The 55,140-nt window shown below is 65.6% G+C and carries 58 protein-coding genes and 4 tRNA genes (1 of these 62 only partly in view); 51 read left to right on the forward strand and 11 right to left on the reverse strand.

Annotation, left to right across the window (positions count from 1 at the left end; translation table 11 throughout):
- Window positions 1-115 precede the first annotated feature (115 nt).
- Window positions 116-1,084: a DMT family transporter gene (locus tag AACH06_RS15805; RefSeq protein WP_341426716.1), complete on the reverse strand. Its 969-nt coding sequence runs from the start codon at window positions 1,082-1,084 to the stop codon at window positions 116-118.
- 84 nt (window positions 1,085-1,168) lie between these two features.
- Window positions 1,169-1,795, reverse strand: a complete 627-nt coding sequence (locus AACH06_RS15810) for a LysE/ArgO family amino acid transporter (protein ID WP_341426717.1) — start codon at window positions 1,793-1,795, stop codon at window positions 1,169-1,171.
- A 114-nt stretch (window positions 1,796-1,909) separates the two neighbouring features.
- Here AACH06_RS15810 and AACH06_RS15815 point away from each other — a divergent pair, with 114 nt between their 5' ends.
- Window positions 1,910-2,821 carry a LysR family transcriptional regulator ArgP gene (locus AACH06_RS15815; RefSeq protein WP_341426718.1) on the forward strand — a complete coding sequence of 304 codons (912 nt, stop codon included), beginning with the start codon at window positions 1,910-1,912 and terminating at the stop codon, window positions 2,819-2,821.
- Window positions 2,822-2,836: 15 nt separating this feature from the next.
- On the opposite strand, the gene AACH06_RS15820 is transcribed toward AACH06_RS15815, so the two are convergent.
- From AACH06_RS15820 to AACH06_RS15830, 3 genes are all read right to left on the reverse strand, one after another.
- Window positions 2,837-3,679: an AraC family transcriptional regulator gene (locus AACH06_RS15820; protein ID WP_341426719.1), complete on the reverse strand. Its 843-nt coding sequence runs from the start codon at window positions 3,677-3,679 to the stop codon at window positions 2,837-2,839.
- Window positions 3,680-3,703: 24 nt separating this feature from the next.
- A complete protein-coding gene (locus AACH06_RS15825) occupies window positions 3,704-4,333 on the reverse strand; it encodes a pyridoxamine 5'-phosphate oxidase family protein (protein WP_423222044.1) in 630 nt (209 codons plus the stop codon).
- A 66-nt stretch (window positions 4,334-4,399) separates the two neighbouring features.
- Complete coding sequence (locus tag AACH06_RS15830) at window positions 4,400-7,201, reverse strand: TonB-dependent receptor (RefSeq protein ID WP_341426721.1); 2,802 nt, start codon at window positions 7,199-7,201, stop codon at window positions 4,400-4,402.
- Window positions 7,202-7,448: 247 nt separating this feature from the next.
- On the opposite strand from AACH06_RS15830, the gene AACH06_RS15835 reads away from it, so the two are divergent.
- From AACH06_RS15835 to AACH06_RS15870, 8 genes are all read left to right on the forward strand, one after another.
- Window positions 7,449-8,813 carry a cyanophycinase gene (locus AACH06_RS15835; RefSeq protein WP_341426722.1) on the forward strand — a complete coding sequence of 455 codons (1,365 nt, stop codon included), beginning with the start codon at window positions 7,449-7,451 and terminating at the stop codon, window positions 8,811-8,813.
- A gap of 120 nt (window positions 8,814-8,933) precedes the next feature.
- A complete protein-coding gene (locus AACH06_RS15840) occupies window positions 8,934-9,728 on the forward strand; it encodes an ABC transporter substrate-binding protein (protein ID WP_341426723.1) in 795 nt (264 codons plus the stop codon).
- A gap of 67 nt (window positions 9,729-9,795) precedes the next feature.
- Complete coding sequence (locus AACH06_RS15845) at window positions 9,796-10,482, forward strand: ABC transporter permease (RefSeq protein WP_341426724.1); 687 nt, start codon at window positions 9,796-9,798, stop codon at window positions 10,480-10,482.
- Between the two features lie 15 nt (window positions 10,483-10,497).
- Complete coding sequence (locus AACH06_RS15850) at window positions 10,498-11,187, forward strand: ABC transporter permease (protein ID WP_341426725.1); 690 nt, start codon at window positions 10,498-10,500, stop codon at window positions 11,185-11,187.
- 16 nt (window positions 11,188-11,203) lie between these two features.
- The gene (locus AACH06_RS15855) at window positions 11,204-12,328 is read left to right on the forward strand and encodes a succinylglutamate desuccinylase/aspartoacylase family protein (RefSeq protein ID WP_341426726.1); all 1,125 of its coding nucleotides are present in this window, start codon (window positions 11,204-11,206) and stop codon (window positions 12,326-12,328) included.
- Window positions 12,328-13,131 carry an ABC transporter ATP-binding protein gene (locus AACH06_RS15860; protein ID WP_423222043.1) on the forward strand — a complete coding sequence of 268 codons (804 nt, stop codon included), beginning with the start codon at window positions 12,328-12,330 and terminating at the stop codon, window positions 13,129-13,131. The genes AACH06_RS15855 and AACH06_RS15860 overlap by 1 nt, the downstream gene beginning before the upstream one ends.
- Before the next feature lie 311 nt (window positions 13,132-13,442).
- Window positions 13,443-13,907 (forward strand): BON domain-containing protein, encoded by a 465-nt coding sequence (locus tag AACH06_RS15865; RefSeq protein ID WP_341426728.1) that lies wholly within the window; start codon window positions 13,443-13,445, stop codon window positions 13,905-13,907.
- A 17-nt stretch (window positions 13,908-13,924) separates the two neighbouring features.
- Window positions 13,925-14,503 (forward strand): hypothetical protein, encoded by a 579-nt coding sequence (locus tag AACH06_RS15870; protein WP_341426729.1) that lies wholly within the window; start codon window positions 13,925-13,927, stop codon window positions 14,501-14,503.
- A gap of 38 nt (window positions 14,504-14,541) precedes the next feature.
- On the opposite strand, the gene mltA is transcribed toward AACH06_RS15870, so the two are convergent.
- Window positions 14,542-15,774: a murein transglycosylase A gene (gene mltA, locus AACH06_RS15875; protein WP_341426730.1), complete on the reverse strand. Its 1,233-nt coding sequence runs from the start codon at window positions 15,772-15,774 to the stop codon at window positions 14,542-14,544.
- Between mltA and AACH06_RS15880 the strand changes: the two genes are divergently transcribed.
- The gene (locus AACH06_RS15880) at window positions 15,773-15,925 is read left to right on the forward strand and encodes a hypothetical protein (protein ID WP_341426731.1); all 153 of its coding nucleotides are present in this window, start codon (window positions 15,773-15,775) and stop codon (window positions 15,923-15,925) included. The two genes, mltA and AACH06_RS15880, sit on opposite strands and share 2 nt — an antisense overlap.
- Here the strand turns inward: AACH06_RS15880 and AACH06_RS15885 are convergent, their stop codons facing one another.
- Both AACH06_RS15885 and apaG read right to left on the reverse strand, forming a co-directional pair.
- Window positions 15,926-17,995, reverse strand: a complete 2,070-nt coding sequence (locus AACH06_RS15885) for a site-specific recombinase (RefSeq protein WP_341426732.1) — start codon at window positions 17,993-17,995, stop codon at window positions 15,926-15,928. It lies immediately after the preceding gene.
- Window positions 17,995-18,369: a Co2+/Mg2+ efflux protein ApaG gene (apaG, locus tag AACH06_RS15890; protein ID WP_341426733.1), complete on the reverse strand. Its 375-nt coding sequence runs from the start codon at window positions 18,367-18,369 to the stop codon at window positions 17,995-17,997. The genes AACH06_RS15885 and apaG overlap by 1 nt, the downstream gene beginning before the upstream one ends.
- Window positions 18,370-18,472: 103 nt before the next feature.
- On the opposite strand from apaG, the gene rpe reads away from it, so the two are divergent.
- Both rpe and gph read left to right on the forward strand, forming a co-directional pair.
- Window positions 18,473-19,156, forward strand: a complete 684-nt coding sequence (rpe, locus tag AACH06_RS15895; protein WP_341426734.1) for a ribulose-phosphate 3-epimerase — start codon at window positions 18,473-18,475, stop codon at window positions 19,154-19,156.
- The gene (gene gph, locus AACH06_RS15900; protein ID WP_341426735.1) at window positions 19,153-19,812 is read left to right on the forward strand and encodes a phosphoglycolate phosphatase; all 660 of its coding nucleotides are present in this window, start codon (window positions 19,153-19,155) and stop codon (window positions 19,810-19,812) included. The genes rpe and gph overlap by 4 nt, the downstream gene beginning before the upstream one ends.
- A 57-nt stretch (window positions 19,813-19,869) precedes the next feature.
- Here gph and AACH06_RS15905 read toward each other — a convergent pair whose 3' ends face one another.
- Window positions 19,870-20,769 (reverse strand): energy transducer TonB, encoded by a 900-nt coding sequence (locus AACH06_RS15905; protein ID WP_341426736.1) that lies wholly within the window; start codon window positions 20,767-20,769, stop codon window positions 19,870-19,872.
- 181 nt (window positions 20,770-20,950) lie between these two features.
- Complete coding sequence (locus AACH06_RS15910; RefSeq protein WP_341426737.1) at window positions 20,951-21,577, reverse strand: chalcone isomerase family protein; 627 nt, start codon at window positions 21,575-21,577, stop codon at window positions 20,951-20,953.
- Between the two features lie 394 nt (window positions 21,578-21,971).
- Here AACH06_RS15910 and trpE point away from each other — a divergent pair, with 394 nt between their 5' ends.
- From trpE to rpoC, 19 genes are all read left to right on the forward strand, one after another.
- A complete protein-coding gene (trpE, locus tag AACH06_RS15915) occupies window positions 21,972-23,447 on the forward strand; it encodes an anthranilate synthase component I (protein WP_341426738.1) in 1,476 nt (491 codons plus the stop codon).
- A gap of 12 nt (window positions 23,448-23,459) precedes the next feature.
- Window positions 23,460-24,059: an anthranilate synthase component II gene (locus AACH06_RS15920; protein ID WP_341426739.1), complete on the forward strand. Its 600-nt coding sequence runs from the start codon at window positions 23,460-23,462 to the stop codon at window positions 24,057-24,059.
- On the forward strand, window positions 24,056-25,117 hold the full coding sequence (gene ltaE / locus AACH06_RS15925) for a low-specificity L-threonine aldolase (RefSeq protein ID WP_341426740.1): 1,062 nt from the start codon (window positions 24,056-24,058) through the stop codon (window positions 25,115-25,117). Before AACH06_RS15920 ends, ltaE begins: the two co-directional genes overlap by 4 nt.
- A gap of 5 nt (window positions 25,118-25,122) precedes the next feature.
- Window positions 25,123-26,160, forward strand: a complete 1,038-nt coding sequence (trpD, locus tag AACH06_RS15930) for an anthranilate phosphoribosyltransferase (protein ID WP_341426741.1) — start codon at window positions 25,123-25,125, stop codon at window positions 26,158-26,160.
- Between the two features lie 14 nt (window positions 26,161-26,174).
- Window positions 26,175-26,966 carry an indole-3-glycerol phosphate synthase TrpC gene (gene trpC / locus AACH06_RS15935; RefSeq protein ID WP_341426940.1) on the forward strand — a complete coding sequence of 264 codons (792 nt, stop codon included), beginning with the start codon at window positions 26,175-26,177 and terminating at the stop codon, window positions 26,964-26,966.
- On the forward strand, window positions 26,966-27,700 hold the full coding sequence (locus AACH06_RS15940; RefSeq protein ID WP_341426742.1) for a uracil-DNA glycosylase: 735 nt from the start codon (window positions 26,966-26,968) through the stop codon (window positions 27,698-27,700). Before trpC ends, AACH06_RS15940 begins: the two co-directional genes overlap by 1 nt.
- 78 nt (window positions 27,701-27,778) lie before the next feature.
- Window positions 27,779-27,864: transfer RNA gene (locus tag AACH06_RS15945), tRNA-Tyr, on the forward strand.
- Window positions 27,865-27,951: 87 nt separating this feature from the next.
- Window positions 27,952-28,025 (forward strand) — tRNA-Gly (locus AACH06_RS15950).
- Between the two features lie 91 nt (window positions 28,026-28,116).
- Window positions 28,117-28,191 (forward strand) — tRNA-Thr (locus AACH06_RS15955).
- 52 nt (window positions 28,192-28,243) lie between these two features.
- A complete protein-coding gene (tuf, locus tag AACH06_RS15960; protein ID WP_341426743.1) occupies window positions 28,244-29,434 on the forward strand; it encodes an elongation factor Tu in 1,191 nt (396 codons plus the stop codon).
- A 36-nt stretch (window positions 29,435-29,470) separates the two neighbouring features.
- A tRNA-Trp gene (locus AACH06_RS15965) sits at window positions 29,471-29,546 on the forward strand.
- Between the two features lie 229 nt (window positions 29,547-29,775).
- Complete coding sequence (secE, locus tag AACH06_RS15970) at window positions 29,776-30,162, forward strand: preprotein translocase subunit SecE (RefSeq protein ID WP_341426744.1); 387 nt, start codon at window positions 29,776-29,778, stop codon at window positions 30,160-30,162.
- Window positions 30,163-30,192: 30 nt separating this feature from the next.
- A complete protein-coding gene (nusG, locus tag AACH06_RS15975) occupies window positions 30,193-30,771 on the forward strand; it encodes a transcription termination/antitermination protein NusG (RefSeq protein ID WP_341426745.1) in 579 nt (192 codons plus the stop codon).
- Window positions 30,772-30,927: 156 nt separating this feature from the next.
- On the forward strand, window positions 30,928-31,359 hold the full coding sequence (gene rplK, locus AACH06_RS15980) for a 50S ribosomal protein L11 (protein ID WP_329715913.1): 432 nt from the start codon (window positions 30,928-30,930) through the stop codon (window positions 31,357-31,359).
- Window positions 31,360-32,070 carry a 50S ribosomal protein L1 gene (rplA, locus tag AACH06_RS15985; RefSeq protein ID WP_341426746.1) on the forward strand — a complete coding sequence of 237 codons (711 nt, stop codon included), beginning with the start codon at window positions 31,360-31,362 and terminating at the stop codon, window positions 32,068-32,070. It begins immediately after the preceding gene.
- A gap of 312 nt (window positions 32,071-32,382) precedes the next feature.
- Window positions 32,383-32,904 carry a 50S ribosomal protein L10 gene (gene rplJ / locus AACH06_RS15990; protein ID WP_341426747.1) on the forward strand — a complete coding sequence of 174 codons (522 nt, stop codon included), beginning with the start codon at window positions 32,383-32,385 and terminating at the stop codon, window positions 32,902-32,904.
- Between the two features lie 54 nt (window positions 32,905-32,958).
- Entirely contained in the window at window positions 32,959-33,336 is a 378-nt protein-coding gene (gene rplL / locus AACH06_RS15995; RefSeq protein WP_341426748.1) for a 50S ribosomal protein L7/L12, read from the forward strand.
- A gap of 250 nt (window positions 33,337-33,586) precedes the next feature.
- Complete coding sequence (rpoB, locus tag AACH06_RS16000) at window positions 33,587-37,708, forward strand: DNA-directed RNA polymerase subunit beta (RefSeq protein WP_341426749.1); 4,122 nt, start codon at window positions 33,587-33,589, stop codon at window positions 37,706-37,708.
- A 12-nt stretch (window positions 37,709-37,720) separates the two neighbouring features.
- Window positions 37,721-41,956 carry a DNA-directed RNA polymerase subunit beta' gene (gene rpoC, locus AACH06_RS16005; RefSeq protein ID WP_341426750.1) on the forward strand — a complete coding sequence of 1,412 codons (4,236 nt, stop codon included), beginning with the start codon at window positions 37,721-37,723 and terminating at the stop codon, window positions 41,954-41,956.
- Between the two features lie 73 nt (window positions 41,957-42,029).
- Here rpoC and AACH06_RS16010 read toward each other — a convergent pair whose 3' ends face one another.
- On the reverse strand, window positions 42,030-42,650 hold the full coding sequence (locus AACH06_RS16010) for a PIN domain-containing protein (RefSeq protein WP_341426751.1): 621 nt from the start codon (window positions 42,648-42,650) through the stop codon (window positions 42,030-42,032).
- A gap of 163 nt (window positions 42,651-42,813) precedes the next feature.
- Here AACH06_RS16010 and rpsL point away from each other — a divergent pair, with 163 nt between their 5' ends.
- The 20 genes from rpsL to rpsN form a co-directional block, all read left to right on the forward strand.
- A complete protein-coding gene (rpsL, locus tag AACH06_RS16015; RefSeq protein WP_035037914.1) occupies window positions 42,814-43,191 on the forward strand; it encodes a 30S ribosomal protein S12 in 378 nt (125 codons plus the stop codon).
- A 178-nt stretch (window positions 43,192-43,369) separates the two neighbouring features.
- Window positions 43,370-43,840: a 30S ribosomal protein S7 gene (gene rpsG / locus AACH06_RS16020; RefSeq protein WP_329718935.1), complete on the forward strand. Its 471-nt coding sequence runs from the start codon at window positions 43,370-43,372 to the stop codon at window positions 43,838-43,840.
- A gap of 69 nt (window positions 43,841-43,909) precedes the next feature.
- Window positions 43,910-46,012, forward strand: coding sequence for an elongation factor G (fusA, locus tag AACH06_RS16025; protein WP_341426752.1), 2,103 nt, complete (start codon window positions 43,910-43,912; stop codon window positions 46,010-46,012).
- Between the two features lie 130 nt (window positions 46,013-46,142).
- Entirely contained in the window at window positions 46,143-47,333 is a 1,191-nt protein-coding gene (gene tuf / locus AACH06_RS16030; protein WP_341426743.1) for an elongation factor Tu, read from the forward strand.
- 63 nt (window positions 47,334-47,396) lie between these two features.
- Entirely contained in the window at window positions 47,397-47,708 is a 312-nt protein-coding gene (gene rpsJ / locus AACH06_RS16035) for a 30S ribosomal protein S10 (RefSeq protein ID WP_019561663.1), read from the forward strand.
- A gap of 177 nt (window positions 47,709-47,885) precedes the next feature.
- The gene (rplC, locus tag AACH06_RS16040) at window positions 47,886-48,554 is read left to right on the forward strand and encodes a 50S ribosomal protein L3 (protein ID WP_341426754.1); all 669 of its coding nucleotides are present in this window, start codon (window positions 47,886-47,888) and stop codon (window positions 48,552-48,554) included.
- A 4-nt stretch (window positions 48,555-48,558) separates the two neighbouring features.
- Window positions 48,559-49,179, forward strand: a complete 621-nt coding sequence (gene rplD, locus AACH06_RS16045) for a 50S ribosomal protein L4 (protein ID WP_341426755.1) — start codon at window positions 48,559-48,561, stop codon at window positions 49,177-49,179.
- Window positions 49,176-49,505 (forward strand): 50S ribosomal protein L23, encoded by a 330-nt coding sequence (rplW, locus tag AACH06_RS16050; RefSeq protein WP_341426756.1) that lies wholly within the window; start codon window positions 49,176-49,178, stop codon window positions 49,503-49,505. The genes rplD and rplW overlap by 4 nt, the downstream gene beginning before the upstream one ends.
- Window positions 49,506-49,508: 3 nt before the next feature.
- Window positions 49,509-50,333, forward strand: coding sequence for a 50S ribosomal protein L2 (gene rplB / locus AACH06_RS16055; protein WP_341426757.1), 825 nt, complete (start codon window positions 49,509-49,511; stop codon window positions 50,331-50,333).
- An 11-nt stretch (window positions 50,334-50,344) separates the two neighbouring features.
- Window positions 50,345-50,620 carry a 30S ribosomal protein S19 gene (gene rpsS, locus AACH06_RS16060; protein ID WP_341426758.1) on the forward strand — a complete coding sequence of 92 codons (276 nt, stop codon included), beginning with the start codon at window positions 50,345-50,347 and terminating at the stop codon, window positions 50,618-50,620.
- 12 nt (window positions 50,621-50,632) lie between these two features.
- Entirely contained in the window at window positions 50,633-50,962 is a 330-nt protein-coding gene (rplV, locus tag AACH06_RS16065; RefSeq protein WP_341426759.1) for a 50S ribosomal protein L22, read from the forward strand.
- A 9-nt stretch (window positions 50,963-50,971) separates the two neighbouring features.
- Window positions 50,972-51,847 carry a 30S ribosomal protein S3 gene (gene rpsC, locus AACH06_RS16070; protein WP_341426760.1) on the forward strand — a complete coding sequence of 292 codons (876 nt, stop codon included), beginning with the start codon at window positions 50,972-50,974 and terminating at the stop codon, window positions 51,845-51,847.
- Between the two features lie 2 nt (window positions 51,848-51,849).
- Window positions 51,850-52,266: a 50S ribosomal protein L16 gene (gene rplP, locus AACH06_RS16075; RefSeq protein WP_341426761.1), complete on the forward strand. Its 417-nt coding sequence runs from the start codon at window positions 51,850-51,852 to the stop codon at window positions 52,264-52,266.
- A 14-nt stretch (window positions 52,267-52,280) separates the two neighbouring features.
- A complete protein-coding gene (rpmC, locus tag AACH06_RS16080; protein ID WP_341426762.1) occupies window positions 52,281-52,481 on the forward strand; it encodes a 50S ribosomal protein L29 in 201 nt (66 codons plus the stop codon).
- A complete protein-coding gene (gene rpsQ / locus AACH06_RS16085) occupies window positions 52,478-52,753 on the forward strand; it encodes a 30S ribosomal protein S17 (RefSeq protein WP_341426763.1) in 276 nt (91 codons plus the stop codon). The genes rpmC and rpsQ overlap by 4 nt, the downstream gene beginning before the upstream one ends.
- A gap of 129 nt (window positions 52,754-52,882) precedes the next feature.
- Complete coding sequence (locus tag AACH06_RS16090) at window positions 52,883-53,395, forward strand: peroxiredoxin (protein ID WP_341426764.1); 513 nt, start codon at window positions 52,883-52,885, stop codon at window positions 53,393-53,395.
- Between the two features lie 215 nt (window positions 53,396-53,610).
- Window positions 53,611-53,979, forward strand: a complete 369-nt coding sequence (gene rplN, locus AACH06_RS16095) for a 50S ribosomal protein L14 (RefSeq protein WP_119288981.1) — start codon at window positions 53,611-53,613, stop codon at window positions 53,977-53,979.
- 30 nt (window positions 53,980-54,009) lie between these two features.
- The gene (gene rplX / locus AACH06_RS16100; protein ID WP_341426765.1) at window positions 54,010-54,327 is read left to right on the forward strand and encodes a 50S ribosomal protein L24; all 318 of its coding nucleotides are present in this window, start codon (window positions 54,010-54,012) and stop codon (window positions 54,325-54,327) included.
- Window positions 54,328-54,365: 38 nt separating this feature from the next.
- Window positions 54,366-54,905, forward strand: a complete 540-nt coding sequence (rplE, locus tag AACH06_RS16105) for a 50S ribosomal protein L5 (RefSeq protein WP_341426766.1) — start codon at window positions 54,366-54,368, stop codon at window positions 54,903-54,905.
- Window positions 54,906-54,913: 8 nt separating this feature from the next.
- Window positions 54,914-55,140: the 5' portion of a 30S ribosomal protein S14 gene (rpsN, locus tag AACH06_RS16110; protein ID WP_341426767.1), read on the forward strand. Its footprint extends 79 nt past the window's final position; only the first 227 of its 306 coding nucleotides appear in the window; it begins with the start codon at window positions 54,914-54,916; its stop codon lies beyond the right edge, outside the window.

A 55,140-nucleotide genomic window follows, 5' to 3' on the forward strand; every position in this document is an offset into this window, starting at 1 on the left:
GGGCGCATGGCGGCGTTGCCCAACTTGCCCAGGCACCAGCCTGGGCGGCGTCGGGCGCCTTGCCCTGCATCCCTGGACAACCCGTTCGCACGGGGCTGCGTAGTGTGAACACGCCCTAGTTCGGATGGCCCTCGGCCGCCACCGGCTCAGGCTCGACCCGCAGCGCCCAGGCGACACCGGCGATCAGCAGCGCGATGCCGGCGAGGGTGAATGCGCCGGGCCATTGGCCGCGCAACACGAACGCGTAAGCGAGTGCCGACAGCGTCTCGAAGACGATGAGCTGGCCGGCCAGGTTGGTGGGCAGGCGTTGGCTGGCCTCGTTCCAACACAGCGTGCCGAGCCAGGATGAGAGCAGGCCCATGGCCACCATCAGGGCGATGAACGATTCGGGCCGTGGCCCGAAGGGCATGGCCCACGGTGCCCCGGTGGCCTCGAACCAACCCCAGGTGGCGGCGAAGCCCACCACGGCCAGGGGCAGCGTCGCCACGCCCTGCGCCGTGGCCCAACTGCGCGGGCTGCGGTCGGGGTGGGCGCGCAGCCAGTCGGCATTGCGCAGCGGGTACCAGGTCCAGCAGACGACGGCGCCGATGGCGAGCAGGGCGCCGAGCGCATAGCGGCCCACATCCGCCTCGGGGTCATGGCGCAGCGCCGCCCATTCAGCCTGGTTGACGAGCCCGATGCCGATGGCGATCAGGGCCAGCGAGGGGGCCAGGCGCCGCCAGGGCAACTTGCCGTCACGCTCGGCGTTGCGGATGTTGGCGCAGGTGGCGATGACCACCGGCAGCGTGCCGATGATCATCGTGGGCAGTGGGGCGCCGGCGCGCTGGATGGCCGACGAGAGGAACAGGTAGTAGACGACGTTGCCGACGAGGGCCAGCTTCAACGCCTCGACCCAATCGGCCCGCGACAACTGACGAAGGTTGGCCCGATCGAGCCAAGCCAGCGGCAGCGCGATGAGCCCGAACGCGAGGTAGCGGCCGAAGGACAGCAACACCGCTGGATAGTCGGCCAGCATCACCGGGCCGACGAACACCAGCCCCCACATCAGGCCAGCCGCCAGCGCGAACAAAACACCCATGGTCATGCGCCGATGATGCACGGGGCGACGGCGCACGGTCTTGTACCGCGTTGCGCAGGCGCCGGCGGGCCGCGGCGGCCGGCGCCTGGGTCAATGTGCGGCCCAGGCCATGGGCGCCACCCGCCAGGCCAGCACCAGCATCGTCAGGCCGACCAGCGCATCCAGCACCTGCCATGCGCGAGGCCGGGCAAAGAGGGGCGCGAGCCGCCGCGCCCCATAGCCCAGGGCGGTGAACCAGACGGCACTGGCGGTCACGCAGCCGCCGACAAACGCGGCCCGTGCGGCCATGCTGTCGTGTTGGGCGCCGATGGTGCCGATCAACAGCACCGAATCCAGGTAGACGTGCGGGTTCAGCAAGGTGAATCCGGCGACCTGGATCAGCGCCTGGCGGCGGCCCAGACCCGGGCTGTTCGCGGCCTGCAGGGCACCCGGCGCGCGAGCATTCCACAACGCGCGCAAGCCGTAGGCGACGAGAAAGATCGCGCCACCTGCGGCCAGCACCCGCGCCAAGCCGGGCTGGGCGCCGATCAGGCTGGCGAGCCCGGCGACGCCCGCGGCCATCAGTACCGCGTCGGCGGCGGTGCAGAACACGATGATCGGGGCCACGTGCTCGCGGCGAAGGCCCTGCCGCAGCACGAAGGCGTTTTGAGCACCGATGGCGACGATGAGGCCGAAGGTGAGTGCCAGGCCTTGCAAGGCAGGGTCGAGCCAGGACATCGGGGGCGGAGGGATCAGGTCTTCGAACATGCTGCGCAGCTTGCCAAGGGCCGCGCGTTGTCGCCAGTTAGACTTTCTTCAGCCGGTGAAGCGGCGTTTAGGAAGGCCCCTGACTTGCTCGACTACGCCTTGATCGAAGCCCTGTCGGCCGTGCTGCGTGAAGGCAGTTTCGAGCGCGCGGCTCGGGCCCTGCACCTCACGCCCTCGGCGGTCTCGCAGCGTGTGCGTTTGCTCGAAGAGCGCCTGGGCCAGGTGCTGGTCGTGCGATCCAACCCGGCCCGCGCGACGCCAGCGGGCCGGGCGTTGGCCCGCCATGCCGAGCAGGTGGGGCTGCTGGAACACGAGTTGCTGGCCGACCTGCCGGCACTGGCCCACGGTGTGCAGGGCCGCGTGACCCTGCCGGTGGCGGTGAATGCCGACAGTCTGGCCACCTGGTTCATCGCTGCCGCGGCCGAAGCCACGGCGGCGGCGCCCCTGCTGTTGGACCTGAGCCTCGACGATCAAGAGCACACGGCCGAGTGGTTGCGCAGCGGCGAAGTGGTGGCCGCCGTGACGGCGCTGGCGACCGCGGTGCCGGGCTGCCGCAGCTTGCCGCTGGGGCGCCTGCGCTACTGCGCCACCGCCAGCCCGGCCTTCATGCAGCGGCACTTCGGTGGTGGGGTCGACGCCGCGGCCTTGGCCCACGCGCCATCGCTCACCTTCAACCGAAGGGATCGCTTGCAGGAGCAGTGGGTCGCCCAGGTGCTGGGCCACGACCAGCCCGCGCCGACTCATTGGCTGCCGTCGACCCAGGCCTTCGTCGATGGATGCCTGGCGGGGCTGGGCTGGGGCATGAACATGACGGCGATGGTGCAACCCCTGCTCGATCGCGGCGCCCTGGTCGAGCTGGTGCCGGGCCAGACCTTGGCGGTGCCGCTGTACTGGCAGCACAAGCGGCGCGGCCCGGCGGTGCTGGAGGCACTCAGCCGGTCGGTGCAGCGAGCGGCGCAGGCGGTGCTGGAGCCGCTCGACGAGCCGGCGCGCTGACGGCCACGCTGGCCCTCAACCGCCGCTGATCTGCCGCTGGTAGCGCGCCGGGGTGACGCCGTACATGCCCACGAAGCGGCGCGTCAGGTGCGCCTGGTCTGCCATGCCCACGGTGGCGGCCACCTCGGCCACGGGTGCGCCCCGCGCCAGCAGGCGCTTGGCCTCGGCCAGGCGCAGCGCGACACGCCATTGGTGCGGGCTGACGCCGTAGGCAGCCTTGAAAGCGCGCTGGAAGTGAAACGGGCTGAGGTCGGCCAGGGCGGCCAACTCGTGCAACCGCCATTCGCGCGTCAAGTCATCATGCAAGGCGTCCACCACCCGAGCGAAGGGCCGCAGGCTCGGCGATGCGTTCACCGAGGGCGCTGCAGCACGTGCCGCCAGCGGGGCCAACAAGGTCAGCACCTGGCACAGCGCCGCATCCGCCTCGTCCGAGCCGCGGGCATGCCACAGCGCGTGCAGGCCACGGGCCATGGCGACAGCGCGCGCGGTGTCGCCGGCCCAGACGGCATGGTCGAAGCGCCAGAGCGGCTCCGCCCCCAACTGGCTGGCCAGGGCCGCTTCGTCCAGGTACATCATCCGGTAGCGCCACCCCAGGGGCGAGGCCGGGCCGCCGGTGTGAAGCTCGCCGGGCTGCATCATCACGATCGTGCCGGCCGGCGCCAGATGCCGCCGGCCCCGGTAGTCGAATCGCTCCTGCCCGGCCTCGATCACGCCGAGCCCGTAGCCGTCGTGGGCATGGGGGGCGAACTCGTGGTGCACGATGTGGGCGCGGTATAGCTCGACGCCGTCCAGGCCGTTGGCACGGCGGAACTCCGCGCGGTCTTGCGGCTGGTCGAACTGCTCCGGCACTCCCTGCACGTGATCCGCCGTGATGGGGGCAGTTCAGTACAGCGTGGCGGCCTGGCGGGCCTGCAGCGCGGCGTCGTAGGCGGCACCGTCGATGCGCGATTCGCTGAGCGTTTGCAGGATCAGGCCGGGCGACGGCAACGCATCGCGGCCGATCTGCGCCGCTGCGTCCCACAACGACGAGCGTTTGACGGCCCGGGCGCACTGAAAGAACACGCTCGCGACCCGGATCACCAGCACGGAGGCCGGCGCCTTGCCATCGACGGCCAGCGACGCGCACAACGCGGGTGACGCCGAGATGCGGGCGCTGCCGTTGACCCGCAGCGCCTCGCCGACGCCGGGGATCAGGAACAACAGCGCGACGTGCGGGTCGTGAACCACGTTGCGCAGGCTGTCGATGCGCTGGTTGCCGCGCCGATCGGGCAACAGCAAGGTCTTGTCATCGGCCACGACCACGAACCCCGGCCCGTCGCCGCGTGGTGAGGTGTCCAGCCCGTTCGGGCCGCGCGTGGCCAGCACCGCGAACGGGGCTGCCTCGATGTAGGGCCGGTACAGCGGGTGCACGTGATCGCACACCTTGGCCAGCGACGTGTCGCCCGGGCCGGTGGCATAGACGCCCCGCAGCGCCGCCTCGCTCGTCAGATCATGCGCGGTGTCGGCGGCCAGCGCCGCCAGAGAGGAAAGGTCGGTAGCCATGCCCTGGAGGATAGGGCATGGCCAGTTCCGAGGGGGTTACTTGAACTTGTACTGGACGCTGGCGTAGAAGAAGCGGCCGCGCGGGTCGGTGTAGCTGGGGTCGTAGCCCGACAGGAAGAACCACGCCTGCTGCGAGAACGGTGGCGGCGTGTCGAACACATTCTTGATGCCGCCTCGCAGCGACAGCTGCTTGGTCACGTCCCAGCCCGCCGAGGCGTCCCACAGGGTGTAGGCCGAAACCTGGCGATCAGGCTTGCCGATGATGGTCTGGTCTTTGTAGCCTGACAGGTAGTGGTTGGTCAGCGTTGCGTTGTACGGCCCGTACTCCCAGTCGACCGACAGCGAGTGACGCCACCGCTGCACCACGCCATCGTTGACGAAGTGCCCGAGGTTGCTGACGTACGGGTCGCCATTGCCCATCTGTTGCTTGGAGGTGAGCGTCAGCGTGCCGTTGAGTCGAACGCCAAATCGGCCGACGTCGGTGTCGATCTTCGACAGAGCGAGGCCCAGGTCCAAGCCCGAGATGATCTGCTTGCCGCGGTTCTCCTTGACCAGCTCGATGTAGCAGATCTCGTGGTCATCCGGGTCCAGGTCGTCGCCGCATTCCCGCATGAAGTCGGTGTTCGGATCTTCAGCCGGGTCGCTGTAGCGGCGCACCAAGCCGCCGTACTTGTCGAGATTGGCCAGGATGACGTCAACACCCAAGGTGCTGATGAGATTGCGCTTTTCGATGCTCCAGTAGTCTGCACTCAGGCTCAGGCCTGGCTTGGGTTCGAGCACCGCGCCGAACGAGAACTGGCGTGAGCGCTCGGACTTGAGATTGGGGTTGCTGTAGTTGAGTGTTGTCCAAATGTCGGAACAGTCGGTCACGGTCGCATCAGGGTCCTGGGCCAGGCACACCGGATCAGTGACCGTCGCCGACGAGCCGCTGGTCAGCGGCCGATACAGGTCGGTCATGGATGGTGCCCGGAAGCCCGCGCCGATCGAGCTGCGCAGCAGCAGTTCCTTGGAGGGGGTGTAGCGCAAGCCCAGCTTCGGGCTGAAGGCGCCGCCCGACACCTGGTAACGCTCGTAACGCATGGCGGCTTGCAGTTCCAAACCGGCGGCCAGCGGCGCATTCAACTCGGCGAACACGGCCGCCACCTTGCGGGCCTTGCTGAAATCGGCGTCCGGGCCCTGCGAGGTTTCGCCGAGGATCAGGTCCTGGGCCAGAGCCTCAGACTGGTGGTAGTCCTGCTCTTCACGGCGGAACTCGCCGCCCAGCGCCAGTGCGAGGTCGCCGCCCGACAGCTTCATCAGCGAGGTCGAGGCCTTGAAGTCGACACTGTCCATCGTGCCCGTCGATTTGCGAACCTCGCCGCGGATCTGGGCGGCCTCGTACAGCTGGCGGCCCGCATCACCCGAGGCGCCGAACGGATTCAGCACGCCGCTGGCGAAGCCTTCGAGCACCATGTCTTCGTTGAGGTAGCCCTGGTGATCGCGGTCAGAGACGGTGCTGGTGCTGTGGTTGAACGCGAGCTCGTAGTCCCAATCGCCCAGTGTTCCGCCCACGCCGGCCACGTACCGCTGGCCCGACGAGATCAGTTCGCTGGTTCGCAGGCCGGCCTCCACCAGCCGCGCGCGAACGGTGATCAGGCGGTTCTCGTCATCAGCCGGCAGGCTGGCCAGGCTGGTGCCGGCCAACGCCGGCACCAAAGAGACGTCGATGTCCGCCGCGACGCGGTTGGGCGTGCCCGAGTAAAAGCTGCGAGAGCTCACCCACGAGGCCTCCAGGAAGGCCTGGTGCCCGCTACCCAGGTCGAACGTGCCGCGGCCAAACAGGCTGGTTCGTTCACTCTTGGGGTAGAGCTCGATCGCACGCATGTAGTCGTACGTGCAGCCATCGATGCCGCCGATGCCGTCTGGCAGGTACAGCGTGGCCGGCGGATTGCAACCCGTCGCCGCGGCTGGGTTGATGGTGTAGGAGTCGATGACCGTCTTGCCGTTGGTCGAGAAGCCCTCCGCCACGAGCGCTTCGTACTGTTCATCACCCAGGCGGATGTTGGCCGGGAAGCCGTAGCTCGACAGCAGGTCAGGCAGCCGCTCGGGAATCTTCAGATCGCTGATGAACTGCCGCTGGCGGGCATTGAGCGAATCGGTTTGCTGGTAGTCCAGCACGGTCACGACATTGAAGCGGTCGGCAGAGAAGTCGCCGAAGCCGGCCGAGACGGTCACGCTGCGCTTGCCTGCGCCCCCTTCCTGGGTCGCGCCGCCCATGGCGTTGACCTCAATGCCTTGGTAGTCGCGGCGGGTGATGAAGTTGATCACCCCACCGATGGCATCGCTGCCGTACAGCGACGAGGCGCCGTCCAGCAACACCTCGACGCGATCGACGGCTGCGGCGGGCAAGGTGTTGAGGTCGACGCCGGCGTTGTCGCCGGGTGAGGCGAAGTTGGCCACGCGTCGCCCGTTCAGCAGCACCAGCGTGGACGAAACCCCGAGGCCGCGAAGATTGGCGCCATTGAAGCCCATCTGGTCGCGAAAGCCGCCATAGGCCAGGCTGCCGCCATCGGTCAGGTTGCTGGCGGTGGCGCTGATGCGGGCGACGATCTCGGAGGCCGTGGTCAGGCCCGCCTTGTCGATTTCCTCTCGCGTGATGACCTGAACGGGCAATGCGGTCTCGCCGTCGATGCGCTTGATGGCTGAGCCGGTGATCTCCACACGCGCCGGCTTCGGCGCTTTGGCGTCATCCGTGGCGGGGGCCTGGGCGTTGGCGGCCAGGGGGATGCCGATCGCCAGCCAGGCCACCTGTGCCAACAGGTGGAGGGCGGGAAGGGCGTGGCGGGGGGCTCGGCTCATCGGGTACTTTCGGAAAAAGTGGGAACTGCTGGCACCAATGCAGTCTATGAAGCCTGCGATGCTTCGCATATCCGCGCAGCTGCGGCCGTGGCAAGGGCGCAACTGCGTGCATCATCACGGCCGTGGCATCGGCCCCAGGCACGATGCAAGAACGAGTCCATCCCTTGTTCTAGGAGGCTGCGGGGCGATGCCAATGCCAAGATGCCCCCGGGGAGCCCGGAACATAACGTCTGACATGAACCCAAGATTGAAAAAACTTGTTTCGGCCCTGACCGCCCTGGTGGCGTCTGTGGGCCTGCTGGGCCCCGTGTCGAGCCATGCCGCTCAAGCGGCTACGGCGCCCGTCGCCCCGGATTCGGCCGCGTCGGCGGCGGTGACCAGCCCGGTTCCCAGTGCGGGCTCGCGTGCCTCGATGGTGCGCGAGACCAAGGTCGGCGAACCGGTCAAAGGCTACGCGGTGATCATCGGCGGTGCGCTGAAGGCCGATAACGATGAGGTCTGGTCGCGCATGGTCGAGCTCTCGGGCGGCAAGGGCGCCCGCTGGGTCGTCTTCGGCACCGCGTCCGAGACGCCGGACAAGGCAGGGCGGCGCGCTTCCGAGCTGCTGGAGCGGCGCGGCGCTGTGGCCGAGTCGATGCCGGTGGCGCCGCAGCTGAAGTGGGTGGATCTCGACAAGGCGGTGCGTGACGAGCGCTTGCTCGAACTGGTGCGCAACGCCGACGGGGTGTTCTTCACCGGGGGCGCGCAAGAGCGCATCGTCGACACCTTCAAACCCGGCGGACACAACACGCCGATGCTCAACGTGATCTGGGAGGTCTACCGCCGTGGCGGCGTGGTGGCCGGTACCTCGGCAGGCGCGGCGATCATGAGCACCGTCATGTTCCGCGATGCGCTGTCGGTGCTCAGCGTGATGAAGGGCCAGCTGCGCGAAGGCAAGGAGATCGACCACGGCCTGGGCTTCGTCGGGCCGAATCTTTTCGTCGACCAGCACTTTTTGAAGCGCGGCCGCTTTGGCCGGATGATTCCGCTGATGCTGGCCAAGGGCTACAAGCTCGGCCTGGGCATCGAGGAGAACTCGGCGGCCATCGTGCAGGGCGACATGGTCGAGGTCATCGGCGGCAAGGGCGCCTTGCTGATCGACCTCAACGATGTGAAGACCGACACCAACGTCGGCGCGCTCAACGTCAACGGGGCGCGGTTGACCTACCTGGACCGTGGGGACCGCTTCGACCTGGGCCTTCGCCGCATCGAGCCGTCCGAGCGCAAGCGCCGTGGGCAGTTCCTCGATCCCAACTCGCCCACCTACAAGCCCGAATACAGCAACGAGCCGTTCTACATCGACATGCTCAGCGATTCGACCTTGTCCAACGCGATGGGCTTCCTGATCGACAGCAACCAGAAGGAAGTGCGCGGCCTGAGCTTCGACCCCAAGGCGCCGGCCAACGAGCCGTTGGCCGACTTGGGGTTTTCCTTCCGCATCTACAAGGGCAAGGACAGCATGGGCTGGTACTCTGATGAGTCCGGCAGCGATGAGTACTCGGTGGCCAGCCTGTACCTGGACATCACGCCCGTGCGCATGAGCCGCCCGCTGTTCAGCCCGTGGACGCGTTGAGCGCGCGCCCGCCTCGCTGCCACCCACTCGAATCAAAGCAGGTCACCGCGCACCGCCGGGGCCTTTTCCAATGATGTTGAGGCGGCCCTTGCCGCCGCGGATTGCCAGGAGAACCCGACCATGACCCTTCGCCGCCACACCCTCTTCGCCGCTGCGCTTGCCGCGCTGCTGTCCGTTGCCGGCCCGGCCGCCCAGGCCCAGGCCCCTGACTGGAAAAAGGTCCGCATCGCGGTCGAAGGCGCCTACCCCCCGTTCTCCGAGATCGGCACCGACGGCAAGATCAAGGGTTTCGACATCGACATCGCCAATGCGCTGTGCGCCGAGATGAAGGCCGAGTGCACGCTGGTGAACCAGGAGTGGGACGGCATGATCCCCGCGCTGCAGGCGCGCAAGTTCGATGCGATCGTTGCGCAGATGTCGATCACCGAAGAGCGCCAGAAGTCGGTGCTGTTCACCAACAAGTATTCCAACACCCCGGCCTGGCTGGTGGCCAAGGCGGGCACGCCGGCCGACCAATCTGCCGCCGCATGGAAGGGCAAGCGCATCGGCGTTCAGCGCACCACCACGCATGACCGCTTCGCGACCCAGCACTTCAAGGACAGCGAGATCGTGCGCTATGCCAAGCAGGACGAGATCTTTCTAGACCTGACCGCCGGCCGCATCGATGCCGTGCTGTGTGACTCGGTGGCCGCCGACATGGGATTCATCAAGACGCCTTCCGGCAAGGGCTTTGCGCAGGTGGGCCCCGCCATCGATGACCCGAAGATCTTCGGCATCGGTGCCGGCATCGCCGTGCGTAAGGGTGACACCGCGTTGCAGCAGAAGCTCAATGCGGCGATCGCCGCGATCCGCGCCAACGGCACCTACAAGAAGATCCAGGACAAGTACTTCACCTTCGACATCTACGGCCAGTAAGCCGGGCTGCGGTCGAGTCCGGTCGGGAAGCCGAGCAAGAAAGACGAGAGCAAGAGGGGCTGCTGGGATGTTGCACGGCTATGGCGCGAGCCTGCTGGAGGGCTCGCTGCTGACGCTGGCGGTGGCGTTTGCATCGCTGGTCATTGCGTTGATGCTGGGGCTGCTGGGCGCCGTCGCCAAGCTCTCGCGGGTGCGGCCGCTGCGCTGGCTGGCACAGGGCTACACCACGCTGATCCGCGGTGTGCCCGACCTCGTGATGATGCTGACCATCTTCTACGGTGGACAGATCCTCATCAACCACCTGGGTGACCGGTTCGGTTGGGGCTACATCGACATCGATCCGTTCGTCGCCGGTGTGCTGACGATCGGCTTCATCTTCGGCGCCTACATCACCGAGGTCTTGCGCGGGGCCTTCCTGGCCGTGCCGGCCGGGCAGAAAGAGGCCGCGCTTGCCTTCGGCATGACGCCGCTGCAGGTGCTGGTGCGGATCGTCGGGCCGCAGATGCTTCGCCATGCCTTGCCAGGCCTGTCGAACAACTGGTTGGTGATGATCAAGAGCACGGCCATCGTCTCGGTGATCGGCCTGTCCGACCTGATGAACCGCGCGGGTCAAGCGGGCGGCGCGACGCACAAGCCCTTCGTGTTCCTGCTCGCGGCGGGCGGCATGTACCTGCTGTTCACCTCGGTGTCCGAATGGGCCTTTGCCGCGTTGCAACGCAAGCTGGCGATGGGTGTGCGCCAGGTGTCGGTCTGACCGGGAAGCCACGAGATGGATTTCGACGTCATTCGCGACAGCCTGCCACTGTATGGCCAGGGGGTGCTGGTCACGCTGGCCTTGCTGGTGCTGTCCCTCGCGTTCGGCATGGCGCTGGCGCTGCCGCTGTCGATGCTGCGCAGCTTGCCGTCGCCGTGGGCCTGGCGGCCGGTCTGGGTGTTCACCTATGTGATGCGGGGAACGCCCTTGCTGCTGCAGGTTTACCTGCTGTACCACGGCCTCGCCCAGTTCGAGGTGTTCCGTGAAAGCGCGCTATGGCCGCTGTTCCGCTCGGCCTGGTTCTGCGCCGTGGCCGCCTTCGTGCTCAACACGGGCGCCTACACCACCGAGATCCTTTACGGCGCGATGCGCTCGGTGCCGGCCGGCGAGATCGAGGCTGCCAAATCGCTGGGCATGTCGCGCTGGACGGTCTTTCGCCGCATCGTTCTGCCGTCTGCCTTTCGTCGCGCGTTGCCCGCCTACGGCAACGAAGTGGTGCTGATGCTGCATGCCACCTCGCTGGCCAGCACCGTCACGCTGTACGACCTGACCGGCGCCGCGCGCGAGGTCAACTCGCGCTACTACATGCCATTCGAGGCCTTCATCACCGCCGGGGCGTTCTACCTGGCGCTCACCTTCGTGCTCGTCGGCCTGTTCCGGGCGGCCGAGGCACGCTGGCTCGCGCCGCTGACCGCCCGTTCCTGATCTGCCCTTGCCCCCTATGCGAACCGAACACCACAGCCTGCTCGCCAGCACCCCGGGTGCCCGCCATGAACTGATCAGCCTGCACCACGGCCAGCCGGGCGCCGGACCCAAGGTGTACATCCAGGCCTCGCTGCATGCGGACGAAGTGCCGGGCATGCTGGTCGCGCACCACCTGCGCACGCGGCTGGCCGCGCTCGATGCGGCGGGGCAGGTGACCGGCGAGGTCGTGCTGGTGCCCGCCGCCAACCCGCTGGGCCTGGGCCAATGGATGCTGCGCTCGCATCAGGGCCGCTTCGAGTGGGGCAGCGGCGAGAACTTCAACCGCCACTTCGCCGATCTGACGCAGGCGGTGATCGACCGTTGCGGCACCGGTTGGACTGGCGATGCCGCAGCGAATGTGGCGCTGGCGCGCGGTGCCTTGAAGGCGGCCGTGGCGGCCTTGCCCGCCGCCACGCCGCTGGATGACCTGCGTCGGCTCTTGCTGGGCATGGCGGTGGACGCCGACGTCGTGCTCGACCTGCATTGCGACGGCGAAGCGCTGCTGCACCTCTACAGCACCCAGGCGGGCTGGGCGGCGGGCGGCGAGCTGCTCACACGTTGCCTCGGCGCCGAGGTGGCCCTGCTGGCCGGCCGGTCCGGCGGCGACCCGTTCGACGAGGCCTGCTCGATGCTGTGGCCCGACCTGGCCGAGCGGCTGGGCCCGTCTGTTCCGTTGCCGCCCGCGTGCCTGGCCGCGACGATCGAGCTGCGTGGCGAGGGCGATGTCTCGCACGAGCTGGCGGTGCGCGATGCCGAGGCGATCATCGGCTACCTGCACCACCGTGGCGCCGTCCGGCTCGATGTGCCGCCGACGCTTCCCGCCCCCCTGTGCGAGCCCACGCCGCTGGCCGGCTCGATGCCCTTGTACGCCCCGCATGGGGGTGTGCTCGTGTTCCTGCGCGAGGTGGGGGTGCGGGTGCGGGAAGGCGAGCCGCTGGCCGAGATCATCGACCCGATCACCGGCACCGCCAGCGTCCTCGCCAGCCCCGTCGACGGTCTCTTCTTCGCCCGCGAGCGCAGGCGCTTCGCGGTGGCCGGCATGCCGGTCGGCAAGGTGGCGGGGCGCGAGGCGCTGCGCAGCGGCTCGTTGCTCTCGGCGTGATGGGGCAGGCATTGAACTCACCCGCTCCATCTCCTGCCCACGTCGGCCTGGCGGTCGAGAACCTGCACAAGCGCTTTGGCGACCGCCCGGTGCTGCGTGGCGTGTCGCTGGCGGCCCAGCCGGGCGACGTGGTGGCCATCATCGGTGCCAGTGGCTCGGGCAAAAGCACGATGCTGCGCTGCCTGAACTTGCTGGAGCAGCCGCACGAAGGCACCTTGCGCCTCGGCAGCGAGACGCTGCAGCTCAAGCGCGACCGCGATGGCAGCCTCACGGCGGCAGACCCGGCCCAACTGCGCCGCTGGCGCTCGCGCCTGGCCTTCGTGTTCCAGAGCTTCAACCTCTGGCAGCACCGCACCGCCATCGAGAACGTGACCGAAGCGCCCATTCACGTGCTGGGCGAGAAGCCCCAGGTGGCGCGCGACAAGGCGCGTGCCTTGCTGGCGCGAGTGGGCCTGTCGCACCGCGAGAACAACTATCCGGCCCAGCTCTCGGGCGGCGAGCAGCAGCGGGTGGCCATCGCCCGCGCGCTGGCCGTCGAGCCCGAGGTGATGCTGTTCGATGAGCCCACCTCGGCGCTCGACCCTGAGCTCGTGGGCGAGGTGCTGAAGGTGATGCGTGCGCTGGCCGAAGAGGGCCGCACGATGCTGGTGGTGACGCACGAAATCGGCTTCGCCCGAGAGGTCGCGAGCCAGGCCATCTTCCTGCACCAGGGCGTGATCGAAGAGCAGGGTTTGCCGCGCGAAGTGCTGGTCAAGCCCCACAGCGAGCGGCTGCGGCAGTTCCTGTCGGGTGGCCTGAAGTAGTTCCTAACGGCGTGTTCACACGACGGAGCCCCGATGCGTTGCCACCAGAACCGGTCGAGCGCAAGGCGCAAAACGAAGCCGGGGTGGTGCCCCGGCGAGGCTTTGCAACGCCGCGGGCGGCTGGTTCTGGTGGCAACCCTTCGGGAACGGGCCGTCCAGGGCGCATGGCGGCGTTGCCCAACTGGCCCAGGCACCAGCCTGGGCGGCGTCGGGCGCCTTGCCCTGCCTCCCTGGACAACCCGTTCGCACGGGGCTGCGTAGTGTGAACACGCCATAGCCCGGCCGCGGATGGCTGGGCGCATCATCGGGCCATGCGCAATGCGGTCTGGTTCGTCATCGTGGTGCAAGGGGCGGTCGGCGTCGCTTTGGCGGCCGACGATGAACCGCGCCGCAACGTCTTTAATGATCCGTTCCTGCAGGTCACGCACGGCCAGGCGAATTGCCCCGTGCCCCCTGGCCCGTTGCTGACCGAGGCCGAGGCCCGGGCGCAGGCCCATGGCCGCGCCGAGCGCGGCACCAGCTGCTACCGGGCGGGCCGTTGCCGTTTGCCCAACAGCTACCTTTACGACGCGGAGATCGTGCCACGCGTGCAAAAGGCCATCGACGCGGACGGCCGCTTCAACGCGACGACGAGCGTGTGGGCGCTGGGCCAGCGACGTTGGATCTGGCTGCAAGGTTGTGTCAGCACCGAGGGTGAGTCGCAGGCGCTGGAAGCGCTGGTGCGCGCCCTCGATGATGTCGAAGGTGTCGTCAACGAACTGAGAGTGTTGCCATGAGCCGGACGCCCAGTGTGATGCGCAGATCATTTTGGCTGATGGGGATGCTGATCGCCTTCGGCGCCCATGCGGCAGGCGGGCCGCCGGCGGTCAACTTCAGCCTGCAATGGCGGTTGACGCCCTGGCCCTCGCCGCCGGTCGCGGTCGTCGCGCCGGATTCGGTCTCGGTGTCGACGTCGGGGCCGACGACGACCGCCCCCGGCTCCGTGACCACGCGCACGGCGACCGCCGAACCCGTGGCGCCACGTCTCGTCGTCCGCAACGGGGGCCAGGCGCAGATCGCACTGCACGGCAGCGATGCTTCGGCGCCACCCGACTGGATCTGGACCCCGTTCGGCCAGGGCCTCCAAGGCGGCGCTTCCCGCCCGACTCGCCGCGATTCGCTCTGGGTGCAGGTTCAATGGCCCGGCGGCACGGCGCCGGCTCAGGTGGGTTTCCGCTTCGAACAGCCCGAGCCGGACTCGGCCGGCAGCGCCCGGCATGTGGACGGCGACTTGTTGCTGGTGCTCGATCAATGGCAAGAGGTGGGCCACTGGGCTGCCCCCGACGGCCGCATGGGCCAAGCCCTGCAGCTTCGTCTGTCTCGGCTGCCCTGACCGCCTGGCCTCCCGCCCCGCACGACGCGTTGTGGCCCCTACTTGGGCCAGAGCACCCAGGCGCGCAGCGGCTGCTTCATCCGCCCGGCCTGGTTTTCGGCCTCGTCACCCCAGCCCCAGAAGTAGTCCGCCCGCACCGCGCCGACGATCGCGCCGCCGGTGTCCTGGGCCATCACCAGCCGCTGCAGGGGTTTGGTCGACAGGGGCTCGGTGGTGTCGAGCCACACCGGCGTGCCGTAGGGCATCGATTGCGGATCCACCGCGATCGAGCGGCCCGGCGTCAGCGGCACCCCTTGGGCGCCCTTGGGCCCCAGGGCCGGATCGGGCAGGGGCTCTTCGCGGAAGAACACCGTGCGAGGGTTCTGCCAGAGCGCTTCGTTCAGCCGCTTGGGATTGCGCTTGAGCCAATCCTTGATGGCGGGCCAACTGGCTTCACCGGCGGCCAGCTCGCCCTGGTCGATCAGCCAGCGGCCGACCGATCGATACGGCTGGTCGTTGTGGGCCGCAAAGGCCAAGCGCTGCAGGCGCACGCTGCCGTCAGGTTCGGCCACCCGCACGCGCCCCGAGCCTTGCACCTGCAGCACCAGCGCATCCAACGGGTCTTCCACATAGGCGATCTCACGGCCCTTGAGGCCGGCTTGTGCCGCCGGCAGAGAGTCCAGCTCCTGCCGCGTCCAATAGGGTTTGCGTTGGCCCAGGTCGGCGGGCGGGGCGTAAAGCGGCACTTTGCGGTGACGCGTGGGCTTGCGGCTTGCTTCGACCAGCGGCTCGAAGTAGCCCGTGGCCAGCCCGGCCGGGTCGCCTTCGAGTGATTCAACGCGGTAAACCTTGAAGCGCTGTTCCAGCCACTGGCGGGCCTGGGCGTCGTCGGCGGGGTAGAACTGGCGCGATTGGCTGCACACGCTGCCCCAGGCCTCGGCCAACGAGGCCAGTGCGGCGCTGCCGCAGCTCAGCCGAAGGGCGGGCCACACTTCGGCGACGCGGTCCTGGCCCCAACCGGGCAGCTCGTTGAAGGTGGCCGGCACCCAGCGGGCGCGCGGGCGCTCCAGCGTGCCGGGTGGCGCGGGCACGGGGGCGCTGGCGGCCGAGGCCGGTGAGGCGGGCGACGCCGCGGTGCCAGAGGGCGTGGCACCGCCCCGCTCTTCGACAGGCACCGGAGGTTGTCGCTCCATCCACGAGCACGAGGCGAGCAGGGCGGCTCCCGCCCACAGCGCCAGGCGGCGCAACGACAATCGATACGGCGCGCCAGCACGGCGCGGGAACTTGAACATGGCGTGGTTGATTCTCGAAGCGTTGGCGGCCGGCGGGCTGCTGGTGTTCATCGTCTGGTGGACGATGTTTTCGGGCCGGCGTGGCGGAGAGCCTCCGGGCGGTGACGACGGCGGCAAGGGCGACGCATCGGGGAACAAGGATCGGACCTGATCAGGCGGGCGGCCGCGGCTCGGCCGGCGGAAGCAGAAAACTCAGCGGCGCGGTGCGCCAGCGGCGGCGCAGGGCCGCGTAGAGGCGACCCCGGTCGGTGACCCTCAGGCCTCGCGAGGCCAGCGCCAGCTTGAAGGCGAGCCAGAAGCTGACGCTCAGGTTCAGCACGCCCACCAAAGGCACCGCCGCCAGGCACCACCAAAAGTCGGGTTGCTTCAGCAGATCGGGGCCGAGGGCGCCGAGCGCTGCCGCGAGCTGGCCCATGGCCAGCGTGACGTGGCGCACTTCGACAGGCAGGCCGAAGAAGGCGCCCAGTGCCGGCACCACACCCAGCATGAAGCCCAGCGAGATGTTGGCGGCCAGGCCGGATATGTGCTGGCGCCACCACGCAGCCCAGCGGGCCGCACGCTGCGGCCCGAGGCGGTCGCGGATGCGGGGGTTCCAGGCGATGGCGCTGTCCAGCCGGTGGAAGACGAACCAGTTTTCGACCCAACCGGCGATCAGGCTGGAGGCGAACAACAGCACGCCGGTGAATGCGGCAAACAGCAGCGTCGGCCCCAGCAGGTGCAAGGAGTGCAGCACATAGTGGGCTGACTTCTCGCCGACCAGGGGGGCGCCCAGCACCCACCACGCCAGCCCCTGCGCCAGCAGCACCACGGGGATGACGCCGCCGAGGTTGCCCACGATGCCGGCGACCTGAGACCGCAGCAGGTTGGCCACCTCGTCGACAAAGCCTTCGACGGCCGCATCGTCGGCCACGTTCTCCAGCTTGGCCGCCATGGCCGGCGCCGTCATCGCGGGCTGCTTGGTGGCCACGGCCCAGTGCAGCAGGTAAATCAGCACGAAACTGGCCGCGTAGTTGGCTCCCGCGGCGAAGCCGGACCAGAACGCGGACATCGCGATCGCCCCCAGGGCGAACTTGGCCAGGGCGGTGAAGCCGATCACGGCACCGCCGCCGCCGGCCTGGACCAGCATCGCCCGGTACTCGGTGCGGTTGCGGGTGATGTAGTGCTCGCCGGTCTCCGCGCTGCGCTCGGTGACTTTTCGCGCCAGCAAGGCGTAGTGACGCCGGAACAGGCCCGACAGCGATCGGCGTTCGGTCGTGCAGCGCACCAAGCCAACCACCAGGTGGCGCATCTCGGCTGCGCCGTGGCGCGCACCGGCTTCGGCGGCCTGTGGCTCGACCGACGCGGTGGCGGCGAGGTCACTCACCAGGCAGGCCAGCAGGGCATCGATGCGCTCGCCGCGCTCGGCCAGTTGTTCGACCTGGAACACCAGATCGACCGACACGCCGTGTTCGTCGAGGTGGTCGCGCACACTGGCGGCCGCATCGCGGCAGGCGTCCAGCACCGCGCGCAGATAGGCTGCTTGCTGGAGGCGAGCTGGGCCGTCGTCCCCGCTGCGATGGCCGGCCCGCAACGCCTCGGCCGCCTGAACGACCTGGTGGAACGGCCGGTCTGCCAGGCGGGCTTGGTCCATGCGCAAGCGCATCGGCCCCGAGAGCCCCGACGCCCGGATCTGGCTGGCCAGCAACTGGATCGACTCGACCATGGGCCCACGCCAGGCTTCTTCTCCCGGCGTGGCCTCGGGCAGGACCAGCGCCAGCAGGCGAGAGACCGTGGCGTCATCGATCGCCGCGATCCACGCCGCGTCGTCGGGCCCGGTGAACAGTTGCGGAAACAGTGCGCCCAGGTCGGTCGTCTGTGGCGTGCCCGGCAGGCTGGCCAGCCGCAGGCGCTCGGCGAATTCACTGACGAAGCCGTGGCGCGGTGCGAAGCCGAAGTCCGCCAGCAGGCCGGTGGCATCCAGCCGTGAAAAGACCGCACGCCACAACCCGCTGACGCGTTGGCGGTGTTCGTCGTGGCGTTCAGCCACGTCAATGAACAGGCGCAACCGGCGGATCGGCCAGGGCGTCGAGGGGTCGGCCGCTTCAGCCGGCGACTCGCCCGCCGACACCGGACCCGGTGAGCGCAGCCACTGCAGCCACCGCACCAGCCACAGATGCTGCTCGGCGGCTGGCGCCCGAGGATCCGCTGCGTTCAGCAGCGCGCTCAGGTCCCAATGCGCCATCAGTGCAGGGCTTGAGCCTGTGCCAGCTCGAACGCCGGGATGGGCGTTTCGAACCAGTGGGCGTCTTCGGTGATGCAGAAGAAGGTGCCCTGCATGCGCCCGCGCGGGGTGGCGATGCGTGTCCAGCTCGTGTACTCGAACTGTTCACCCGGCTTGAGCACCGGCTGGTGGCCCACGACGGCCAGGCCGCGAACCTCGTCGACGGTGCCGGCGGCGTCGGTGACGATCCAGTGACGCGCGACGAGCTGCCCGGTCACCGAGCCGGTGTTGCGAATGGTGATGGTGTAGGCGAAAGCGAAGACATCGTCCGCGCTGGAGGATTGTTCAGGCAGGTACTGCGTGACCACCGAGACGGTGAATTGCGGCGCGCTCATGCCGGCATTCTAGAAAGACGCGGCGTCGGGCCCTTGGAAATGGGCCTGAATGGGCCTCCTAGAATGCTGGACTGCCTGTTTTGTCCTCCACCACGGTCTTGCCATGAGCCGCACATTTCGCATTGCCCCCAGCATTCTTTCGGCCGATTTCGCCCGCCTGGGGCAGGAGGTGCGCGATGTGCTGGCCGCCGGCGCGGACTGGATCCACTTCGACGTGATGGACAACCACTACGTGCCCAACCTCACCTTCGGGCCGATGGTGTGCCAGGCGCTCAAGCCCCACGCCGTCCGGCCCGATGGCACGCCGGCCCCGATCGACGTCCACCTGATGGTGCAGCCGGTCGACGCACTCGCCCAGGCTTTTGCCAAGGCCGGCGCCGATCTGGTGAGCTTCCACCCCGATGCCAGCACGCACGTGGACCGCACGCTGCAACTCATCAAGGCCGAGGGCGCGCAAGCGGGCCTCGTTTTCAACCCGGCCGAGCCGATCGACGTGCTGGAGTGGGTCATCGACAAGGTCGATCTGGTGCTCATCATGAGCGTGAACCCCGGCTTCGGGGGGCAGAGCTTCATCGACAGCGCACTGCGCAAGACCGAGAAGGTGCGACAGATCATCGATGCGAGCGGCCGCGACATCCGGCTGGAGGTCGACGGCGGCATCAAGGTCGACAACATCCGGCGCGTGGCCGATGCGGGGGCGGACACCTTCGTCGCGGGCAGTGCGATTTTTGGCCAGAAGGACTACCGGAAGGTCATCGACGCCATGCGCGCTGAGCTGGCACGGTGACCGCGCTGCGCTATGACGCGGCGCTGATCGACCTCGATGGCACGCTGGTCGATACCGTGGGCGATTTCGACGCCGCCTTGAACCGCAGCCTCTCTGACCTGGGCTTGCCCGCCGTGAGCCGGGCGTTCATCGAGCGCACGGTGGGCCAGGGCTCGGAGCACCTGATCAGGCAGACGCTGGCGCAGGCGGGCGGCGACGCCTCTCTGTACGAGCGGGCCTGGACGCACTACCAGCACCATTACCTGGCCATCAACGGCCTGCACTCGGCGGTCTATCCCGGCGTGGTCGAGGGGCTCGCGCGGCTGCGTCACGCCGGGCTGCGCCTGGTTTGCCTGACCAACAAACCGGTGACTTTTGCGCGCCAGTTGCTGGAAGCCAAAGGGCTGGCCGACAGTTTCGAGCATTGCTTCGGGGGTGACTCGTTCGAGCGCAAGAAGCCCGATCCGCTTCCGCTTCGCAAAGCCTGCGAGGCGCTGGGCAGTGCACCGCCGCGCACCTTGATGGTGGGCGATTCACGCAATGATGTGCAGGCTGCCCGTGGTGCCGAGTGCCCCGTCGTGCTCGTTCGTTATGGCTATAACCACGGCGAGCCTGCCGAGACGGCGGGAGCCGATGCCGTGATCGATCGGCTGGACGACATTTCGCTGATCGGCTGACATCCGCAGTCTGGCCGCCCGGCCTCCCGGTGGCCAGCGGCGGCTGCTTGGCGGGAATCAGCTGTCCAGATCGAACCCGAGATCCACCACGGCGGTGCGAGCCGCACGCACGGGCTGGAAGCGCCAGCCGGCCACGGCCTCCAGAGCCGCCTCGTTCAGGCTGCGGTGGGTGGTGTTGACCACGGCGGCGTTGCTGACGGAGCCATCCGGCATCACGTCGAAGCGGACCTGGACCGTGCCCTTTCGCAGCCGCCGCATCACCGTGATCGGGAATTCGGGCTCATCGGCCTTGATCAAGGCCAGCGGCGAATCGTCGGGCTCTTCGGGCGGTGCGGTGGCGGTTCGGGCGGCTTCGGTGGCTTGAGACGCGGCTGACGGCGTCGCCATGCCCGCGCCGGCAGCCAGGCCCGCAGCGGCGCCGACGCCCTGCGGCGCCGGATTCGACAGCGCTGCGGCGGCATTCGCGGCCACATTCGGTGCAGGGGTGACGGGTGCCGCTGCGCCGGTGCTGGCAGGCATGCCCGCGCCGTTGCTGGCCACCGATGTCGCCGGCGCGGTGCTGGTGGGCGGCGTGTTCACCGGAGCGGCGGCGGCCGTGGCAGTTGCCGTGGGCGGGCTGGTGGCAGGCAGTGCGGACGGCGGCGGCGCGGGCGTGGGCCGGGGCGCGGCGGCGACCGGTTTCACTTCCGTGATGCGAGGTGCCGGCTTGGCCGGAGCGGCCGAGTCGTTCTTCTGGGCGTTCAGCCTGATCCAGTACAGCGGGCTCGCAGCGTCCTTCTTGACCCGATCGCTGATCGACGGATCGGCCTGCGACGCGCCTGGCGCGGGCGCGACTGTGGGCGCAGGGGCGGGCGCTGGCGTCGGCGTTGTCTGGGCCCGCACGTCCGCCTGGAACAGCAGGGCGGCCAGGCCCACGGAACCGCTGGCGATCGTCAGGCGTCGGACAAGGTACGTCATCTCGGCGTCATCAGGAAAATCCGGCTGTCCGCGATGTCGGACAACTATCCGGTCACTACAACCCAGGTCGGACGCGGGTCGCGCGCCGCCTGCCCTTATATCAGTTGCTTACCATAACCGCGAACGGGTCAATCTGGTGCCCGGTCGCGTACGGACGCGAGTGTTAGCAAGAAACGTTCTCTCACTGTTGATCATTGCCCCGGCCGCTGGCGCGCGGCTTGCCGAGCAGGGCGTCTTTCAAAAGATTGTCAGCGGGTGACGGGCCCAGCCACAAGCTCAGCAGCGCGGTGTAGAACTCGGGCTCTTTGATGGCCTCGGACTCGACCTTGCCATTCACTGAAATCAAGGTGCCGGTGCCGGGGATCCAGTCCACCGTGAACGAATCGCCTGCCCCCAGCTTCTTGCGCTTGGAGAACATGTCGGCCATCTTGATCGTGCCGTTGATCGACTTGGCGAAGATCTCCCTCGGCGAGTTCTTTTCCATGCCTTGGGTGAACAGCTTGCCGAGCTCGTTGGCGTCGATTTCCCGCAGCATCACGATGTGCACCCGCCGGGGTTCGTTGGTCACCGCATAGATCTGTTCGGCGGTGCCCATCTTCGCCGGCAGGTACAGGCCAGCGGTGTAGACCTTGAAGATGGCCTTGTAACGAACACCTGCGCCGTTGAGCTCGAGCTTCTTGCCGCCGACTTGTTCGGTGGTCTCGTACTTGACCCCCGCCAACTCCACAGTCTCGGCCGCGGCGGCCGACAAGCTCGTCAAAGAAATCGCGATGCCGAGCAGGGCGCTCGAACCCAAACGACGCCACATGGGGCACGACCTTTCAGGAATTATTTTGTCCGCAGGGGTACCCTCGCTCTACATACGAACCCCTGGATGAGGCGGCAAAGTGTGAATCAGTGTTACGGCGATGTCCATGCCTCGTAACCCGAAAAACCAGGCGCGACTGCTACACTTTCCACATCATGTTCACTTCGCGCAAACGGATGGCGTGGTCGCACGACCGGGGAGCTTGGCCCTGGCGGCGCTCGCCTGCCTGAACCGTTTTGCCGTTGGCGCTGTCCGATCTCATCGATCCATCGGTGCCCCGGATTCCTAGCGGTGCGCGCCTGATCCCGGCCCGCCGCATTGCCAGACCCGGCCCGCCGCCAGCCTGACTGTCGCGCCATGCGACCCGGCGCGGGCCCTCGCCAGGACCCGTCAAGTGATCACTGAACTCGAATTCCAAAGCCTCGTGGCCCAGGGCTACAACCGCATTCCGCTGATCGCGGAAGCGTTCGCCGACCTGGAGACGCCGCTGTCGCTCTATCTGAAACTGGCTGGTGGCCAGAAGCACGGCTTTTTGCTCGAATCCGTCGTCGGCGGCGAGCGTTTCGGGCGCTACTCGTTCATCGGCCTGCCGGCCCGCACGCTGCTGCGTGCCACCGGCTTTCTGACCGAAGTCGTGACCGACGGGCGCGTCGTGGAGGCCCATGAAGGCAATCCGCTGGATTTCATCGCCGACTACCAGAAACGTTTCAAGGTCGCGCTTCGCCCTGGCCTGCCACGCTTCTGCGGCGGGCTGGCCGGCTATTTCGGCTACGACGCGGTGCGCTACATCGAGCCCAAGCTGGCCGGCACCCAGAAGCCGGGCGGAATCGGTACCCCCGACATCCTGCTGCTGCAGACCGAAGAGTTGGCGGTGATCGACAACCTCTCCGGCCGCCTTTACCTCATCGTCTGGGCTGATCCCGCTCAGCCGGAGGCCTATTTCAAGGGCAAGAAACGCCTGGCTGAGCTGGCGGACAAGCTGAAATACAGCGTCACCGCCCCGGCGGTGCGCCGCGGCCCGGCGCACGCGGTGGAGCGCGAGTTCGCCAAGGACGACTACATCGCGGCGGTGCTCAAGAGCAAGGAGTACATTGCGGCGGGCGACATGATGCAGGTCCAGATCGGCCAGCGACTGAAGAAGCGCTATACCGAATCGCCGCTCAGTCTGTACCGGGCATTGCGGTCGCTGAACCCTTCGCCGTACATGTATTTCTATGACATGGGCGATTTCCAGATCGTGGGTGCGTCGCCGGAGATCCTGGTGCGCCATGAGCATGGTGCCGATGGCGACAAGATCACGATCCGTCCGCTGGCCGGCACCCGGCCGCGGGGCGCGACCCCCGAGCAGGACAAGGCGCTGGAAGCTGAACTCAGCGCCGACCCCAAGGAGCGCGCCGAGCACCTGATGCTGATCGATCTGGCGCGCAACGACATCGGCCGCATCGCCAAGACCGGCAGCGTGAAGGTGACCGAGGCCTTCGTCGTCGAGCGCTACTCCCACGTCATGCACATCGTGAGCAATGTCGAGGGGCTGCTGAAAGACGGCACCACGAACCTCGACGTCTTGCGGGCCACGTTCCCCGCGGGCACGCTCACTGGCGCCCCCAAGGTGCGCGCGATGGAAATCATCGACGAGCTGGAGCCGGTCAAGCGCGGCATCTACGGCGGCGCCTGCGGCTACCTCAGCTTCGCCGGCGACATGGACGTGGCCATCGCGATCCGCACCGGCATCGTGAAAGACAACACCTTGTACGTCCAGGCGGCCGCGGGCATCGTGGCCGACTCGGTGCCCGAGCTGGAATGGAAAGAGACCGAGGCCAAAGCGCGGGCGGTGATCCGCGCGGCCGAGCTGGTCGAAGAAGGTTTTTGAGGGAGCGCCGCCATGCTGTTGATGATCGACAACTACGACTCCTTCACGTTCAACCTGGTCCAGTACTTCGGTGAGCTGGGCGAGGAGGTGCGTGTCTTCCGCAACGACGAGATCACGCTCGAAGGCATTGCAGGGCTGAAGCCGGACCATCTGGTGCTGTCGCCCGGGCCGTGCTCGCCGAACGAGGCGGGCGTGTGCGTTCCTGCGGTCCGCGAATTCATGGGCAAGCTGCCCATCCTGGGGGTTTGCCTCGGCCACCAGAGCATGGGGGCCGCGCTGGGCGGCCGCATCATCCGTGCGCAGGTGCAGATGCACGGCAAGTCGAGCCGCATCAAGACCGACGGCAAGGGGGTGTACCGTGACCTTCCCAGTGAGTTCGACGTGGTTCGCTACCACTCGCTGGCGATCGAGCGCGAAACCATGCCGGCGGTGCTCGAAATCACCGCGACGAGCGAGGATGGCGAGATCATGGGGGTGCGTCATCGTGAGCTGGCGGCGACCTCTTGTCCGATGGAGGGCGTGCAGTTCCACCCTGAATCCATCCTTTCCGAACATGGTCACGCGATGCTGCGCAACTTCTTGATGATGAGCCGTGCGGGGGGCAGGGCATGACGGCCGTCCAGTACGGCAGCGGCACTTTGCGCCCGGCCGGCGAGCGGCGGGTGGACCTGCGCAGCGACACGGTCACTCAGCCGACGGCGGGCATGCGTGAGGCCATGATGGCGGCTCCGTTGGGTGATGACGTCTTCGGCGACGATCCGACCGTCAATGCCCTGCAAGAACGCGTCGCTGGCTTGCTGGGTTTCGAGGCCGCCTTGTTCATGCCGACCGGCACGCAAAGCAACCTGTGCGGGCTGCTGGCCCATTGCGGCCGCGGTGATGAATACATCGTCGGGCAGATGGCCCACACGTACCGCTACGAAGGCGGCGGAGCGGCGGTGTTGGGCAGCATCCAGCCTCAGCCCCTGCCCAACCAGCCGGACGGCACGCTGTTGCTGTCGGACATCGAAGCGGCCATCAAGCCGGACGACGCCCATTTCGCCAAGACCCGACTGCTGTGCCTGGAGAACACCTGGAACGGCAATGCGCTTCCGCTCGGGTACATCGAACAGGCGACCGCTCTGGCGAAGCGGCGCGGCCTGGCGACTCATCTGGATGGCGCGCGGTTGTTCAACGCCGCGGTGGCCTCCCAGGTGCCGGCCCGCGAGATCACCCGTCACTTCGACAGTGTCTCGGTCTGCTTCAGCAAGGGGCTGGGGGCACCGGTGGGCTCGGCCTTGTGTGGCTCGCGCGAGCTGATCGCGCGCGCGCACCGGGTGCGCAAGATGGCCGGTGGCGGCATGCGGCAGGTGGGCTTGCTCGCGGCCGCCGCGGACTATGCGCTGACCCATCACATCGACCGCTTGGCCGATGACCATGCGCTGGCCCAACGTCTGGCCGCTGGCATGGCGGGCATTCCGGGGCTGACCGTGACGCCACCCCAGACCAACATCGTTTTCGCTCAGGTGGCCGATGGCCGTGGCGCCGCGTTGCTGGCCCACCTGGCAGCGCGAGGCGTGTTGGCCACGGGCCTGATCGGCCTGCGCTTCGTGACCCACCTTGATGTGGATGCCGCTGGCATCGACACCGCCATCGCGGCGGTGCGTGAATTCTTCTCCCACCCGGCTTGACGACCATGAGCATCAGCAACACCGACGCGCTCGTCCGCGTCATCGAGCACCGTGAGATCTTCCACGACGAGATGCTGGCGCTGTGGCGCCGCATCATGGGCGGCGAAATGTCCCCCGTGATGATCGCCGCCTTGTCGATCGGCCTGCGCGTCAAGAAGGAGACGATCGGCGAGATCGCCGCGGCGGCGCAGGTGATGCGCGAGTTTGCTGCGCCGGTGGCGATCGCCAACAAGACGCACCTGGTCGACCTGTGTGGCACCGGGGGCGATGCCGCCCACACCTTCAACATCTCCACCGCCGCGATGCTGGTGGCCGCCGCTGGCGGCGCCCGCGTGGCCAAGCACGGCGGGCGCAGCGTGTCGTCCACCTCGGGCAGTGCGGACGTGCTCGAAGCAATGGGAGCCTACATCGGCCTGACCGCTGAACAGGTGGCGATCTGCCTGGAGGAATCGGGCATCGGCTTCATGTTCGCCCCCAACCACCATGCCTCGATGAAGCACGCGGCGCCGGTTCGCAAAGAGCTGGGCGTGCGCACGATCTTCAACCTTTTGGGGCCTCTGACGAACCCCGCTGGCGCACCGAATCAACTGATGGGCGTGTTCCACCCCGATCTGGTGGGCATCCAGGTCCGGGTGCTGCAGCGACTTGGCTCCGAGCACGTGATGGTCGTCTACGGCATGAATGGCATGGACGAGATCTCGCTGTCCGGCGAGACGATGGTGGGCGAGTTGAAGAACGGCGAAGTGCGTGAGTACGTCGTGCACCCCAGCGACTTTGGCCTGCCGGTCTACGACTCTCGGGTGCTGAAGGTGGCGAATCAGCAGGAATCGGTGCAGTGCATCCAGCGCGCACTCGCCAACGAGGACGGCCCGGTGCGCGACATCGTGTTGTTGAACGCGGGAGCGGCCATGTACTGCGCCAACGTGGTCGGCTCGGTGGGTGAGGGCGTCAAGCGTGCCCGCGAGGTGGTGGCTTCCGGGGCCGCGCAGGCCAAGCTGAGCCAGTTCGTCGCGGTGACCAATCGGTTCCGCCCGGCAGCGTGACGACGATGAACGGCATTCCCGACATCCTGCAGCGCATCGTCGAGGTCAAGCACGAAGAGGTGGCCCGCGACCGCGTGGCCAGGCCCTTGGCAGCGCTGCGGTCCGAAGCGCAACGGCGGATGACCGACCGTCGGGGCTTCGAGGCGGCTCTCCGGGCCAGGTTGGCGGCCGGCCAGTCGGCAGTGATCGCCGAGATCAAGAAAGCCAGCCCTAGCAAGGGCGTGCTGAGAAAGCACTTCGTTCCGGCCGAGATCGCGGCCAGCTACGAGCGCCATGGTGCCGCCTGCCTCAGCGTGCTGACCGACGAGCGGTTCTTTCAGGGATCTGCGGCCTACCTTCAGCAGGCTCGCGCGGCGTGCGCGTTGCCAGTGCTGCGCAAAGACTTCATGGTCGATCCGTACCAAGTGGTCGGTGCGCGGGCCATGGGGGCGGATTGCATCCTGCTGATCGCGGCGTGCCTGGATGATGCCCAGATGGCCGATCTCGAGACTCAGGCGCTGGAACTGGGGCTCGATGTGCTGGTCGAGGTGCACGACGGTGCCGAGCTGGAGCGAGCCCTGCGGTTGAAGACCCGCCTGGTGGGCATCAACAACCGGGATCTGCGCAGCTTCGAGGTTTCGCTGGACACCACGCTCGGCCTGCTGGCTCAGGTCCCTGCGGATCGTCTGCTGGTGACCGAATCCGGCATCCTTGCGCCAGCGGATGTGCGCCGCATGCGCGACGCGGGCGTCCATGCCTTCCTGGTGGGCGAGGCGTTCATGCGGGCGCCGGAGCCAGGCCCTGCGCTTCAGGCCCTATTCCATTGATGGCGCCCCTGTTCGATTGGCAGGGTAGCGACAACCGGCTGGTGCGGCCGCTGGCAGAAATCCTTGCGAGCCTGCCACCCGACTGGCGGCCTGTGACCGATGCCTGGTGTGCCAGCGCCGCCGGGAAATCGCTGATGGCGTACCTCAGCGAGCGGCAGCGGGCCGGCGCCACGATCTTTCCGGCCGATCCGTTGCGCGCCCTGCGCCTCACGCCGCTGGGCTCCGTTCGGGTCGTCATCCTGGGACAGGACCCTTACCACGGTGCCGGGCAGGCCGAGGGGCTGGCGTTTTCCGTGCCGCGGGGCGTCAAGCCGCCACCCAGTTTGCGCAACATCTTTGTCGAACTCGAGCGTGAATTCGGACGATCGGCGCCACGCCATGGGCATCTGGGCCATTGGGCCGCACAAGGCGTGCTGCTGCTCAACAGCAGCTTGACGGTCGAAGAGGGGCTGCCTGCGAGTCACGCCAAGCGCGGCTGGGAGGCCCTGACCGATGGCCTGATCCAGGCGGTGGCGCGTCAGCCGCGCCGGATCGCCTTCCTGCTTTGGGGCAATCACGCCCAGGCCAAAGCCCCACTGATCGAGCAGGAAGCGCCCGGCCGCCACCTGTTGTTGCGCGCCAACCACCCGTCGCCACTGTCTGCCCGCCGCCCGCCGCAGCCGTTCATCGGCTGCGGACACTGGGGAGTTTTGCAGGCGGAGGGCATCGAGCTTGACTGGATGGGCGGGGTCTGAAACGCGGCAGCGAATCGAATGCGCAAACAGACGCTCGCCTTTGCCATAAGAACCGTGCTATAGTCTCAGGCTCGCTGCGGAGGGGTGCCCGAGTGGCTAAAGGGGGCAGACTGTAAATCTGTTGGCTTACGCCTACGCTGGTTCGAATCCAGCCTCCTCCACCACAGCGAACCAAATTTGACGAACGAGTCCTGGAGACTGGCTCGTGCGGTTGTCGGAGTCCGGTGTGCTTGCCGGGCTCGTCAGGCCGGGCGGGAGTAGTTCAATGGTAGAACCTTAGCCTTCCAAGCTAATGACGCGGGTTCGATTCCCGTCTCCCGCTCCAGTGAAGAAGGTTTGGTGGTTCGTGGCAGTGAAAGTGGCGGTCCGTCGCCACAGGTTTGGGTGAGTGCTGAGGCGCCCAGGCCTGTGTCGATGCCCATGTGGCTCAGTGGTAGAGCACTCCCTTGGTAAGGGAGAGGTCGCGCGTTCGATCCGCGCCATGGGCACCACCACCTCACAGGTGTAGTCGGTTTTTGATTTCGAACGCCTCAGGAGCGCAAGATGGCAAAGGGCAAGTTTGAGCGGACCAAGCCGCACGTGAACGTGGGCACGATTGGTCACGTGGACCATGGCAAGACGACGCTGACGGCGGCGATCACGACGGTGCTGTCGACCAAGTTCGGCGGCGAAGCCAAGGCCTACGACCAGATCGATGCGGCGCCGGAAGAAAAGGCACGCGGCATCACGATCAACACCGCCCACGTCGAGTACGAGACGGCCAACCGCCACTACGCCCACGTGGACTGCCCGGGCCACGCCGACTACGTCAAGAACATGATCACCGGCGCCGCCCAGATGGACGGCGCGATCCTGGTGTGCTCGGCCGCCGACGGCCCGATGCCCCAGACGCGTGAGCACATCCTGCTGGCCCGCCAAGTGGGCGTGCCCTACATCATCGTCTTCCTGAACAAGTGCGACATGGTCGACGACGCCGAGCTGCTCGAGCTCGTCGAGATGGAAGTGCGCGAACTGCTGAGCAAGTACGACTTCCCCGGCGACGACACCCCGATCATCAAGGGTTCGGCCAAGCTGGCGATGGAAGGCGACAAGGGCGATCTGGGCGAGCAAGCCATCATGCGCCTGGCCGACGCGCTGGACAGCTACATCCCGACGCCTGAGCGCGCCATCGACGGCACGTTCCTGATGCCCGTGGAAGACGTGTTCTCGATCTCGGGTCGCGGCACCGTGGTGACCGGCCGCGTCGAGCGCGGCGTGGTCAAGGTCGGCGAGGAAATCGAAATCGTGGGCATCAAGGCCACGCAGAAGACGACCTGCACGGGCGTCGAAATGTTCCGCAAGTTGCTGGACCAAGGTCAAGCGGGCGACAACGTGGGCATTCTGCTGCGCGGCACGAAGCGCGAAGAAGTCGAGCGCGGCCAAGTGCTGTGCAAGCCCGGTTCGATCAAGCCGCACACGCACTTCACCGCCGAGGTGTACGTGCTGTCCAAGGAAGAAGGCGGCCGCCACACGCCGTTCTTCAACAACTACCGCCCGCAGTTCTACTTCCGCACGACGGACGTGACCGGCGCGGTGGAGCTGCCCAAGGACAAGGAAATGGTCATGCCTGGCGACAACGTCAGCATCACCGTCAAGCTGATCGCCCCGATCGCCATGGAAGAAGGCCTGCGCTTCGCCATCCGTGAAGGCGGCCGCACCGTCGGCGCCGGCGTCGTCGCCAAGATCATCGAGTAATCGTCTCAACGCCAACCGAACTCTAGGAAAGGCCCGAGGGGTATAGCTCAATTGGCAGAGCGTCGGTCTCCAAAACCGAAGGTTGTAGGTTCGATTCCTACTGCCCCTGCCAAGCCCGAAGCAGTCGCCTGACGAGGCGAGCGACGGGTTTGACACTGACAAGCGAAGCGCCAAGGCCACCATCCAGGCGCTCGTTACCGGCCCCCAAGCCAGCCCGCAGGCGATTCAGCGCCTAGGCGGGCTTTGCTGCTGATGGGGCTTTGTGTGCCTGGCTGGCCGGAGTCGGCCAGATGCTCTGGTGAACCTTGGGCCTCTAAACGGATCCGTTCGAATTGAAAGCAATGTCCACCCAACCTCAAGTGCAAACCGTGACCACCGGTGCCGACAAGGCCAAGCTGGCGGTCGCGGCGGCGCTGCTCGTCGCCTCCGTGGCGGCCTTCTACCTGCTGGGGCAGAAGGACATGTGGCTGCGCGTGGTCGTGCTGCTGGCCGGTCTGGCCGCCGCGGTCGGCGTCTTCTTCACATCGGAAAGTGGCCGCCAACTCATCGCCTACGGCCGGGAGTCGGTGCGCGAGGTCAAGAAGGTCGTCTGGCCGACCCGCAAGGAAGCGATGCAGATGACGGGCTACGTGTTCGCCTTCGTCGTCGTGATGGCGCTGTTCCTCTGGATCACGGACAAGACCCTGGAGTGGGTGCTTTACGACCTGATTCTGGGCTGGAAGCGTTGAGCGCGAACTGAACAAAGGGTCATACTGAGCATGAGCGAACACGCCGCCACCGACGCAACCACCGGCGCAGCCCCGAGCGGCATGCGCTGGTACGTCGTGCACGCCTACTCCGGCATGGAGAAGGCTGTTGAACGCAACCTGCGTGAGCGCATCGACCGCGCTGGCATGCAGAGCAAGTTCGGCCGCATCCTGGTGCCCACCGAGGAAGTCGTTGAGCTGAAGAACGGCAAGAAAGCCGTGACCGAGCGCCGCTTCTTTCCGGGCTACGTGCTGGTTGAGATGCTGATGGACGACGAGTCCTGGCATTTGGTCAAGCACACCAGCAAGGTCACGGGTTTCGTGGGCGGGGCGCGGAATCGCCCGGCACCGATCTCTGAAGCCGAGGTGATGAAGATCGTCAACCAGATGCAAGAAGGCATCGAAAAGCCCAGGCCGAAGGTCGAGTGGCAGGTGGGCGAGCTCGTTCGGGTCAAGGAAGGCCCGTTCACCGATTTCAACGGCGCGATCGAAGAAGTCAACTACGAGAAGTCCAAGGTCCGCGTGTCGGTCACCATCTTCGGCCGCGCCACCCCGGTCGAGCTGGATTTCTCGCAGGTTGAAAAAGTCTGACGAGGCTGCTCGTCAGACTGTTCGCCGAGGCCCGAGAGGGCCTCAGGCAACAGGTTTGAGTTTGCGGCGAACCGCCCCGACCCCGGTTCGCTGATCTGAAGAGGGTCGATAGACGAGGAGATCGCTTCGGCGATCGTTTGAACTCGAGGAGCCATCATGGCAAAGAAGATCGTCGGCTTTATCAAGCTGCAAGTGCCGGCCGGCAAGGCCAACCCGTCGCCCCCGATCGGCCCCGCGCTCGGTCAGCGTGGTCTGAACATCATGGAGTTCTGCAAGTCGTTCAACGCGCAGACCCAGGGGATGGAACCCGGCCTGATGCTGCCGGTGGTGATCACCGCCTACGCGGACAAGTCCTTCACCTTCATCATGAAGTCGCCCCCGGCGACCGTGCTGATCAAGAAGGCCATCGGCTTGGGCAAGGGTTCGGACAAGGCGCACCTGAACAAGGTTGGCAAGATCACCCGCGCTCAGCTGGAAGATATCGCCAAGGCCAAGATGAAGGACCTGAACGCCGCTGACCTGGATGGCGCGGTGAAGATCATTGCCGGTTCCGCCCGCTCGATGGGCGTGATCGTGGAGGGCGTGTAAATGGCCAAGCTCACGAAAAAAGCCAAGGCCCTGCAGGGCAAGGTCGACAGCCTGAAGCTGTACCCGATCACTGAAGCGCTGGCTCTCGTCAAGAGCTGCGCCACCGCCAAGTTCGACGAATCGATCGACGTGGCCGTCCAACTCGGCATCGACGCGAAGAAGTCCGACCAGGTCGTTCGCGGCGCTGTCGTGATGCCCAACGGCACCGGCAAGACCAAGCGCGTGGCGGTGTTCGCCCAAGGCGCCAAGGCTGAAGAGGCCAAGGCTGCTGGCGCCGATGTGGTCGGCATGGAAGACCTGGCCGAGCAGATCAAGGGTGGCAACATCAACTTCGACGTGGTCATCGCCTCGCCGGACACGATGCGCGTCGTCGGTACGCTGGGTCAGATCCTGGGTCCCCGCGGCTTGATGCCGAACCCGAAGGTCGGAACCGTGACGCCGGACGTGGCGACCGCGGTGAAGAACGCCAAGGCGGGCCAGGTGCAGTTCCGCGTCGACAAGGCCGGGATCATCCACGGCACGATCGGTCGCCGTTCGTTCGACGACGAGAAGCTGGTGGGCAACCTGTCTGCGCTGCTCGAAGCCCTGAACAAGGCCAAGCCGGCGTCCAGCAAGGGTGTGTACCTGCGCAAGGTCGCGGTGTCGTCGACGATGGGCGTGGGCGCCCGGGTCGACATCGCTTCCGTGTCGGTCGCGCCGACCGCGGCCTGATCGGCCAAGAATCAAGGGCTGGCGCGCTGGTCTTGACGCGCCGACAAGCCCGATGAATTGGTGGGCCGCCGCCCGCTGGCTTCCGACGGGAAGCGCTGCGAGCGGCGGGCCATCCAAGACCGCTGGTGGGGCGACAGCCCAGGCTGTGGCCCCTTAATGGGCACCCCGGTGCCGACCAGCGCAGATGGCGTCCCCGCCGTGACGAAAGAGGTTTCAGTGAATCTGGAGCGTGTTTCGGAAGCGGCAAGGTCGCTGCAACCCGTTGTGCCGGTCGCCGCAAGGTGCCTGGCACGTCACTGTGAGGAGTAGACCTTGAGTCTCAACCGCAACGAGAAGGCCGCCGTGATTGCGGACGTGTCGGCGCAAGCCGCCAAGTCGCAAACGCTGGCGATCGCCGAGTACCGTGGCCTCACCGTCGAGAGCTTGAACAAGCTGCGCGTCGATGCGCGGTCCAAGGGTGTGTACCTTCACGTGCTGAAGAACACCCTGGCCCGTCGCGCTGTCGCCGGCACGCCGTTCGAGGTCGCGTCGGAGAGCATGGTCGGCCCGCTGATCTACGGCTTTTCCGAAGACGCTGTCGCCGCGGCCAAAGTCATCGCTGACTTTGCCAAGGGCAACGACAAGCTGGTCATCAAGGGTGGCGCCTATGCCGGCAAAGCCCTGAACGCCGATGGCGTGAAGGCCCTGGCTTCCGTGCCCAGCAAGGAAGTGCTGCTGTCGCAGATCGCCGGCTTGCTCAAGTCGCCGGTCCAGCGCACCGCTGCCGTCCTGGCTGCCCTGGCCAAGCAAAAGGGTGGTGGCGAAGCCGCCCCCGCCGAAGCCGCTGCCGCTTGAACGGCACCGCCTTCCATCCATTCACTGAATCACTGAAATACTGAGGTAACTCAAATGGCATTCGACAAAGACGCCTTCCTGACCGCCCTGGACAGCATGTCCGTCATGGAACTGAACGACCTGGTCAAGGCGATCGAAGAGAAGTTTGGCGTGTCTGCCGCTTCGATGGCCGCTCCGGCCGCTGGTGGTGGTGGTGCCGCCGCCGCCGCCGTCGAAGAGAAGACTGAATTCAACGTCGTGCTGCTCGAAGCCGGCGCGAACAAGGTCGGCGTGATCAAGGCCGTGCGCGAACTGACGGGCCTGGGCCTGAAGGAAGCCAAGGACATGGTCGACGGCGCTCCGAAGAACGTCAAGGAAGGCATCGCCAAGGCCGACGCCGAAGCCGCCGTCAAGAAGCTGGTCGAAGCCGGCGCCAAGGCCGAGATGAAGTGATCCCGCGCGGGCCCTTCGCGGGGCCCGTTGGCGAGACCACCGCGAAACCCGGCGTGCCGGGTTTCCCAGTGTTCTCTGATCCGACTGCAGAAGAACCGGTTTGGTCGGGCTCCGGTGCAACGCCGGGGTTGTCCGCCAGCGGTTGGTAGTGGCCAACCACCAAGCCTCGGGCCGCCCAAAGGCCTGAGTAGCCAGTCGCCCCGAGGAGGTGCGGGCACGGCCGGCGCGCACCCTCACCACGGAGTCTTTCATGGCGCAAGCAACCCCCTACAGCTACACCGAGCGCAAGCGGATCCGCAAGAGCTTCGGCAAGCGTGAGAGCGTTCTCAACGTCCCGTATCTGCTCACCATGCAGCGGGAATCCTACGTCGCCTTCCTTCAAAAGGATGTGCCGCCGCAACAGCGCAAGCCCGAAGGCTTGCAGGCGGCCTTCCTGTCCGCGTTCCCGATCGTTTCGCACAACGGGTTCGTGGAGATGAAGTTCATCGAGTTCAACATCGCCCGCCCGGCGTTCGACACCCGCGAATGTCAGCAGCGCGGCCTGACCTATGCAGCGGCCGTGCGCGCGAAGCTGCAGATGATCATCTACGACCGTGAATCGCACCCGGCGAAGGTCGTCAAGGAGATCAAGGAGCAAGAGGTCTACATGGGCGAAGTTCCGCTCATGACCGACTACGGCTCGTTCATCGTCAATGGCACCGAGCGTGTCATCGTCAGCCAGTTGCATCGCTCGCCTGGCGTGTTCTTCGAGCACGACAAGGGCAAGACGCACTCGTCCGGCAAGCTGCTGTTCTCGGCCCGGATCATTCCTTACCGCGGCTCGTGGCTGGACTTCGAATTCGACCCGAAGGACATCCTCTATTTCCGTGTCGACCGTCGCCGCAAGATGCCGGTCACGATCCTGCTGAAGGCCATCGGCCTGAATCCGGAAGCGATCCTCGCCCACTTCTTCAGCAACGACATGTTCCGGCTGATGGACACCGGCGCCCAGCTGGAGTTCGTGCCCGAGCGTCTGAAGGGCGAAGTGGCTCGCTTCGACATCACCGACAAGTCCGGCAATGTCGTCGTCGAGAAGGACAAGCGGATCACGGCGCGCCACGTCCGCCAGCTTGAGCAGTCGGGTACCAACCACATTTCGGTGCCGGAAGACTTCCTGGTGGGCCGCGTGATCGCCCGCAACATGGTCGACCCGGACACCGGCGAGATCATCGCCAAGGCCAACGATGAGTTGACGGAATCGCTGCTGAAGAAGCTGCGCGCCGCCGGCATCAAGGAGCTGCCCTGCCTGTTCACCAACGAACTGGATCAGGGTGCCTACATCAGCCAGACGCTGTCGCTGGACGAAACGGCCGATCAACTGGCCGCGCGCGTCGCGATCTACCGCATGATGCGCCCCGGCGAGCCGCCGACCGAAGACGCAGTCGAGGCCCTGTTCGGCCGCCTGTTCTACAACGCCGACACCTACGATCTGTCGCGCGTCGGCCGAATGAAGTTCAATGCCCGCGTGGGCCGCGACGTGCCGGAAGGCCCGATGACGCTGTCCAACGAGGACATCCTTGACGTGGTCAAGATCCTCGTCGAACTGCGCAACGGCCGCGGCGAAGTCGACGACATCGACCACCTGGGCAACCGTCGCGTGCGTTGCGTCGGCGAACTGGCTGAGAACCAGTACCGCTCGGGTCTGGCCCGCATCGAGAAGGCTGTGAAAGAGCGTCTGGGCCAGGCTGAAACCGAAGCCCTGATGCCGCACGACCTGATCAACTCCAAGCCGATCTCCGCGGCGCTGAAGGAGTTCTTCGGGGCGAGCCAGCTGTCGCAGTTCATGGACCAGACCAACCCGCTGTCCGAGATCACGCACAAGCGTCGCGTCTCGGCCCTGGGCCCGGGTGGTCTGACCCGCGAGCGCGCCGGCTTCGAAGTCCGTGACGTGCACCCCACCCACTACGGCCGCGTCTGCCCGATCGAAACGCCGGAAGGCCCGAACATCGGTCTGATCAACTCGCTCGCCCTGTACGCGCAGTTGAACGAGTACGGCTTCCTCGAAACGCCTTACCGCCGTGTGGTCGACGGTCACGTGACCGACCAGATCGACTACCTGTCGGCGATCGAAGAAGGCAAGTACGTGATCGCCCAGGCGAACGCCTCGCTCGACAAGGGTGGCAAGCTGATCGACGAGCTGGTCTCCGCGCGTGAGAACGGCGAATCGGTGCTGACCTCGCCGGAACGCATCCAGTACATGGACGTGGCGCCGACGCAGATCGTGTCCGTCGCGGCCTCGCTGGTGCCATTCCTCGAGCACGACGATGCGAACCGCGCACTGATGGGCGCGAACATGCAGCGCCAGGCCGTGCCGACCCTGCGCCCTGAAAAGGCGCTGGTGGGTACCGGTGTCGAGCGCGTCGCTGCGGTCGACTCGGGCACCGTGGTGACCGCTCGCCGCGGCGGGGTGGTGGACTACGTCGACACCAACCGTGTGGTGATCCGGGTCAACGACGATGAAACCGTCGCCGGTGAAGTCGGTGTCGACATCTACAACCTGATCAAGTACCAGCGTTCGAACCAGAACACGAACATCCACCAACGTGCCATCGTCAAGCGTGGCGACAAGGTGGCGTCGGGTGACGTGGTGGCTGACGGCGCGTCGACCGACCTGGGCGAGCTCGCGCTCGGCCAGAACATGCTCGTCGCGTTCATGCCCTGGAACGGCTACAACTTCGAGGATTCGATCCTCATCAGCGAACGCGTCGTCGCCGAAGACCGCTACACCTCGATCCACATCGAGGAACTGGTGGTCAACGCCCGCGACACCAAGCTGGGTGCCGAGGAAATCACGCGCGACATCCCGAACCTGTCCGAGCAGCAACTGGCTCGTCTGGACGAATCGGGCATCGTCTACATCGGCGCCGAGGTGAACCCCGGTGACGTGTTGGTCGGCAAGGTCACGCCCAAGGGCGAGACCACCCTGACGCCGGAAGAAAAGCTGCTGCGCGCCATCTTCGGCGAGAAGGCTTCGGACGTGAAGGACACGTCACTGCGTGTCGACCAGGGCACCAGCGGCACGGTCATCGACGTCCAGGTCTTCACGCGTGAAGGCATCCAGCGCGACAAGCGCGCCCAACAGATCATCGACGATGAACTGAAGCGCTTCCGCCTCGACCTGAACGACCAGCTGCGTATCGTGGAGGCCGACGCGTTCGACCGGATCGAGAAGCTGCTGAACGGCAAGGTCGCCAACGGTGGCCCGCAGAAGATCGCCAAGGGCACGGTCATCGACAAGGCCTACCTGGCCTCGATCGACAAGTACCACTGGTTCGACGTGCGCCCCGCCGAAGACGAAGTGGCCAACCAGCTCGAGTCGATCAAGAACTCGCTCGAGCAAACCCGCCACGGCTTCGACCTCGCCTTCGAAGAGAAGCGCAAGAAGCTGACGCAAGGCGACGAGCTGCAAGCCGGCGTGCTGAAGATGGTGAAGGTGTACCTCGCCGTCAAGCGTCGCCTGCAGCCTGGTGACAAGATGGCCGGCCGCCACGGCAACAAGGGTGTGGTGTCGAAGATCGTTCCGATCGAAGACATGCCCTACATGGCCGACGGCACCCCGTGCGACATCGTGCTGAACCCGCTGGGCGTTCCCTCGCGGATGAACGTCGGCCAGGTGCTGGAAGTGCACTTGGGCTGGGCCGGCAAGGGCATTGGCCAGCGCATCGGCGACATGCTGCAGCAACAAGCGGCGGTGGCCGAGCTGCGCAAGTTCATGGAAGAGCTGTACAACAAGTCCGGTGGCAAGACAGAGCGTCTGGACGACCTGACCGACAAGGAAGTGGTCGAAATGGCGCGTGAGCTGACGAAGGGTGTTCCCTTCGCCACCCCGGTCTTCGACGGTGCGGCGGAGGAAGAAATCCGCGGCATGTTGAAGCTCGCCTACCCGGACGACATCGCTGCCCGCAAGGGTCTGACGGCCACGCGCACGCAGGCCACCCTGCACGACGGCCGCACCGGCGAAGCCTTCGAGCGCCCGGTCACCGTGGGCTACATGCACGTGCTGAAGCTGCACCACTTGGTGGACGACAAGATGCACGCCCGCTCGACCGGCCCGTACTCGCTCGTCACCCAGCAACCGCTGGGCGGCAAGGCGCAGTTCGGTGGCCAGCGCTTCGGTGAGATGGAAGTGTGGGCCTTGGAAGCCTACGGCGCGTCCTACGTGCTGCAGGAGATGCTGACCGTCAAGTCCGACGACGTGAATGGCCGCACCAAGGTCTACGAGAACATCGTCAAGGGCGAGCACGCGATCGATGCCGGCATGCCGGAATCGTTCAACGTGCTGGTGAAGGAAATTCGTTCGCTCGGCATCGACATCGAGCTCGAGCGCAACTAAAGGAGAAAAGGCATGAAGGGACTACTCGACCTTTTCAAGCAGTTCACCCCCGACGAACACTTCGACGCGATCAAGATCGGGCTCGCTTCGCCCGAAAAGATCCGCTCGTGGTCGTTCGGTGAGGTGAAGAAGCCCGAGACCATCAACTACCGCACTTTCAAGCCGGAGCGTGACGGCCTGTTCTGCGCCAAGATCTTTGGCCCGATCAAGGACTACGAGTGCCTGTGCGGCAAGTACAAGCGCCTGAAGCACCGCGGCGTGATCTGCGAGAAGTGCGGCGTCGAAGTGACCCAGACCAAGGTGCGCCGCGAGCGCATGGGCCACATCGACCTGGCCGCGCCCTGTGCCCACATCTGGTTCCTGAAGTCGCTGCCGTCGCGTCTGGGCCTGGTGCTCGACATGACGCTGCGCGACATCGAGCGCGTGCTGTACTTCGAAGCCTACGTGGTCGTCGACCCGGGCATGACGCCGCTGAAGAAGTTCTCGATCATGAGCGAGGACGACTACGAGGCCAAGCGCACCGAGTTCGGTGACGAGTTCATCGCCCTGATGGGCGCCGAGGGCATCAAGAAGCTGCTCGAGGAGATGGACCTCGACATCGAGATCGAGAAGCTGCGCGGCGACATGACCGGCTCGGAGCTCAAGGTCAAGAAGAACTCCAAGCGCCTGAAGGTGATGGAGGCCTTCAAGAAGTCGGGCATCAAGCCGCACTGGATGGTGATGGATGTGCTGCCAGTGCTGCCGCCGGACCTGCGTCCGCTGGTGCCGCTGGATGGTGGCCGCTTCGCCACGTCCGACCTGAACGACCTGTACCGCCGCGTCATCAACCGGAACAACCGGTTGGCTCGTCTGCTGGAGCTGAAGGCCCCCGAAATCATCGTGCGCAACGAAAAGCGCATGCTGCAGGAAGCCGTCGACTCGCTGCTGGACAACGGCCGCCGTGGCAAGGCCATGACCGGTGCGAACAAGCGCGCACTGAAGTCGTTGGCCGACATGATCAAGGGCAAGAGCGGCCGCTTCCGCCAGAACCTGCTGGGCAAGCGCGTCGACTACTCGGGCCGTTCGGTCATCACCGTGGGCCCGACGCTCAAGCTGCACCAGTGCGGCCTGCCGAAGCTGATGGCGCTGGAGCTGTTCAAGCCCTTCATCTTCTCGCGCCTGGAGGCCATGGGCATCGCCACCACCATCAAGGCGGCGAAGAAGGAAGTGGAATCGGGCACCCCGGTGGTCTGGGACATCCTTGAAGAAGTCATCAAGGAACACCCGGTCATGCTGAACCGCGCACCGACGCTGCACCGCCTGGGCATCCAGGCGTTCGAGCCGGTGCTGATCGAAGGCAAGGCGATCCAGCTGCACCCGCTGGTCTGCGCAGCGTTCAACGCCGACTTCGACGGTGACCAGATGGCCGTGCACGTGCCGCTGTCGATCGAAGCGCAGATGGAAGCGCGCGCGCTGATGCTCGCCTCGAACAACGTGCTCTTCCCGGCTTCGGGCGAGCCGTCGATCGTGCCGTCTCAGGACGTGGTGCTGGGCCTGTACTACGCCACCCGCGAGCGCATCAACGGCAAGGGCGAAGGCATGATCTTCTCCGACGTCGTGGAGCTGCAGCGCGCGCTCGACAACGGCGCCGTGGAGATCACCGCGAAGGTGTCGGTGCGATTGACCGAGTGGGTCAAGGACGCACAGGGCGAATTCCAGCCTGAGACCAAGCTGGTCGAGACGACCGTCGGCCGTGCGTTGCTGTCCGAGATCCTGCCCAAGGGCCTGCCTTTCTCGAACATCAACAAGGCGCTGAAGAAGAAAGAGATCTCTCGCCTGATCAACACCTCGTTCCGCAAGTGCGGTCTGAAGGAAACGGTCGTCTTCGCCGACAAGCTGCTGCAGTCCGGCTTCCGCCTGGCGACCCGCGCTGGCATCTCGATCGCGATCGACGACATGCTGGTGCCCGAGCAGAAGCACGGCCTGATCGAGCGCGCCGAGAAGGAAGTCAAGGAGATCGAACAGCAGTACGTCTCCGGCCTCGTCACCGCGGGTGAGCGCTACAACAAGGTGGTGGACATCTGGGGCAAGACCGGCGACGAAGTCGGCAAGGTCATGATGAGCCAGCTGTCCAAGCAGAAGGTCATCGACCGCCACGGCAAGGAAGTCGATCAGGAGTCGTTCAACTCCATCTACATGATGGCGGACTCCGGCGCCCGCGGTAGCGCGGCCCAGATTCGGCAGCTGGCCGGTATGCGCGGCCTGATGGCCAAGCCGGACGGCTCAATCATCGAGACGCCGATCACCGCGAACTTCCGCGAAGGTCTGAACGTTCTGCAGTACTTCATCTCCACGCACGGTGCTCGTAAGGGTCTGGCGGATACGGCGCTGAAGACCGCGAACTCGGGCTACCTCACTCGCCGTCTGGTCGACGTGACACAGGATCTGGTCGTCACCGAAGACGATTGCGGCACCGAGCACGGCTTCGCGATGCGCGCGCTGGTCGAAGGCGGTGAGGTGATCGAATCGCTGCGCGACCGCATCCTGGGCCGAGTGGCGGCCGTGGAAGTGCTGCACCCTGAAACCCAGCAGGTCGTGATCCCGGCGGGCGCGATGCTCGACGAAGACACGCTGGACATCATCGAGGCTGCAGGCGTCGACGAAGTGAAGGTCCGCACGCCGCTGACCTGCGAAACGCGTTTCGGACTGTGCGCCAGGTGCTATGGCCGCGACCTGGGCCGCGGCGGGCTGGTGAACACCGGCGAGGCCGTGGGCGTGATCGCCGCGCAGTCGATCGGTGAGCCGGGCACGCAGCTGACCATGCGGACGTTCCACATCGGTGGTGCGGCGTCGCGTGCGGCAGTGGCCTCGAGCGTCGATGCGAAGTCCGATGGTTTCATCGGCTTCAACCCGACGATGCGCTACGTGACGAACGGCAAGGGCGAGTTGGTGGTGATTTCGCGTTCTGGCGAAATCGTCATCTCCGACCAGCATGGCCGTGAGCGCGAGCGTCACAAGGTGCCATACGGCGCGACCCTGAACGTCAAGCCCGATCAGCAGATCAAGGCCGGCACCGTGCTGGCCAACTGGGATCCGCTGACCCGCCCGATCATCACCGAGTTCGCCGGCAAGGCGAAGTTCGAGAACGTCGAGGAAGGCGTCACCGTCGCCAAGCAGGTGGACGAAGTCACCGGTCTGTCGACACTGGTGGTGATCGACCCGAAGCGCCGCGGCGCTGCCAAGGTCGTCCGCCCGCAGGTCAAGCTGCTGGACGCTGCCGGCCAGGAAGTGAAGATCCCCGGCACCGACCACTCGGTGACGATCGGCTTCCAGGTCGGATCGCTGGTGCAAATCCGCGACGGACAGGACCTGTTGCCTGGCGAGGTGCTGGCGCGTATTCCGGTGGAAGGGCAGAAGACCCGTGACATCACCGGCGGTCTGCCGCGGGTGGCTGAGCTGTTCGAAGCCCGCTCGCCCAAGGACAAGGGCACGCTGGCCGAGATCACCGGCACGGTGTCGTTCGGCAAGGAGACCAAGGGCAAGGTTCGCCTGCAGATCACCGATCCGGACGGCAAGGTGTTCGAAGAGCTGGTGCCGAAGGAAAAGAACATCCTGGTGCACGAAGGCCAGGTGGTCAACCGTGGCGAACTGATCGTCGACGGCGCGGCGGATCCGCAGGACATCCTGCGTCTGCTGGGGGTCGAAGAGCTGGCGCGTTACATCGTCGACGAAGTGCAGGACGTGTACCGCTTGCAGGGCGTGAAGATCAACGACAAGCACATCGAGGTGATCGTTCGCCAGATGCTGCGTCGGGTGCAGATCGTCAACCCGGGCGATTCGAACTACATCGCCGGCGAGCAGGTCGAGCGTTCGGAGCTGTCGAACACGAACGATCGCCTCCGCTCCGAAGGCAAGGTCACTGCGACCTACGCCGACGTCCTGCTGGGGATCACGAAGGCCTCGTTGTCGACCGACTCGTTCATCTCGGCGGCGTCGTTCCAGGAAACGACGCGCGTGCTGACCGAAGCGGCGATCATGGGCAAGCGCGACGAGCTGCGTGGCCTGAAGGAAAACGTGATCGTCGGCCGCTTGATCCCGGCGGGTACGGGCATGGCCTTCCACCAGGCTCGCAAGGCCAAGGAGGACATGGACGAGTCCGAGCGCCGCGCGATTGCGCTGCAGGAAGCAGAGGAACTCGCGTCAGCCCAGCTCGCCAGCCTGGAGACCCAGACCGGTGGTCAGGGTGGTGGCGAGCCCAGCGGCGAGTAAGCCACGTCAGCCGATCTGATCGGCTGATCGACACAGAGGGCGGCCCGCGGGTCGCCCTTTTTTCTGGCGAGCCTCAAACACTGGACGAGCGCCATGCGCTGTGCCAACCGGGGCCGTCGACGATCCGAACGCCGGCCAAGGCCAACGCTCGCCGGCGAAGCTTCAGCACGGCGCGGTCGCGGCTCACGAGCCAGCCCGCCCGCGCCGTGACCGCCAGATCAATGAACTTCTGATCGTCGGCATCGGTGCAACGCAACGCGCGCGCCAAGGCGGCGGGCGAGGGGGCTTCGGCATGCATCTGTACATGCCGGTCGAAAAACTCCAGCACCATTGAGCCAGGGTTGGACCAACGAGGCCCGAATCCTCTGGCCAACACATGCGCAAGCTCGTCGCGCATGGCGGGCGTGGCAATCCATTGCCAACCCGCATCAGGGCCCGGAGTGGGCCAGCCGCTCCAATCCGGGTGCCGGAAGTACTGCCAATCCAGGACGGTCTGAGTGTCCAGGACCACCAATTGAAGCTTTCCCGCGAAGCCTTCGCTCACTTCAATTGCGGCGCACTGGGGCACTTCGGTACTTTCTCTGCGTGTCAAGTCTTTGGTTGCGGCAATGGCCCGCGGCGAATATAATGGAGGGCTTTTCGGCAGATTCTGCTGCGCTCTTTGCCTTGAGCGGCACAGGTTGCGAGAGATCACGGCGGGCCTCTGACAGGCCCAAGAGGGCTCCAGGTCCTCGCCGGCACCACAGGTTCCGGTGGCTGATGATCCGCACTGTGCCAGTTCCTCGCCTCGGAACGCTCGGCACCATCCCCCCGGAAAGAATCGAATCCACGTAACTTCAAACGGGAACAAGTTACCCATGCCCACCATCAACCAGCTCGTGCGCCAAGGCCGTCAGGTCGAGGTCACGAAGTCCAAGTCGCCTGCGATGCAGAACTGCCCGCAGCGCCGCGGTGTTTGCACCCGCGTCTACACCACCACCCCGAAGAAGCCGAACTCGGCGCTTCGAAAGGTGGCCAAGGTGCGTCTGACCAACGGTTTCGAGGTCATCTCGTACATCGGTGGTGAAGGCCACAACCTGCAGGAGCACAGCGTGGTGCTGGTGCGCGGCGGCCGGGTGAAGGATCTGCCGGGCGTGCGCTACCACATCGTGCGCGGCTCGCTGGACTTGCAAGGCGTCAAGGACCGCAAGCAATCGCGTTCGAAGTACGGCGCCAAGCGCCCGAAGAAGGCCTGAGCAGCTTGAATTGAAACGAGGTCGTCACGTCCGGCTGCGAAGCTGGAAGGTGTCGACAAGAACGCGGCAAGGGCCGGTGCCCGAGCCGAGTAAGTGAAAGACCCACGCCAGAAGGCACCTAGTGGTCTTTCGCGGTGAGAGCGACAGCTCCACCAACTGAAGACAAAGGAAGAGTGAAATGCCACGTCGTCGCGAAGTACCCAAGCGCGAGATCCTGCCGGACCCGAAGTTCGGCTCTGTTGACCTGTCCAAGTTCATGAACGTCATCATGGAATCGGGCAAGAAGGCCGTCGCCGAGCGCATCATCTACGGTGCGCTCGACCAGGTCGAGAAGAAGGCCAACAAGGATCCGCTGGAAGTCTTCATGGTCGCGCTGAACAACGTGAAGCCGATGGTCGAAGTCAAGTCCCGCCGCGTGGGTGGTGCGAACTACCAAGTTCCCGTGGAAGTTCGTCCCGTCCGCCGGATGGCCCTGGCCATGCGTTGGTTGAAGGAATCGGCTCGCAAGCGCGGCGAAAAGTCGATGGCCGCACGTCTGGCCAATGAGCTGCTGGAGGCCTCTGAAGGTCGCGGCGGCGCAATGAAGAAGCGCGACGAAGTTCACCGCATGGCGGAAGCCAACAAGGCGTTCTCGCACTTCCGCTTCTAAGATCCTCGTTTCCCCGGCCGCCTAGGGTTAGCACTGACCCTGGCGGCCCTTCGTATTTGGAGTGACACCATGGCTCGCAAGACCCCCATCGAGCGCTACCGCAACATCGGTATCTCGGCGCACATCGACGCTGGCAAGACCACGACGACCGAGCGCATCCTCTACTACACCGGTGTGAACCACAAGATCGGTGAAGTGCACGACGGTGCCGCCACGATGGACTGGATGGAGCAGGAGCAGGAGCGTGGCATCACGATCACCTCTGCTGCAACGACCTGCTTCTGGAAGGGCATGGACATGTCGTTCCCGGAGCACCGCTTCAACATCATCGACACCCCGGGGCACGTCGACTTCACCATTGAGGTGGAGCGCTCGATGCGCGTGCTGGATGGCGCGTGCATGGTGTATTGCGCCGTTGGTGGCGTGCAGCCGCAGTCGGAAACCGTTTGGCGCCAGGCCAACAAGTACAAGGTGCCCCGTCTGGCGTTCGTCAACAAGATGGACCGCACCGGTGCGAACTTCTTCAAGGTCTATGACCAGATGAAGACCCGCCTCAAGGCCAACCCTGTGCCCATCGTCGTGCCCATCGGCGCCGAAGACAACTTCAAGGGCGTGGTGGACCTGTTCAAGATGAAGGCCATCATTTGGGATGAGGCCAGCCAGGGCATGAAGTTCAGCTACGAGGACATTCCGGCCGACTTGGTGGCCGATTCCCAGAAGTGGCGCGAGCAGATGATCGAAGCGGCTGCCGAGGCGAGCGAAGAGCTGATGAACAAGTACCTCGAGACGGGCGAGCTGTCCGAGGAAGAGATCAAGCAGGGTCTGCGCACTCGCACCATCGCGACCGAGATCCAGCCGATGCTGTGCGGCACCGCCTTCAAGAACAAGGGCGTGCAGCGCATGCTCGACGCGGTGATCGAGTTCCTGCCGTCGCCTGTCGACATCCCGTCCGTGACGGGCACCGACGAAGACGAGAAGGAAATCTCCCGCAAGGCGGACGACGGCGAAAAGTTCTCTGCCCTGGCGTTCAAGCTGATGACCGACCCGTATGTCGGCCAGCTGACCTTCGTGCGCGTCTACTCGGGCGTGCTGAAGTCGGGTGACTCGGTCTACAACCCGATTCGCGGAAAGAAGGAGCGTATCGGCCGGATCCTGCAAATGCACGCCAACCAGCGTGAAGAAATCAAGGAGATTCTGGCTGGCGACATCGCGGCTTGCGTCGGCTTGAAGGACGTCACGACTGGCGAAACGCTGTGCGATCCGGAATCGATCATCACGCTCGAGAAGATGGTCTTCCCCGAGCCCGTCATCTCTCAGGCCGTCGAACCGAAGACCAAGGCCGACCAGGAAAAGATGGGCATCGCCCTGTCGCGCCTGGCGGCTGAAGATCCTTCGTTCCGCCTGCGTACCGACGAAGAGTCCGGCCAGACGATCATCTCCGGCATGGGCGAGCTGCACCTGGAAATCATCGTCGACCGCATGAAGCGCGAGTTCGGCGTGGAAGCCAACGTGGGCAAGCCGCAGGTGGCTTACCGCGAAACGATTCGCAAGACCGCCACGGATGTTGAAGGCAAGTTCGTTCGCCAGTCCGGTGGTAAGGGCCAGTACGGCCACGTCGTGCTCACCGTCGAGCCGCAAGAGCCGGGCAAGGGCTTCGAGTTCGTCGACGCCATCAAGGGCGGCGTGGTCCCGCGCGAGTTCATTCCGGCGGTCGAGAAGGGCGTTGTCGATACGCTGCCGAACGGCGTGCTGGCGGGTTACCCCGTGGTGGACGTCAAAGTCACGCTGACCTTCGGTTCGTACCACGAAGTGGACTCGAACGAAAACGCGTTCAAGATGGCTGCTTCGATGGGCTTCAAGGAAGCCTGCCGACGCGCCTCGCCCGTCATCCTGGAACCGATGATGGCCGTGGAAGTCGAGACGCCTGAAGATTACGCCGGCTCGGTGATGGGCGATCTGTCGTCGCGTCGGGGCATGGTCCAGGGCATGGATGACATGCCTGGCGGCGGCAAGATCATCAAGGCGGAAGTGCCACTGTCCGAGATGTTCGGCTACTCGACGACCCTGCGCTCGATGTCGCAAGGCCGTGCGACGTACACGATGGAGTTCAAGCACTACAGCGAAGCTCCGAAGAACGTTGCCGACGCGATCATCACCGCTCGCGGCAAGTAATCCATTCCCGTGCCCCTTGTTGGGGCCGGTCTTCGGCTGTGCGTCTCCCGCTGCCCGTGGCGGGAGGTTCAACGACACAGTGAAGACCTAAAACCTCTCACGGGCCAATGCTCTTTCCTGGAGAAAAGAAATGGCAAAAGGCAAGTTTGAACGGACCAAGCCGCACGTGAACGTGGGCACGATTGGTCACGTGGACCATGGCAAGACGACGCTGACGGCGGCGATCACGACGGTGCTGTCGACCAAGTTCGGCGGCGAAGCCAAGGCCTACGACCAGATCGATGCGGCGCCGGAAGAAAAGGCGCGCGGCATCACGATCAACACCGCCCACGTCGAGTACGAGACGGCCAACCGCCACTACGCCCACGTGGACTGCCCGGGCCACGCCGACTACGTCAAGAACATGATCACCGGCGCCGCCCAGATGGACGGCGCGATCCTGGTGTGCTCGGCCGCCGATGGCCCGATGCCCCAGACGCGTGAGCACATCCTGCTGGCCCGCCAGGTGGGCGTGCCCTACATCATCGTCTTCCTGAACAAGTGCGACATGGTCGACGACGCCGAGCTGCTCGAGCTCGTCGAGATGGAAGTGCGCGAACTGCTGAGCAAGTACGACTTCCCCGGCGACGACACCCCGATCATCAAGGGTTCGGCCAAGCTTGCGATGGAAGGCGACAAGGGCGACCTGGGCGAGCAAGCCATCATGCGCCTGGCCGACGCGCTGGACAGCTACATCCCGACGCCTGAGCGCGCCATCGACGGCACGTTCCTGATGCCCGTGGAAGACGTGTTCTCGATCTCGGGTCGCGGCACCGTGGTGACCGGCCGTGTCGAACGCGGCGTGGTCAAGGTCGGCGAAGAAATCGAAATCGTGGGCATCAAGGCCACGCAGAAGACGACCTGCACGGGCGTCGAAATGTTCCGCAAGCTGCTGGACCAAGGTCAAGCGGGCGACAACGTGGGCATTCTGCTGCGCGGCACGAAGCGCGAAGAAGTCGAGCGCGGCCAAGTGCTGTGCAAGCCCGGCTCGATCAAGCCGCACACGCACTTCACCGCCGAGGTGTACGTGCTGTCCAAGGAAGAAGGCGGCCGCCACACGCCGTTCTTCAACAACTACCGCCCGCAGTTCTACTTCCGCACGACGGACGTGACCGGCGCGGTGGAGCTGCCCAAGGATAAGGAAATGGTCATGCCTGGCGACAACGTCAGCATCACCGTCAAGCTGATCGCCCCGATCGCCATGGAAGAAGGCCTGCGCTTCGCCATCCGTGAAGGCGGCCGCACCGTCGGCGCCGGCGTCGTCGCCAAGATCATCGAGTAATTGCATGACCGGCTGGCCCGTGCACTGTGCGGGTTGGCCTCAATGCTCTTTAAAGGAACCGTCATGCAAAAGCAAAAGATCCGCATCCGCCTGAAGGCTTTCGATTACAAGCTGATCGACCAGTCGGCACTCGAGATCGTCGACACCGCCAAGCGCACGGGCGCCATCGTCAAGGGCCCGGTGCCCCTGCCGACCCGCATGCAGCGTTTCGACATCCTGCGTTCGCCGCACGTCAACAAGACGTCGCGCGACCAGTTCGAGATCCGCACGCACCAGCGCCTGATGGACATCGTCGACCCGACCGACAAGACGGTGGACGCGCTGATGAAGCTGGACCTGCCCGCAGGCGTCGACGTCGAGATCAAGCTGCAGTAAACGCTGCGCCTCGCGGCGCGGCGGCCAGTTGCGGAAAACTCTCCTGGTCGCTATACTCGCGAGCTTTCCCGAAAGCCGGGTGGTGTTCTGCGCCGCCCGGCTTTCCATTCGTCAGCCCGGCCAATCGATGTCGGGTCGTGTAAACCGGCCTCTCCCATGAGGGGCGGAGAAAAAACCATGAGTCTTAGCAATCGCCTCGGATTGCTGGGCCGCAAGGTGGGCATGATGCGCGTATTCACGGATGACGGCGACGCCGTCCCCGTGACCGTGCTGGATGTGTCCAACAACCGTGTGACCCAGGTCAAGACCGTTGAGACCGACGGCTACAGCGCCATTCAGGTGGCGTTCGGTGCGCGCAAAGCGTCGCGCGTCACCAAGCCGGAAGCGGGCCACCTCGCCAAGGCGGGTGTTGAAGCCGGCGAAGTCCTGAAGGAATTCCGCGTCCCGGCTGAAGTCGTCGCCGAATACAAGGCTGGTGCCACGGTGCCTGTCACGCTGTTCGCCGCCGGCCAGAAGGTTGACGTGCAAGGCACCTCGATCGGTAAGGGCTACGCAGGCACCATCAAGCGCCACAACTTCAGCTCGCAGCGCGCGTCGCACGGTAACAGCCGTTCGCACAACGTCCCGGGCTCGATCTCGATGGCGCAGGATCCTGGCCGTGTGTTCCCCGGCAAGAAGATGACCGGCCACATGGGCGTCGAGACCGTCACCACCCAGAACCTCGACGTGATCCGCATCGACGAAGCTCGCCAGCTCATCCTGGTGCGCGGTGCGGTGCCGGGCGCCAAGAACGGCCATGTGGTCGTGCGCCCCGCGGTCAAGGTCAAGGTCAAGAAGGGAGCTTAAAGACATGCAGCTCGAGCTCCTGAACGAACAGGGCCAGGCCACCTCGAAGGTGGATGCGCCCGACACCGTGTTCGCGCGTGATTACAACGAAGCGCTGGTGCACCAGATCGTCGTGGCCTATCAGGCCAACGCCCGTCAAGGCACCCGCAAGCAGCTGACCCGCGCCGAAGTCCACCATTCGACCAAGAAGCCTTTCCGCCAAAAGGGCACCGGCCGCGCACGCGCCGGTATGACCTCGTCGCCGCTGTGGCGCGGGGGTGGTCGCATCTTCCCGAATACTCCTGACGAGAACTTCTCGCACAAGGTCAACAAGAAGATGTATCGCGCCGGCATGGCGGCGATCCTGTCGCAGTTGGCTCGTGACGGCCGTCTGGCGGTGGTCGATTCGCTGACCGTCGAAGCGCCGAAGACCAAGCTGTTGGCTGCCAAGTTCAAGGCCATGGGCCTGGACTCGGTGATGGTGATCGCCGACAGCGTCGACGACAACCTGATCCTCGCCTCGCGCAACCTGGCCAATGTGCTGGTTGTCGAGCCGCGCTACGCCGATCCGCTCTCGCTGGTCTTCTACAAGAAGGTGCTGGTGACCAAGGCCGCGATCGAGCAGCTCAAGGAGATGTTCGCATGAGCCGCATCAATCCGGTCCCGCAAAAGTACAACGAAGGGCGCCTCGCCCAGGTGCTGATCGCCCCGATCGTGTCGGAAAAGGCCACCCAGGTCGCCGAGAAGCACAACCAGGTGCTGTTCAAGGTCCTGCGTGATGCCACCAAGCCCGAGATCAAGGCGGCGGTCGAACTGCTGTTCAAGGTCGAGGTCGAGGCCGTGTCGGTTGTCAACATGAAGGGCAAGGTCAAGCGCTTCGGTCGTTCGATCGGTCGCCGTGACCATGTCAAGAAGGCTTATGTCTCGCTGAAGGCGGGCCAGGAGCTGAACTTCTCCGGGGAGGCTGCGTAAGTCATGCCAGTCGTCAAAGTCAAACCGACCTCCGCCGGCCGCCGTGCCGTCGTGAAGGTGGTGCACCCGCACCTGCACAAGGGCGCTCCGGAAGCTTCGCTGCTCGAGCCCCAGAAGCAGAACGCTGGCCGCAACAACAACGGCCACATCACGATGCGCCACAAGGGTGGTGGTCACAAGCACCACTACCGCGTTGTCGACTTCAAGCGCAACAAAGACGGCATTCCGGCGAAGGTCGAGCGCATCGAGTACGACCCGAACCGCACGGCCCACATCGCATTGGTGTGCTACGCCGACGGGGAGCGTCGCTACATCATTGCCCCGCGTGGCTTGGAAGTGGGTTCGACCATCCTGTCCGGCTCGGAAGCGCCGATCAAGGCGGGTAACACGCTGCCCATCCGCAACATCCCGGTGGGTTCGACCATCCACTGCATCGAGATGCTGCCTGGCAAGGGCGCTCAGATCGCCCGCTCGGCCGGCACCTCGGTGACGCTGATGGCCCGCGAAGGCACCTACGCCCAGCTGCGTTTGCGCTCGGGTGAAGTGCGCAAGATCCACATCGATTGCCGCGCCACCATCGGCGAGGTGTCGAACGAAGAGCACAACCTGCGCCAGTACGGCAAGGCCGGTGCGATCCGCTGGAAGGGCATCCGCCCGACCGTCCGTGGTGTGGCCATGAACCCGATCGATCACCCGCACGGTGGTGGTGAAGGTCGTACCGGTGAGGGCCAGGCTCCGGTGTCGCCGTGGAACACGCTCACCAAGGGCTATCGCACGCGCAACAACAAGCGTACGCAGACGTTCATCGTCTCGCGTCGCAAGAAGTGAGGCCGTAGAACATGGCACGTTCACTGAAGAAGGGTCCGTTCGTGGACCACCACCTCCTGGCCAAGGCCGAGAAGGCCGTGACCACGAAGGACAAGAAGCCCATCAAGACTTGGTCGCGTCGCTCGACCATCCTGCCGGACTTCATCGGCCTGACGATCGCCGTGCACAACGGCAAGCAGCATGTGCCGGTGTATGTGACGGACCAGATGGTCGGCCACAAGCTGGGCGAGTTCGCGCTGACCCGTACGTTCAAGGGTCACCCTGCGGACAAGAAGGCCAAGAAGTAAAGGAACACGACGATGGAAACCAAAGCAATCGTTCGTGGCGTTCGCCTGTCGGCCGACAAGGGCCGCCTGGTGGCCGACCTGGTCCGCGGCAAGAAGGTCGACCAGGCCCTGAACATCCTGAGCTACACCCAGAAGAAGGCTGCCGGCATCGTCAAGAAGGCGCTCGAGTCCGCGATCGCGAACGCCGAGCACAACGACGGGGCCGACATCGACGAGCTGAAGGTCACCTCGATCTACGTGGAGCAGGGCACCACGCTGAAGCGCTTCTCGGCTCGCGCCAAGGGCCGCGGCAACCGCATCAGCAAGGGCACTTGCCACATCTACGTGACCGTGGGGAACTAAAGGAAGACCATGGGACAGAAAATCCATCCGACCGGCTTCCGCTTGCCCGTCACGCGCGCTTGGGCGTCACGCTGGTATGCGTCGAGCCGCAACTTCGCCACCATGCTGGCCGAAGACCTGCAGGTGCGCGACTACCTCAAGACCCGCCTGAAGAATGCGGCCGTCTCGCGCATCCTGATCGAGCGTCCCGCCAAGAACGCCCGTATCACGATCTTCTCGGCTCGTCCGGGTGTCGTGATCGGCAAGAAGGGCGAAGACATCGAAAACCTGAAGGCCGAACTGACCCGCCGCTTGGGCGTGCCGGTGGCAGTGAACATCGAAGAAGTGCGTAAGCCCGAGATCGATGCGCAACTGATCGCCGACTCGATTACCCAGCAGCTGGAAAAGCGCATCATGTTCCGTCGCGCGATGAAGCGCGCGATGCAGAACGCGATGCGTCTGGGCGCCCAGGGCATCAAGATCATGTCGGCTGGCCGCCTCAACGGCATCGAAATCGCTCGTACCGAGTGGTATCGCGAAGGTCGCGTGCCGCTGCACACCCTGAAGGCTGACATCGACTACGGCTTCTCGGAAGCCAAGACCACCTACGGCGTCATCGGCGTCAAGGTCTGGGTCTACCGTGGTGACCGTCTGGGTGCTGGTGAAGCCCCGGTGGCCAAGCCGGAAGGCCAGGAAGAAGAGCGTCGTCCCCGTCGTCCGGCGCGTCCGGGCGCCCCGACCGGCCGCGGCCGTCCGGGTGGCGACCGAGGTGACCGTGGCGCTCCGCGTCAGGCCGCCGACCGGCCCGCCGAGGGTGGCGCAGCCGCCCCGGGCGGCGCTCCGGCTGTCAAGCGCGTGCGCAAGGCTGCCGCGCCTGCTGCTGGTGGCGAAGGCAAAGGAGAATAAGCATGCTGCAACCAGCACGTCGCAAGTTCCGCAAGGAACAGAAGGGCCGTAACACCGGCGTCGCCACCCGTGGCGCCAACGTGTCGTTCGGCGATTTCGGCCTCAAGGCGACCGAGCGCGGCCGCCTGACGGCCCGCCAGATCGAAGCGGCCCGTCGGGCCATCTCGCGCCACATCAAGCGCGGTGGCCGCATCTTCATCCGCATCTTCCCGGACAAGCCGATTTCTCAGAAGCCGGCCGAAGTCCGTATGGGTAACGGCAAGGGCAACCCCGAGTACTACGTCGCCGAAATCCAACCGGGCAAGGTGCTGTACGAGATCAACGGCGTTCCCGAGCAACTGGCTCGCGAAGCGTTCACGCTGGCGGCTGCGAAGCTTCCGCTGCGTTGCACCTTCGTGGCCCGCCAGATCGGCGCCTGACAAGGATAAGCACCATGAAAGCATCTGAACTGCGCGCCAAGGACGTCGCTGCGCTCGAGAAGGAAGTCACTGACCTCCTGAAGGCGCACTTCGGCCTGCGTATGCAAAAGGGTACCCAGCAGCTGTCGAACACGGCCACGCTGGGTGAGACCCGCCGCGATATCGCCCGTGCCAAGACCATCCTGGCCGAGAAGAAGAAGGGAGCTGCGAAGTGACCGAAGCTCAACAAGCCACCAAGAACACCCGCACTCTCGTCGGCAAGATTGTCAGCGACAAGCGCGCCAAGACCGTGACGGTGTTGGTCGAGCGTCGCACGGCGCATCCGCTCTACGGCAAGATCGTCGGCCGTTCGCGCAAGTACCACGCCCACGATGAAAAGGGTGAGTACCATCTGGGCGATACCGTCGAGATTGCCGAGTCGCGCCCGATGTCAAAGACCAAGAGCTGGGTCGTGACCCGCTTGGTTGAAAAGGCCCGCCTGGTCTGAGCCTGAAACGACGTCGCTTCCCAGGTCTGCGGCCTGCGGCGACGAACAAGCGGCCGAACGCTGGAATACTGGCGTCCGGCCGTTTCTCTTTTTGATGAGCCGTTGTCGGCATTCGCTCTGGAGCAACACATGATCAAGGTCGGAGACAAGCTGCCTTCGGGCGCTCTGAAAGAATTCATCGATGTCGAAGGAAACGGCTGTTCGCTGGGCCCCAACGCCTTCGACATTGAAAAGGAGTGCGCCGGAAAGTCGATCGCCCTGTTCGCTCTGCCGGGTGCCTTCACGCCGACCTGTTCCGCCAAGCATGTGCCTGGCTACATCGAGCAGGCTTCAGCACTCAAGGCTGCGGGCATTGACGAGATTTGGTGCGTGTCGGTGAACGACGCCTTCGTGATGGGGGCTTGGGGGCGGGAGCAGAAAGCCGCCGGGCATGTGCGAATGATGGCCGACGGCAGCGCGGAGTTCACCCGCGCCACCGGGCTGACGCTTGACTTGACGGCCCACGGAATGGGCCTTCGCTCGCAGCGCTATTCGATGTTGGTGGTCGACGGCGTGGTGAAGACACTGAACATCGAGGCACCCGGCAAGTTCGAGGTGAGCGACGCCGACACCATGCTGAAGCAGGCGCAGGCGTCCCGCTGAGTCTCCGAAATCTGCGCGAATTGTCTGTAGGCGCTTGACAAGCGATACGCAGCTCGCGCACAATCCACAGCTTCGCCGGAATTCGGCTCACGCATTCGCGTGACTCGGTTTCCGGATCCGCCCAAACAGCGGCCGCTCTGCGGCTTCTGACGGGCCCAAGACTGACCGAAGCGCCTGATCTCTCGCGGGCGCGGCGGGACAAGTTGGGGACACAAATGATCCAAATGCAATCGCGACTCGACGTCGCTGACAACACGGGCGCGAAGTCCGTCATGTGCATCAAGGTGCTCGGTGGTTCCAAGCGCCGGTATGCGGGCATTGGCGACATCATCAAGGTGTCGATCAAGGAAGCCGCTCCGCGTGGACGCGTCAAGAAGGGCGAGGTCTACAACGCGGTGGTGGTGCGCACGGCCAAGGGCGTGCGTCGCCAAGATGGTTCGCTGGTGAAGTTTGATGGCAATGCTGCCGTCCTGCTGAATGCCAAGCTTGAGCCGATTGGCACCCGCATCTTCGGCCCGGTGACGCGTGAGCTGCGTTCCGAGCGCTTCATGAAGATCGTGTCGCTGGCTCCGGAAGTGCTCTGACGCACCCGCGACGAGTAAAGGACAAACGCGATGAACAAGATTCGCAAAGGCGACCAGGTCGTGGTTCTGACGGGTCGTGACAAGGGCAAGCGCGGCACGGTGACCGAGCGCGTGGATGCTGACCACATCGTGGTCGAGGGCATCAACATGGTGAAGAAGCACGTCAAGCCGAACCCCCTCAAGGGTACGACCGGTGGCGTAGTGGACAAGACCATGCCGATTCACCAGTCAAACGTGGCCATCTGGAATGCGGCTGCTGGCAAGGCTGACCGCGTGGGCGTGAAGATCGGTGCCGATGGCAAGCGGGTCCGCGTCTACAAGTCCAGCGGCGAAGAGATCAAGGCCTGAGGAGCGCGAGCATGAGTCAAAAGCAAGAAGCCGCCGTCGTGGCGCGCCTGCAGGCTTACTACCAGGAAAAGGTGGTTCCCGACATGATGGCCAAGTTTGGCTACAAGTCGGTGATGGAAGTGCCTCGCCTGACCAAGATCACGCTGAACATGGGTGTCAGCGAGGCCGTGGCCGACAAGAAGGTCATGGAACACGCGGTGGGTGATCTGACGAAGATCGCCGGGCAGAAGCCTGTGGTGACCAAGAGCCGCAAGGCAATTGCCGGTTTCAAGATTCGCGATGGCGTGCCCATCGGTTGCATGGTGACGCTCCGCGGCGCCCGCATGTTCGAATTCTTGGACCGTTTCGTGACGATCGCGTTGCCGCGTGTGCGCGACTTCCGGGGTATCTCCGGTCGCTCGTTCGACGGCCGTGGCAACTACAACATCGGCGTAAAGGAACAGATCATCTTCCCGGAAATCGAGTACGACAAGATCGATGCGATCCGCGGTATGAACATTTCCTTCACGACCACTGCGAAGACCGACGACGAGTGCAAGGCGCTGCTCGCTGCGTTCCGCTTCCCGTTCAAGAACTGAGGTGACCTGTGGCTAAACTCTCCCTCAAGCAGCGTGAAGTCAAGCGCGAAAAGCTGGTTGCCAAGCACGCGAAGAAGTACGCCGAGCTCAAGGCCATCGTCGACGACGCCAAGAAGTCTGACGACGAGCGCTACGCCGCGCGTTTGGAGCTGCAAAAGCTGCCGCGCAACGCCAATCCGACGCGCCTGCGCAACCGCTGCGAACTGACCGGCCGTCCCCGCGGTACGTTCCGCAA

This window comes from Ideonella lacteola (assembly GCF_038066555.1).
In the GTDB taxonomy this organism is placed as follows: domain Bacteria; phylum Pseudomonadota; class Gammaproteobacteria; order Burkholderiales; family Burkholderiaceae_C; genus Ideonella; species Ideonella lacteola.

Bases quoted from the DNA above. Each gene is read 5' to 3' on its own strand.
- AACH06_RS15805 (WP_341426716.1), bottom strand. From the start codon at position 1,084: ATGACCATGGGTGTTTTGTTCGCGCTGGCGGCTGGCCTGATGTGGGGG.
- AACH06_RS15810 (WP_341426717.1), bottom strand. From the start codon at position 1,795: ATGTCCTGGCTCGACCCTGCCTTGCAAGGCCTGGCACTCACCTTCGGC.
- AACH06_RS15830 (WP_341426721.1), bottom strand. From the start codon at position 7,201: ATGAGCCGAGCCCCCCGCCACGCCCTTCCCGCCCTCCACCTGTTGGCA.
- AACH06_RS15840 (WP_341426723.1), top strand. From the start codon at position 8,934: ATGACCCTTCGCCGCCACACCCTCTTCGCCGCTGCGCTTGCCGCGCTG.
- AACH06_RS15845 (WP_341426724.1), top strand. From the start codon at position 9,796: ATGTTGCACGGCTATGGCGCGAGCCTGCTGGAGGGCTCGCTGCTGACG.
- AACH06_RS15850 (WP_341426725.1), top strand. From the start codon at position 10,498: ATGGATTTCGACGTCATTCGCGACAGCCTGCCACTGTATGGCCAGGGG.
- AACH06_RS15855 (WP_341426726.1), top strand. From the start codon at position 11,204: ATGCGAACCGAACACCACAGCCTGCTCGCCAGCACCCCGGGTGCCCGC.
- AACH06_RS15860 (WP_423222043.1), top strand. From the start codon at position 12,328: ATGGGGCAGGCATTGAACTCACCCGCTCCATCTCCTGCCCACGTCGGC.
- AACH06_RS15865 (WP_341426728.1), top strand. From the start codon at position 13,443: ATGCGCAATGCGGTCTGGTTCGTCATCGTGGTGCAAGGGGCGGTCGGC.
- AACH06_RS15870 (WP_341426729.1), top strand. From the start codon at position 13,925: ATGCGCAGATCATTTTGGCTGATGGGGATGCTGATCGCCTTCGGCGCC.
- AACH06_RS15880 (WP_341426731.1), top strand. From the start codon at position 15,773: ATGGCGTGGTTGATTCTCGAAGCGTTGGCGGCCGGCGGGCTGCTGGTG.
- mltA (WP_341426730.1), bottom strand. From the start codon at position 15,774: ATGTTCAAGTTCCCGCGCCGTGCTGGCGCGCCGTATCGATTGTCGTTG.
- AACH06_RS15885 (WP_341426732.1), bottom strand. From the start codon at position 17,995: ATGGCGCATTGGGACCTGAGCGCGCTGCTGAACGCAGCGGATCCTCGG.
- apaG (WP_341426733.1), bottom strand. From the start codon at position 18,369: ATGAGCGCGCCGCAATTCACCGTCTCGGTGGTCACGCAGTACCTGCCT.
- rpe (WP_341426734.1), top strand. From the start codon at position 18,473: ATGAGCCGCACATTTCGCATTGCCCCCAGCATTCTTTCGGCCGATTTC.
- AACH06_RS15905 (WP_341426736.1), bottom strand. From the start codon at position 20,769: ATGACGTACCTTGTCCGACGCCTGACGATCGCCAGCGGTTCCGTGGGC.
- AACH06_RS15910 (WP_341426737.1), bottom strand. From the start codon at position 21,577: ATGTGGCGTCGTTTGGGTTCGAGCGCCCTGCTCGGCATCGCGATTTCT.
- AACH06_RS15920 (WP_341426739.1), top strand. From the start codon at position 23,460: ATGCTGTTGATGATCGACAACTACGACTCCTTCACGTTCAACCTGGTC.
- ltaE (WP_341426740.1), top strand. From the start codon at position 24,056: ATGACGGCCGTCCAGTACGGCAGCGGCACTTTGCGCCCGGCCGGCGAG.
- trpD (WP_341426741.1), top strand. From the start codon at position 25,123: ATGAGCATCAGCAACACCGACGCGCTCGTCCGCGTCATCGAGCACCGT.
- AACH06_RS15940 (WP_341426742.1), top strand. From the start codon at position 26,966: ATGGCGCCCCTGTTCGATTGGCAGGGTAGCGACAACCGGCTGGTGCGG.
- tuf (WP_341426743.1), top strand. From the start codon at position 28,244: ATGGCAAAGGGCAAGTTTGAGCGGACCAAGCCGCACGTGAACGTGGGC.
- secE (WP_341426744.1), top strand. From the start codon at position 29,776: ATGTCCACCCAACCTCAAGTGCAAACCGTGACCACCGGTGCCGACAAG.
- nusG (WP_341426745.1), top strand. From the start codon at position 30,193: ATGAGCGAACACGCCGCCACCGACGCAACCACCGGCGCAGCCCCGAGC.
- rplK (WP_329715913.1), top strand. From the start codon at position 30,928: ATGGCAAAGAAGATCGTCGGCTTTATCAAGCTGCAAGTGCCGGCCGGC.
- rplA (WP_341426746.1), top strand. From the start codon at position 31,360: ATGGCCAAGCTCACGAAAAAAGCCAAGGCCCTGCAGGGCAAGGTCGAC.
- rplL (WP_341426748.1), top strand. From the start codon at position 32,959: ATGGCATTCGACAAAGACGCCTTCCTGACCGCCCTGGACAGCATGTCC.
- rpoB (WP_341426749.1), top strand. From the start codon at position 33,587: ATGGCGCAAGCAACCCCCTACAGCTACACCGAGCGCAAGCGGATCCGC.
- rpoC (WP_341426750.1), top strand. From the start codon at position 37,721: ATGAAGGGACTACTCGACCTTTTCAAGCAGTTCACCCCCGACGAACAC.
- rpsL (WP_035037914.1), top strand. From the start codon at position 42,814: ATGCCCACCATCAACCAGCTCGTGCGCCAAGGCCGTCAGGTCGAGGTC.
- rpsG (WP_329718935.1), top strand. From the start codon at position 43,370: ATGCCACGTCGTCGCGAAGTACCCAAGCGCGAGATCCTGCCGGACCCG.
- fusA (WP_341426752.1), top strand. From the start codon at position 43,910: ATGGCTCGCAAGACCCCCATCGAGCGCTACCGCAACATCGGTATCTCG.
- tuf (WP_341426743.1), top strand. From the start codon at position 46,143: ATGGCAAAAGGCAAGTTTGAACGGACCAAGCCGCACGTGAACGTGGGC.
- rpsJ (WP_019561663.1), top strand. From the start codon at position 47,397: ATGCAAAAGCAAAAGATCCGCATCCGCCTGAAGGCTTTCGATTACAAG.
- rplC (WP_341426754.1), top strand. From the start codon at position 47,886: ATGAGTCTTAGCAATCGCCTCGGATTGCTGGGCCGCAAGGTGGGCATG.
- rplD (WP_341426755.1), top strand. From the start codon at position 48,559: ATGCAGCTCGAGCTCCTGAACGAACAGGGCCAGGCCACCTCGAAGGTG.
- rplW (WP_341426756.1), top strand. From the start codon at position 49,176: ATGAGCCGCATCAATCCGGTCCCGCAAAAGTACAACGAAGGGCGCCTC.
- rplB (WP_341426757.1), top strand. From the start codon at position 49,509: ATGCCAGTCGTCAAAGTCAAACCGACCTCCGCCGGCCGCCGTGCCGTC.
- rpsS (WP_341426758.1), top strand. From the start codon at position 50,345: ATGGCACGTTCACTGAAGAAGGGTCCGTTCGTGGACCACCACCTCCTG.
- rplV (WP_341426759.1), top strand. From the start codon at position 50,633: ATGGAAACCAAAGCAATCGTTCGTGGCGTTCGCCTGTCGGCCGACAAG.
- rpsC (WP_341426760.1), top strand. From the start codon at position 50,972: ATGGGACAGAAAATCCATCCGACCGGCTTCCGCTTGCCCGTCACGCGC.
- rplP (WP_341426761.1), top strand. From the start codon at position 51,850: ATGCTGCAACCAGCACGTCGCAAGTTCCGCAAGGAACAGAAGGGCCGT.
- rpmC (WP_341426762.1), top strand. From the start codon at position 52,281: ATGAAAGCATCTGAACTGCGCGCCAAGGACGTCGCTGCGCTCGAGAAG.
- AACH06_RS16090 (WP_341426764.1), top strand. From the start codon at position 52,883: ATGATCAAGGTCGGAGACAAGCTGCCTTCGGGCGCTCTGAAAGAATTC.
- rplN (WP_119288981.1), top strand. From the start codon at position 53,611: ATGATCCAAATGCAATCGCGACTCGACGTCGCTGACAACACGGGCGCG.
- rplX (WP_341426765.1), top strand. From the start codon at position 54,010: ATGAACAAGATTCGCAAAGGCGACCAGGTCGTGGTTCTGACGGGTCGT.